A 57671-nucleotide genomic window follows, 5' to 3' on the forward strand; every position below is an offset into this window, starting at 1 on the left:
AAGAAAGAGAATGTAGGGAATATAGTGTCGCCGCAAGTGAAAAAAGAAAATGTAGGGAATATAGTGTCGCCGCAAGTGAAGAAAGAGAATGTAGGAAGCATAGTCTCACCAAACGTATCAAAAGAAAGTGTTATTATCCCGCAAGTAATACCGCCTAATATTCAAGTGCCGAATATAATGCCAATAATGGATAACAACCAAATGCCAAATATGATGCCGATAATGGATAACAATCAACCACCAAATATAATGCCAATAATGGATAACAATCAAATGCCAAACATGATGCCGATAATGGATAACAACCAAATGCCAAATATGATGCCGATAATGGATAACAACCAAATGCCGAACATGATGCCGATAATGGATAACAACCAAATGCCGAACATGATGCCGATAATGGATAACAACCAAATGCCAAATATGATGCCGATAATGGATAACAACCAAATGCCAAACATGATGCCGATAATGGATAACAACCAAATGCCAAATATGATGCCGATAATGGATAACAACCAAATGCCAAATATGATGCCGATAATGGATAACAACCAAATGCCAAACATGATGCCGACAATGGATAACAACCAAATGCCAAACATGATGCCGATAATGGATAACAATCAAATGCCAAACATGATGCCGACAATGGATAACAACCAAATGCCAAATATGATGCCGATAATGGATAACAATCAAATGCCAAACATGATGCCAGTAATGGATAACAATCAAATGCCGAACATGATGCCGATAATGGATAACAATCAAATGCCGAACATGATGCCGATAATGGATAACAATCAAATGCCGAACATGATGCCGATAATGGATAACAATCAAATGCCAAACATGATGCCATATCAACAGCCAATGATGCCGCCATATCCGCAGTATCAGCAACAAAATCCATACAATCAAATGCCGTATCAACAAATGGCGCCGCAATATACTTCTATGCCAAATCCAAATATGATGCCAATGGATAATAATATGCCGCCACTCGTGCAAGGTGAAGAAGATTGTGGATGCGGAGGAGAAAGTAGGTTATATAGTCCACAACCGGGTGGACCACAATATGCTAATCCTTTATATTATCAACCAACTCAGCCAGCATATGCACCACAGCCAGGAACGATGTATTATCAGCCGGACCCACCAAACGTATTTGGAGAACCAGTTTCAGAAGAAGAGGAAGAAGAGGAAGTTTAAAAAAAGGTGGGGTTATTCCCGCCTTTTTTGTATTCGTGATAGTCAGGAATATGATGAATTTACATTAAGTGTTAGAAAATTCCTAGTGAAATATTAACAGTGTAAAAACTCTCTCGGTTACTCATCATAAGGGGGAGCTTTTCGAAAGAGAAGTTCATTCTAACAGAGGGGGTTTTTGTATTGAATACGAAAGTAAAAGTTATTGCTGCTTCTTTGTTAGTTACCAGTGCATTAGCTGCATGTGGTACACCAAAAGATAATAATGCGATGGATGGACGTAACTATAATTACGAGCGTACATCTTATAATGATACACACCAGTATCGTGATAATGTAGCGCGTAACGATCGTTCTACAGATTATGTAACATATAGAAACGGTCGTAACGATACAGGATATAATAATTATTACCGTGATGTAAATTACAATGGGCAAATTGCTAATCCACACCCAACTCGTAATATTACAATGAACAATTCATACATTAACAATGATGGTAAAACTGCGGAGAAAATTACGAATCGTGTAAAACGTATGAATAACGTAGACCGAGTTTCTACAGTTGTATATGGAAACGATGTAGCGATTGCGGTAAAACCACGTAATACAGCGACGAATGAAACAGCGATGGCGAACGAAATTCGTCAAGCTGTTGTGAATGAAGTTGGAAATAGAAACGTATATGTTTCTGTAAGAAATGACATGTTTACTCGTGTCGATGCAATGAGTACGCGTTTACGTAACGGCACAGCTACAAACGATTTTAATCGTGACATAACAAATATGTTCCGAGACATTCGTTACGGTCTGACTGGTACTATGCGATAACAAATCGAAGAGGAAGGGCTAGCCCTTCCTCTTTATTCATCGTCGTCTTGTAAACGACGTTTTTTTATAAAATAACTAACGGAGTAAGACGCTAAAAAGCATATGAAGAGAATACCACCTGTTAAAATAGCTTCAAATAGAGGTCTTTCTGGACTGAAAATGATATAAATAATAGCCATGATAATTCCTACAATAAGAGAGCGTAAAATAATTTTGTAATAAGGAGTTAACTTTATTTCCTTTTCGCTTTCTTCTACATCGATAGAAACGCTTAACTGTAAATAACTAAGTACAATACTTGTAAGAATAAATAATAACCACAATGGAGATTTCGTAATTTGATCCATTCCTTCTGTGAATCCGATATAGCCTAAAATTCCGATTATACCAATTGATTGAAAAAGAAAGGCAATACGTATGTTTTTTAACGTTTGAAGTATGAGGCGTTCATCTTTAATTTTTTTCAAGGCATTCATCCCCTGTTTATATTTATAGTATTAATTGTAACATATATATTGCATTAATCAATTTATAATTTACATAAATTTCAATTGGTTGAAAGAGGAAGAAAAATATATTTAGAAATATATTGCGCTTCTACCTTGTTAATGTTATATTAGCAAAGCGATGAGCTAATTTACGTAAGTCGAGAGATATGCTTAAGTGCTAAACACGCGAATGTGGTCGCCTGGTCTTTCGCCGTAAACGCATCAGACGCCTGCTTTGCAGGCGTCTTTCATTTTATATAAAAGTAAATGATACATGCAGATGAGGATTAACCCTTATCTGCATTTTTTGTCCCGCTATTTGTGGGCAGTAAGACTCCCACCTCAAAATTCGGCGAATGCGAGGGAGTTAGGTGGGAGATCAACTGCCCGTAAAACCCCCACTGATTAAAGTTTCACTTTATTTTCCTTAGAAATTTAATGATATTGTTTATATGGATAAAACCCCCATTTCCGGAAAAGCTACAAATGAAAGTATGATTTTGCCTAGAAGAGGTGAACGGAAATGAAATGGATGCTAATTGCAGTGCAAGCTTTCGTTGTGATGTTTTGCTTAGCTTATGGATCCGATGTGAGGGCAGAAATAACAAAAAAAGTACCTGAAGTTACAATTTTATTAGAGCGTATGTATGTTGATGGAGAAGTAAGCGAGGAAATACTGACAGAAAAAGTAGCGGATTTAGAAAAGTTTTTGCAGCAATATAAAGAATGGCAACTTGTTGATCGTGATGATGTGCAAATCGTATTACAAAGGAAAGTTGATGATATTTCTCCTTTACTGAAAACGAGCGGTTATTTTGGTGTTTCAGAGGAAGGGATATTGCAAATTTTTAAAGGGGTACCGAAAAGTGATAACGCGATCCATTCCTTCTTTCAAATTGATATGAAAAAGCTTGAAAGTTATGAGCGTGCGGAATTGAAACGTGGTATTCGTATAAAATCAAAAGAAGGTTTTGTAAAGACAATCGAAAAAATGAAGCAATACGCAGTGCAAAATAAGAAAAAAAGCAGCTCAGGGTGAGCTGCTTTTTTTCTTATTTATTCTTAGCTAAAATCTCTTTTGCGATTTCATCAATTAGCATATCTTTTCCGATTGGATTGAATGCTTTCGTATTGAAGATTTCATTCGATACTTCATATACGTGATTGTTTTTTACTGCTTTATTATCTTTCCAAACCGCACTATTTTTATAGTCTTCGTACACTTTATCAGCTTCTCCGCCGAAGTTTACAATAAACATTTGATCAGGCTGGAATGCAACAAGGCCTTCAAGTGATACTTGTGCCATCGTTTGTTTTAAATTTGTGCCTTTTGTTGCTGGAAGTTTTAAGTCGTTAAAGATGATGTCACCATATCCGAAGCTACCGTATACACGGAAGTTTTGTGGTGTTACTGCAACGAACATAAAGTTCTCATCTTTTGTTTTCTCTTTAATTTTTTTAGATAAAGAGTCTGCTTTTTTATCGTAGTCTTCAATCCATTTGTCGGCTTTCTTTTCTTCGCCAAATAGTTTACCTACTTCTTTAAACTTACCGCGCCAGTCTTCTAGATTTGTTTCTAGAACAACTGTCGGTGCCACTTTTTCTAGTTGATCATAAATTTTCAATTGACGATTGTTTAAAATAATTAAGTCTGGTTTTAAAGCTGTAACAGCCTCTAGGTCAACTTTAGGTGCCCAGTACCAGCCGACTGCCTTTACCCCGTCTAGCTTGTCCGTTAAGTGATTTTGGATTTTATCTTTATATGTGTTTGCTGTGCCAACAGGTTTATGTCCAAGGATTAATAATTCCTCTGTTGATCCGGATAAATCCACAATTCTCTTTGGATTAGCTGGAATTGTTGCTTCCCCTTTAGCATGTTTTACAACTTTTGTTTTCGGTTGTTCTTTTGCTTTTTCTTCTGCTTTTTGAGAAGAACAGCCAACGATAGAAAGAACAACTAGCATAATAGTAAATAAAATAAATAGCTTTTGTTTCATCCTGATGTAACCCCTTTAATTAATATTGATAATCATTATCGACTTCTGTATATTAATGTTCTTTTTGTATTTATGTCAATAGAAAAAAACGGAAATTGTAAACGGGGAACATTTGTTGGGGCAGTCTCGCTTTTCTATTGTTAAATATGTTAAAATGGAATACATGATTTGAGAGGGAGAGATCGTATTTTGTTTGAATATGTTACAGGTTACGTGGAGTATGTAGGACCGGAATATGTCGTAATTGACCATAATGGAATTGGTTATCAAATTTTCACACCAAATCCGTATGTATTTCAAAGAAGTAAGCAAGAAATCCGTGTCTATACATATCATTATGTGAGAGAAGATATTATGGCACTTTACGGGTTTAAAACACGTGAAGAGCGTTTATTATTTACAAAATTGTTAGGTGTATCGGGGATTGGACCAAAAGGTGCTCTTGCAATTTTAGCTTCTGGTCAAACCGGACAGGTCGTTCAAGCGATTGAACATGAAGATGAGAAGTTCTTAGTGAAGTTCCCAGGCGTCGGAAAGAAAACAGCGCGCCAAATGATTTTAGATTTAAAAGGAAAACTAGCAGATGTTGTACCAGATGCGTTTGTTGATTTGTTCTCAGATACTGAAAGTTTTGATACGAAGAAAGGTTCATCAGTTGAACTTGATGAAGCACTGGAAGCACTGCGTGCACTTGGCTATGCAGAACGAGAAGTCTCTCGCGTTGTACCAGAGTTATTAAAAGAATCACTAACGACGGATCAATATATTAAAAAGGCACTTAGTCTTTTACTAAATGGTAAGAGGTGAGTATAATGGACGAACGTCTCCTTTCAGGGGAATCTGGATACGAAGATGCGGATTTAGAGTATTCATTACGGCCACAGACGCTCCGTCAGTATATTGGCCAAGATAAAGCGAAACATAATTTAGAAGTGTTTATTGAAGCGGCGAAAATGCGTGAAGAAACGTTAGATCACGTACTTTTATATGGCCCACCTGGACTTGGTAAAACGACGCTTGCGAATATTATTGCCAATGAAATGGGTGTTAACATTCGAACGACGTCAGGTCCCGCAATTGAAAGACCAGGAGATTTAGCAGCTGTATTAACAGCGCTTCAGCCAGGAGATGTATTATTTATTGATGAAATTCATCGTTTGCATAGATCTATTGAAGAAGTGCTATACCCAGCGATGGAAGACTTTTGCCTTGATATCGTTATTGGGAAAGGACCGTCAGCTCGCTCTGTACGTCTAGATTTACCTCCATTTACGCTAGTTGGGGCAACGACGCGTGCAGGTGCATTATCAGCACCACTTCGTGACCGTTTCGGTGTACTTTCACGATTAGAGTACTATACAGTAGATCAGCTTTCTGCGATTGTAGAACGTACAGCAGAAGTGTTTGAAGTTGAAATAGATTCGTTAGCAGCATTAGAAATTGCAAGACGTGCCCGTGGTACACCTCGTATTGCGAATCGTCTATTACGACGTGTACGTGACTTCGCACAAGTTCGCAGTGACGGAACGATTGCGATGGAAATTACACAAATGGCGTTAGAACTATTACAAGTAGATAAATTAGGACTTGATCATATCGACCATAAATTACTGCTTGGTATTATTGAAAAGTTCCGCGGTGGTCCAGTTGGATTAGAAACTGTTTCAGCAACGATTGGAGAAGAATCGCATACGATTGAAGATGTGTATGAACCGTATTTATTACAAATTGGCTTTTTACAAAGAACGCCAAGAGGCCGGATCGTAACACCGCTTGCATATGAGCATTTCGGAATGGAGATGCCAAAAGTATGACGGAGATGCCAAAGCTGCTTATTACAGCTGGTATTTTGCTCATTGTTGTTGGATTAGCTTGGAAGTTCATAGGAAGGCTTCCAGGCGATATTTTTGTGAAAAAAGGTAACGTTACCTTTTATTTTCCTATCATTACATGTATTGTGTTAAGTATTGCATTATCTTTCATTATGTATATAATAAATCGATTCAAATAAGAAATAGGTGGATACAGTTATGGATATTAATCTGTTTGATTTTCATTTACCAGAAGAACTCATTGCACAAATTCCGCTTGAAGAGCGTGAAACATCAAGATTGATGGTGTTAGACCGTGAAACAGGAGATATTGAGCATAAACATTTTACGGACATTCTTTCTTACTTACAAGAGGGGGATTGCTTAGTTTTAAATGAAACGAAAGTGATGCCAGCTCGCTTGCACGGTGTGAAAGAAGATACAGGTGCACACCTTGAAGTGCTTCTTTTGAAACAAGAGGAAGGCGATAAGTGGGAAACGCTTATAAAGCCAGCGAAGCGTGTAAAAGAAGGAACTGTCATCTCTTTTGGTGAAGGAAAGTTAAAAGCAACTTGCATTGGAACAGCAGATCAAGGTGGGCGTCAACTTGAGTTTTCATATGACGGCATCTTTTATGAAATTTTAGACGAGCTTGGAGAAATGCCACTTCCTCCATATATTAAAGAGACGCTAGAAGATCGCGATCGTTATCAAACGGTATATGCGAAGGAAATCGGTTCAGCAGCAGCACCAACGGCTGGCCTTCACTTTACAGAAGAGTTACTTGAGAAATTGAAGCAAAAAGGCGTCGGGTTAGCATTCATTACACTCCATGTAGGACTTGGAACATTTAGACCAGTTTCTGCAGATACTATTGAAGAGCATCATATGCACGCAGAGTATTACCATATGTCTGAAGAGACTGCGGCTTTATTAAACCGCGTGAAAGAGGATGGCGGCCGTATTATTACTGTAGGTACGACATCAACACGTACGTTAGAAACGATTGCGACAGATCATAGTGGTAAGCTTTGCGCAGCTTCTGGCTGGACAGATATTTTTATGTACCCAGGATATGAATTTAAAGCAATTGATGGTTTAATTACAAACTTCCATTTGCCGAAATCAACATTAATTATGCTTGTAAGTGCATTTTCAAATAGAGATAATGTACTTCATGCTTATAATGAAGCAGTAAAAGAAAAATATCGTTTCTTTAGTTTCGGTGATGCGATGTTCGTTGCATCTCACGCTAAAATGAGAAACAAATAAAAGGAGTAAATTATGACAGCAATTCGTTATGAATTTATTAAAACTTGTAAACAAACGGGTGCGCGTTTAGGTCGAGTGCACACGCCACACGGCTCATTTGATACACCGACATTTATGCCAGTTGGTACACTTGCAACAGTTAAAACAATGTCACCAGAAGAATTAAAAGCAATGGATTCTGGCATTATTTTAAGCAATACGTATCATTTATGGCTACGTCCAGGCCACGAAATTATTCGTGAAGCAGGTGGCTTGCATAAGTTTATGAACTGGGATCGTGCAATCTTAACGGATTCAGGTGGATTCCAAGTATTTAGCTTAAGTGATTTCCGACGCATTGAAGAGGAAGGTGTTCATTTCCGCAATCACTTAAATGGCGATAAATTATTCTTATCTCCAGAAAAGGCGATGGAAATCCAAAATGCATTAGGTTCAGATATCATGATGGCATTTGATGAGTGTCCACCGTTCCCTGCTACTTTTGAATACATGAAAAAGTCTGTAGAGCGTACAAGCCGCTGGGCAGAGCGTTGCCTAAAGGCGCATGAACGTCCACAAGATCAAGGTTTATTCGGTATTGTACAGGGTGGGGAGTTTGAAGAGCTTCGTCGTCAAAGTGCGAAAGATCTTGTTTCAATGGACTTCCCTGGCTATGCTATAGGCGGTCTATCTGTTGGTGAACCGAAGGATATTATGAATCGTGTTCTTGAGTTTACAACACCACTTCTTCCTGATGATAAACCACGTTACTTAATGGGTGTAGGTTCTCCTGACTCGTTAATTGATGGTGCGATTCGCGGTGTTGATATGTTTGACTGTGTACTTCCAACTCGTATCGCTCGAAATGGCACATGTATGACAAGTGAAGGCCGCTTAGTTGTGAAAAATGCGAAATTCGCTAGAGACTTCGGGCCGCTTGATCCAAACTGTGATTGCTACACATGTAAAAACTATTCTCGTGCGTACATTCGTCACTTAATGAAATGTGATGAAACGTTCGGAATTCGTTTAACGTCTTATCACAACCTTCATTTTCTGTTAAACTTAATGGAGCAGGTGAGACAAGCTATTCGTGAAGACCGTCTTGGCGATTTCCGCGAAGAGTTCTTTGAACAGTATGGCTTTAATAAACCGAATGCTAAAAACTTCTAATACATAATTTAAAAGGAGGAACACAAGATGAATGCAGGTATGATGAATATCGTTATGATTGTTGCGATGTTTGCGATTTTCTATTTCTTATTAATTCGCCCGCAACAAAAGCGTCAAAAAGCAGTTGCACAAATGCAAAATGAAATCAAAAAAGGTGATGCTATCGTAACAATCGGTGGTTTACACGCTACAATCGAATCAGTGGATGAAACAAAAATTGTTGTTAAATCTGGTGGTGCACACTTAACTTTCGATCGCAATGCGATTCGTGAAGTTGTGAAAAACTAATGATGAAGGCCCTGCATGAAATGTGCAGGGCCTTTTTTTAACTATTTTGTTTTGACATATTTACACCGAAAATACCTCCGAGTGTACTCGCACCCATTAATGCTAATTGGTAGAGTAACTGTGAGTTCGATAAAGTTTGAGAGAAGCCTAAATAGTTAACGAGAAAGACGAGAATAGCGAATGTAAGGCCTGTTGTGAAACCTACTAGCCATCCTTTTCCTTGTGCCTTTTTACCAGCAATAAATCCAGACATAAGCATAGATAGAAGGGCTATTATAAAAATAATAATTACTAATGTCCCTTCATTAATATTCGTAAATTTTAATAAAAGAGCCATGATCATACTTGTAATAGATGCGAGGATTAATAAGGTAATAATACCGAAGCCGATTGCGCTCGATAATTTTTTCGTTCCATCCATTATACATTCCCCCTTTTTAATACAAGCATATTTTCATTTTGTTTAAGTTAGACTAGTTTCTTTTTTGTAGGGGAGCCTATAAGTAAAAAAAGGGGATGTAGAAATGGAATGGGTATCAATAATCGGACGAACAATGCTTTTGTATATAATCATTTTAATTATTTTTCGTCTTATGGGTAAACGTGAAATTGGAGAATTAAGTGTATTAGATTTAGTTGTATTCATTATGCTCGGTGAAATGGCTGTAGTGGCAATCGAAAATACAGATAAATCACTTTGGCATCAATTAGTTCCAATGACTTTTCTTATGTGTATACAAATCATTTTGTCGGTCATTTCTTTAAAGTTTCAGCGTTTTCGGCATTTAATAGAAGGGGAGCCTGCGATTCTTGTGAATGCAGGTAAAATTGATGAAAAAAAGATGCGGAAGCAGCGATATAACATAGATGATTTATTGATGCAGCTACGTGAGCAAGGAATCGGAGATGTGCGTGATGTAGAATACGCTATTTTAGAACCATCTGGAAAGTTATCTGTCTTTCAAAAACAAAAAAGTAAAAAGAGCAAAAATGATACACCAATTTTTACACTCCCACTAATTATTGATGGAGAAATTCAATACAATCATTTGCAAATGATTGAGCATACAAATGAGTGGCTCGTTGAGAAACTGAATAACTTAGGTTATAAAGATGTGAAACAGATTTTATATTGTAGTTTTCAAAATGGACAGTTTTTCGTTGATTTGAAAGAAAATTAGAGGCTTACCATTTTGAATGGCAAGCCTGCTTACTTCAAAAATGAAAGTTTCCGAATGATAGGGAGGCGACTCAACTCTTCTTTTCGAATGAGTTTGAAAGCAAAGAGGAGGAAAATATAAACGATTGTTGTTAAAGTGATTTCCCATAATGTTTGTACGCCAAGTGAATGAGAGAAAATAATATACTTATGAAGGTAAAAACCGAAGGCGCCTGCAATACCGATGGCAAGTCCTCCAAAAATATAGTCTTTTGCATAAATGGTAAATTTAATTTTCTTTAAAACAGTAGCATAGTGAAGGAATGTTACGGTCACTATATTTGCTGCAATAGCGAGGGCAACTCCCATCATTTGAAACTCTGGCTTTGAAGCTAGTACAAAAATAACGATTAATTTCACGATAGCGCCAATAAATGTGTTCATCATTGCAGCTCTTGCTAAGTTTAAAGCTTGCAACACAGATGTAAGGGGGCTTTGAAAATAATGAAATAAAAAGCAAGGTGCAAGAAGTTGGATGAATGCTGTTGCACTGTCCGATCCATACATAAGCGTTAAGACGGGTGAAGCAAATACATATAAAATAACGACTGACCATCCACCAGTAATTAAGGAAATTCGAAGGGCTTGTTGTAAACGGTGTTCCACTAATTTGTGCTGTCTCTTTGCCATTGCTTCACTAATGGAAGGGACGAGTGCTGTAGAAAGAGCGTATGTAATAAAGGCAGGTAGTGATAGAAGCGGGAAGGCGTAACCGTTCAATATACCGTATTGCTGAGTTGCGACAGAAGCGGCAACCCCGGCAATTGCTAAGCTTTGCATAACGACGATAGGTTCAAAGAAATATGAAACGGAACCGATTAAACGGCTTCCTGTAGTTGGAAGTGCGATATCCATAAGAGAATAAAATGTATTTTTGCTCTCCTTTACAGTAGTGAAAAAACCAGAGCGTATAGATAAATGTTTTTCGCGCTGGAATAAAGTAAGTAAAAATAATAAAGATGCAACTTCGCCAAGAACGGCTGATAGCATGGCGCCAGCTGCAGCATATTCTACGCCGTAAGGTAAAAATAACCGAATGCATACAGCGATAATTGTAATGCGGACAACTTGTTCTATGACTTGAGCGTAAGCGCTAGGTTTCATATTTTGTTTCCCTTGGAAATAACCACGTAAAACAGAAGAAACTGCAATAACAGGGACGACAGGTAAAATAGCCATTAATGGATAGTAAGTTCTTTCATCTGTTAATAATGTTTTTGCCAAAATAGGTGTGAGGAGCATAATCCCAATTGTTAAAATGATGCTAATAAAGGAAGTGACAGCTAGTGATACGGTTAATATTTTTTTTATTTTTTGTTTATCGTTCACCGCTTCCGCTTCTGCTACAAATTTTGCGATTGCAACAGGAAGGCCAATTTGTGTTAATGTAATTGCTAAAATGAAGGTGGGGACAGCCATCATATAAAGGCCAACGCCTTCTTCGCCTAAAATACGTGCCATTACAATGCGGTTAATAAATCCAAGGATTTTTGTAATAAAGCCAGCTATCATTAAAATAAATGCACCTTTTAAAAAGCTTTGTCTCGTCATACTTTTCTCCTACCTTCTCAAAATCAATGGAATGATTTACAATAATTTATATGCACGTATGAGACAAGAATGACAAGCATTTAAGAGAGTGAAGTATGAATGGTACTCTTGAAAGAAGTTATTGCTGTCCATTAGAGCGGGATTAAAAGCGACTTTTCGTGCTGAAATAAGAAGGAGATGTTTATATATGTTGGATAAAGAGGCTTTGGTAGAATCATACCGCGGACAGTTACAAGTCGTTTTAGAAAGTAAAGTAGAAGAGTTTCAGTTATTCGGTTACGACCGAGTGACAGATAATGATATTTGGAAGTTTCTCAAGGCGAAAAAGTGGAAAAAGATAGACAGTGATGTTAGGTTATATGAGTTAGTAAATGATGTATTAAGAGTAAGTACTAATGAATATATGAATTATTTAACTGTTGAAGCATATCAAGCGCCACTTTGGTCGTTTGATGAATATGAAAATAAATAACCGACTGTAATTGGTTTGTTCTTCCTTTTGCAGTATAATGATAGGTATTGATAAAGAGGAATTAATTATGTCTAAGATTATATATAAAGGAGGTAGTGAAGAGGAAAAATAAATAATGAAAGTGTAGGTATTGTGAAAGCTTACCGACACAGCTAGTGATGAACTAGCGAAAATACATGTATTTTATAGAAAGTAAGTCTACTAACTAGGCGTATGCACACGTACAAAAATGAATCGTAAGAGATTTATTGAAAGTGTTAGTAGCAGAAAGAGGGTACATATGGCAAAGCGTGGTACAAGAATTGCCGCCTTTTTCCTCATCGTTTTATTAATTGGTGGAGTAATTGGTGCGGCAGGAAAAGACATAGCAAAAGGAATTAGTCTAGGACTAGACCTTCGCGGTGGTTTTGAAATTCTGTATGAAGTAAAACCAGCCAAAAAAGGTGATAAAATCGATCGTGATGCACTTGTAAGTACAGTAGGTGCTCTTGAAAATCGTGTCAATGTTCTTGGTGTAAGTGAGCCGAACATTCAAATCGAAGGGGAAGATCGAATTCGTGTACAGCTTGCTGGTGTACAAGATCAGCAAAAAGCACGTGAAATGTTATCAACGCAAGCGAAACTAACATTCCGTGATGTGGATGACAACCTTCTTATGGACGGAACGGATTTAAAAGGCGGCGGAGCGAAGCAAACATTTGATGAGCAAGGCCGTGCGAGCGTAGGTCTTACACTAAAAAGCGCTGAAAAATTCCGTGAAGTAACTGAAAAGATTTCAAAAATGCCACCACCAACGAATTTAATGGTAATTTGGCTTGATTTTGAAGAAGGAAAAGATTCATATAAAGCAGAATCAGCAAAACCGAATCCGAAGTTTTTATCAGCAGCAACAGTAAGCCAAGTATTTAACCAAGCTGAAGTATCTATCGTAGGTGGAAACTTTACAGTTGAAAGCGCGAAAGAACTTTCATCTTTATTAAATGCAGGTGCACTTCCTGTTGATTTAAAAGAAATGTATTCAACATCTGTTGGAGCGAAATTTGGTCAACAAGCATTAGAGCAAACGATTTTCGCTAGTGCGATTGGTATTGCTATTATCTTCTTATTCATGCTTGTATTCTACCGTTTACCAGGACTTGTAGCGGTTATTATGTTAGGTTTATACATTTTCGTTACATTACTCGTCTTTAACTGGATGCATGCAGTTCTTACGTTACCGGGTATTGCGGCATTAGTGCTCGGGGTTGGTATCGCAGTTGATGCGAATATCATTACGTACGAGAGATTGAAGGAAGAGCTTAAAATTGGTAAGTCGATGATGTCAGCATTCCGTGCTGGTAACCATCGTTCATTATCGACAATTTTAGATGCGAACATTACAACAATTGCAGCAGCTGGTGTATTATTCGCTTACGGTAATAGCTCTGTAAAAGGATTCGCAACAAGTTTAATCGTAAGTATTTTAGTTGGTTTCATTACGAACGTATTCGGTACTCGTTTCTTACTAGGTTTACTTGTAAAGAGCCGTTACTTTGATAAGAAACTATCTTACTTTGGTGTTAAGGAAAAGGATATTATTCCATTAACAAAAGGTGCAGTACATCCACCGACGAGATTTGATCGTATTAATTTCGTAAATATCGGTCATAAATTTTTCTTATTCTCAATTGTAGTTGTAATTGCTGGGGCAATTATATTACCGATTTTCAAAATGAATCTTGGTATTGACTTTGCAAGTGGTACACGTATCGACTTGCAATCAAAACAAGCAACTACTGTTTCTAATGTTCATAAAGATTTGAAAGAATTGAACATCGATGTGAAGGAAGAAGATATTGTACCGACCGGAGATGACAATAAAGGTTTCGCAGTTCGCACAGTAGGTGTTCTATCGAAAGATGAAATTGCGAAAACAAAAACATTCTTCCACGATAAATACGGTACAGATCCAAACGTAAGTACAGTTTCGCCGACAATCGGTAAAGAGATTGCACGAAATGCATTTATCGCAGTACTAATTGCTTCTGCAGTAATCGTTTTATACGTAAGTATTCGTTTCCGTCTTACGTACGCAGTATCTGCAGTAATCGCATTATTACATGATGCATTCGTTATGATTGTTATGTTTAGTCTTTTCCAGATAGAGGTAGACTTAACGTTTATCGCTGCGGTATTAACGATTATTGGTTACTCTATCAATGACTCAATCGTTACGTTTGATAGAAACCGTGAGTTATACAAACAGAAAAAACGAGTTCGCGACATAAAAGATTTAGAAGAAATCGTAAACTCAAGTATTCGTCAAACAATTGGTCGTTCAATTAATACAGTGTTAACAGTGTTATTCCCAGTAATCACACTACTTATTTTCGGTAGTGAATCACTGCGTAACTTCTCACTTGCATTATTAATTGGATTAGTTGTAGGTACGTACTCTTCTATTTTCGTTGCTTCTCAAATTTGGTTAATGCTTGAAAACCGTCGTTTGAAAAAGGGCAAAAACAAGAAGAAGGTTGAGAAAGAAGAACCTGAACCGCAAGTATAAAAAAGATGATGTCTCATTATGAGGCATCTCTTTTTTCGTTTGTGGATACAATAAGATAGCAACTTTTGAAAGAATGAAATGGAATAAAGTGGTGATGTTATCGCTGATTTTGTTAAAATAAAGTGAAACTTTAATAAGTGGGGGTTTTGTTCATCCCCACTTATTATTAGCCCTCACCAATCGGGCTTTTACGGGCAGTTGATCTCCCACCTAACTTCCTTGTATTTGCCGGATTTTGAGGTGGGGGCTTACTGCCCGCAAATAGCGGGATAAAAAGATAGGTTAAGAAAAGAAGGGATTTTAATTATGGAAAAAGATGAACGTTTTAAACAGGCCGAGTTTGGTGCTATTGTCGGAATCGTTGGTAATATTATATTAGCGATTGTAAAAGCGGTAATTGGTTATATTGGAAACAGTAAGGCACTTTTAGCGGATGCAGTGCATTCTGGATCAGATGTAATTGGCTCGTTAGCTGTACTTTTTGGATTACGAGCAGCAAAGCAACCGCCTGATGAAGATCATCCGTATGGTCATGGTAAAGCGGAATCGATTTCAGCGATTATTGTTGCGGTATTATTATTTATTGTTGGAATAGAGATAGCGATTTCGTCTATAAAAGCTTTTTCACAAGATTTAGAACCACCAAAAGGAATTACGATTTTTGCAGTTATTCTTTCGATTGTAGTGAAAGAAGGGATGTTTCAGTATAAATATCGATTAGGGAAGAGGATAAATAGTGATGCAATTATTGCAAATGCATATGAGCACCGTTCGGATGTGTTTTCTTCAATTGCAGCTTTAATCGGCATTTGTGCAGCTATTATCGGTGGTAAGTTAGGTATAGATTGGCTTGTATATGCCGATCCAATTGCAGGATTATTTGTCTCAATTCTCGTTGCTAAGATGGCGTGGAGTATTGGAGCAGAAGCTATTCATGCAACGCTCGATCATGTTCTGCATGAAGAAGATGTTGTTCCGCTTAGGGAGGCAGTTTTCCAAGTGGAAGGTGTGAAGAAAATCGGCTCTTTATATGCAAGAGAACATGGTCACTATGTTATTGTTGATATTAAAGTATCTGTAGATCCATATATCACTGTAGAAGAAGGTCACCGCATCGGAAAACATGTAAAAGAAAAACTTATGAAACAAGATAACGTACAAAATGTTTTTGTACATATTAATCCGTATTCTCCAAATTAAATATAACAGATATTTAATTATATAGATATCGAATCGTAGTTTGCATTATATTGTCACCCCTTAATCTGTCTTGTATAATGGATAGGTTAAGGGGTGATTTCGTGTTACAACCGAAGACGCGTTGGAAAGAAAAAGAATATAATGAGGAACTAGTGAGTGGATTAGCAAATAAATTGCAACTATCACCTCTTGTGACTTCATTATTTCTTGGCAGAGGCTTAAATACAGAAGATAAGATTGTAGACTTTTTAAATACAGCAGATCAAGAATTTCATGATCCATTTTTACTTGAAGGAATGGATCGGACTGTAGAACGTGTGAAAAAAGCTATTGAAAATGGAGAACAAATATTAATATTTGGCGATTACGATGCGGACGGAGTAAGTAGTACGACTGTGTTATATCTTGCTCTCAAAGAATTAGGTGCAGAAGTAGAGTTTTATATTCCAAATCGTTTTACTGAAGGCTATGGGCCAAATGAAGAAGCGTTTCGTTGGGCACACAGTGCAGGGTTCTCACTAATTATTACTGTCGATACTGGTATCGCAGCGGTACATGAAGCGAAGGTAGCGAAGGAACTTGGAATAGATCTTATTATTACAGATCATCATGAGCCACCACCAGAATTACCAGAGGCACTTGCGATTATTCATCCGAAATTAGAAGGCGGTGTTTATCCGTTTCATTATTTAGCGGGTGTTGGTGTTGCATTTAAAGTTGCACATGCACTTTTGGGGCGTGTACCAGAGCATTTGTTGGAAATTGCAGTAATCGGTACGGTAGCCGATTTAGTATCGCTTCACGGTGAAAATAGATTATTAGTACAGCGTGGACTGAAGCATATGCGAATGACTCGAAATATCGGTTTAAAGGCGTTATTTAAAGTCGCTAACGTTTCGCAAAGCGAAATTACAGAAGAAAGCATCGGATTCTCACTCGCACCTCGTATTAATGCGGTTGGTCGTTTGGAAGATGCAACACCTGCTGTACACCTTTTATTATCAGAAGATCCAGAGGAAGCGAAAGAGCTAGCTGAAGAAATTGATGAGCTGAACAAACTTCGAAAAGATATTGTAAAGCAAATTACTGAAGAAGCTATCGCTGAAGTCGAAAATAATTTCCCGCCAGAAGAAAACAAAGTATTAGTCCTTGCAAAAGAAGGTTGGAATCCAGGGGTAATTGGAATTGTCGCTTCTAAGTTAGTTGAACGTTTTTATCGTCCGACGATTGTATTAAGCATTGATCCTCATAAAGAAACAGCAAAGGGATCGGCTCGTAGTATTGCAGGATTTGATTTGTTTGCAAACCTTTCAGATTGCCGTGAATTGTTACCGCATTTCGGAGGTCATCCGATGGCAGCGGGAATGACGCTTAATATGAATGATGTGGATGAATTAAGACGCAGGTTAAATGAGCAAGCAGATGTAATTTTAACAGCAGAAGATTTTATTCCGATTACAGCAGTGGATGCATTTTGTAAAGTAGAGGATGTAACGCTTGCCGCGATTGAGGATATGCAAAAGTTAGCGCCATTTGGCGTAGGAAATCCGAAACCGCGTATTGCGGTGGAAGATGCCGACTTAGAAAGTATCCGTGCAATTGGATCTGATGGTTCGCATTTAAAAATGGCTCTTCGTGATGGACAAGCAACACTGGACACGATTGGATTTGGATTTGGTACTTATGCGAAAGAAATCTCTCCAGTTGCGAAGGTTTCTGTAGTAGGAGAAGTGTCCATTAATGAATGGAATAACTTTAAAAAGCCGCAATTAATGGTGCAAGATATTGCTGTAGAGGCATGGCAATTATTTGACTGGCGTAGTATGCGTAATGTAGAAGCAAATTTAGCAGAACTTCCGAAAGAAAAAATAACAATGGTGTATTTTTCTGAAGAGGTATTGAATAAATTTTCTTTAGAAGGCTATAAAGAGCATATCGTGCATGCATCAGAGGTAGCTCATTTTGATGATCAATACATTGTGCTACTTGATTTGCCGAAAGGAACAGATGAATTAGGTGATGTATTTAAGGCTGGATTCCCAGCTCGAATTTACACGCTATTTTATCAAGAGAATAATCATTTATTTAGTACGGTCCCAACGAGGGAACATTTTAAATGGTACTATTCTTTCTTAAGCCAAAAAACACCATTTTCTTTAAGGCAATATGGGGAACAACTGTGTCGTCATAAAGGTTGGTCAAAAGATACAGTAAATTTCATGACACAGGTGTTTTTTGAGTTAGAATTTGTTACAATAAAAGACGGTGTCATTTTTATGGCAGACAAAAAACAAAAGCGTGATTTAATTGAATCGAACACATATCGTGAGAAAATGAACCACTTACAATTAGAGAAAGAATTGGTTTATAGCACATATCAGCAACTATATACATGGTTTGAAACGATTCGTGATCATAAATAAGTAGAACAGTTAGGGTAAAGGATTTGTATTTACAAACCTTTTATATCTGAGGAGGATTCAGAAATATGGATTTCAAGCAACATATCGCAATTGTACCAGATTATCCGAAAGAAGGTATTGTGTTTAAAGACATTACACCTTTAATGAACGACGGAAAAGCATATAAAGCAGCAACAGATGCAATCGTTGAGTATGCAAATAAAAGAGACATTGATGTTGTAGTAGGACCAGAAGCGCGTGGTTTTATTATTGGTTGCCCAGTTTCTTATGCGTTAGAAGTAGGTTTCGCACCAGTTCGTAAATTAGGAAAATTACCACGTGAAGTAATTACAGTTGACTACGGTAAAGAATATGGAACGGATGTTTTAACAATCCATAAAGATGCAATTAAGCCAGGCCAACGTGTATTAATTACAGATGACTTATTAGCTACAGGTGGAACAATCGAAGCGACAATTAAACTAGTTGAAGAACTTGGTGGAGTTGTAGCAGGAATTGCATTTTTAGTAGAGCTTACTTACTTAGATGGTCGTAAAATGTTAGATGGTTACGATGTATTAGTATTAGAAAAATACTAATCATTATATAGGTGAAACTACGGTGATAAAAAAGTACCCGTGAATCTCTTGGAGAGGAGCGGGTACTTTTGTATAATTGCACAAAAAAACATGGTGAAATGTCAGTAAAATCTTTTCCTTTTCACAATTCACAATCATTGGGTTATAATGATAGAATATAATTTATTCTATTCAATAAAGATAAAGTCAATTTTCAATAAAAGGTGATTCGATGGCAAATGAGCAAGTACTAACAGCTGAACAGGTACTCGAGAAAGCAAGTCAATATTTAGCGGATGGAGATATTGAGCTAGTGGCACGTGCCTATGAATATGCGCGCGATGCACATAGCGAACAATATAGAAAATCGGGTGAACCATATATTATTCACCCAATTCAAGTTGCAGGTATTTTAGTTGATTTACACATGGATCCGGCTACAGTATCGGCAGGTTTCTTACATGATGTAGTGGAAGATACAGAAATTACATTAGAAGACATTGAACGGGAATTTAATAAAGAAATCGCTATGCTTGTCGATGGTGTTACAAAGCTTGGAAAGATTAAATATAAATCCCATGAGCAGCAACAAGCAGAAAACCATCGCAAAATGTTTATTGCAATGGCTCAAGATATTCGAGTTATTTTAATTAAACTAGCTGATCGTCTTCATAACATGCGTACATTGAAACATTTGCCTCAAGAGAAGCAGCGTCGCATTGCGAATGAAACGTTAGAAATCTTTGCACCTTTAGCACATAGACTCGGAATTAGTACTATTAAATGGGAGTTAGAGGATACGTCACTTCGCTATTTAAACCCGCAGCAATATTATCGTATTGTGAATTTAATGAAGCGTAAACGTGCAGAGCGTGAAGAATATTTAGATGAAGTAATGACTGGCATTCGCGAGAAATTAAAAGAGGTTTCAATTCAACCTGAGATTTCTGGAAGGCCAAAACATATTTACAGTATTTATCGTAAAATGGCATTGCAAAATAAACAATTCAATGAAATTTACGATTTACTAGCTGTACGTGTCGTTGTGAATAGTATTAAAGATTGCTATGCGGTGCTTGGAATTATTCATACGTGCTGGAAACCAATGCCAGGTCGTTTTAAAGATTATATTGCAATGCCGAAAGCAAATTTATATCAATCTCTTCATACGACTGTAATTGGACCAAAAGGTGATCCGCTAGAAGTGCAAATTCGTACGAAAGAAATGCATGAGATTGCAGAATTCGGAATCGCGGCACACTGGGCGTATAAAGAAGGAAAAACAGCAGAAACAACAGGTACATTAGAGAAGAAACTAACTTGGTTCCGTCAAATATTAGAATGGCAAAATGAAGCTTCTAATGCAGAAGAATTTATGGAGTCATTAAAAATTGATTTATTCTCTGACATGGTATTCGTCTTTACACCAAAAGGCGATGTAATGGAATTACCACTTGGCTCTGTTCCAATTGATTTTTCGTATCGTGTCCATTCGGAAATTGGAAACAAGACAATTGGTGCAAAAGTAAATGGGAAAATGGTGACGCTTGATTATAAGTTGAAAACTGGTGACATCATTGAAATTTTAACATCGAAACATTCGTATGGTCCAAGTCAAGATTGGGTAAAGCTTGCTCAAACATCTCATGCGAAAAATAAAATACGTCAATTCTTTAAGAAACAACGTAGAGATGAAAATATTGAAAAAGGCCGTGAACTTGTTGAAAAAGAAGTGCGTGGCTTAGAGTATGAGATGAAAGAAGTATTAGCGCTTGATAATTTAAAACGTGTCGCTGAGAAGTTTAACTTTGCAAATGAAGAAGATATGTTTGCAGCAGTTGGATATAACGGAATTACAGCAGCGCAAATTGTTACGCGACTAACGGACAAGTTCCGTAAACAACGTGAAGAAGAAGACATCGTTGAAGTTAAAGAAGTTCGTAAACCGATGAAAATTCGAAAATGGGATTCTGGTGTAAAGGTAAGTGGTGCAGATAATTTGTTAATTCGTTTATCAAAATGCTGTAACCCAGTTCCAGGTGATGATATCGTTGGGTATATTACGAAAGGTCGAGGCGTATCAATTCACCGTTGCGATTGCGTCAATGTGCATACAGAAGAAGCGGTGGAGCGTTTACTAGAAGTAGATTGGGAAGGTAGTCCTGAAAAAGAAATTGAGTACAATGTTGATATTGAAATTTCAGGCTATGATCGTCGTGGTTTATTGAATGAAGTATTACAAGCTGTTACAGAAACGAAGACGTATATCTCAGCTGTTTCTGGTAGAAGTGATCGTAATAAGATGGCAACGATTAACATGTCGATTTCTATTCGAAACTTACAACACTTGAAAAAAGTAGTAGAGCGCATTAAACGTGTTCCAGAAATTTATGCCGTACGACGCATGATGCATTAATAGGGAGTGTAGAAAAGATGAGAGTTGTTTTACAACGATCAAAGGAAGCGTCTGTCACAGTAGATGGCGAGATTGTAGGACAAATTCCATTCGGTTTGACATTACTAGTTGGCATTACGCATGAAGATACAGAAAAAGATGCAACTTATATCGCAGAAAAAATTGCAAACCTACGTATTTTTGAAGATGAGAGCGGAAAGATGAACCACTCTGTACTTGATATGAAGGGACAAGTTCTATCTATTTCGCAATTTACATTATACGGAGATTGCCGCAAGGGAAGACGTCCAAACTTTATGGATGCTGCGAAACCTGATTATGCAGAACATTTATATGATTTCTTTAATGAAGAAGTTCGTAAACAAGGACTGCATGTGGAGACAGGACAGTTCGGAGCAATGATGGACGTTTCTTTAATCAATGATGGTCCGGTGACCTTAATTGTGGATAGTAAATAGTGTTGCTTAAGAAGAGGGGATTATATAATCCTCTCTTTTTTATACATTGTTGTATGTTTTGTTTATTTATCCCGCTATTTGTGGGAGTAAGACTCTCATCTCAAAATTCGGCGACTGCGAGGGAGTTAGATTGGGAGTCGGACGAATAATCAGTGGAGATGGACAAAACCCACTGATTAAAGTTTCACTTTAATTGGAATCAATAGCTGTTTTCAGTTATGTATAACTCTTTCATCAATATGGAACAATAACAAGTAAAACATCCATATTGAATGTGAGGGATATACGTATGCGTATGAATGAAAAAGGGCATTCTGTTACAAATGGTGCAAATCAACTGTTTAACGTGAATTTTCATGATTTTATTTCAAAAGAGCAAAACAATACTTCAATGGAGCTTGCTTCAGAGTTCGGAATTTCACTGCAAGATGTAAAGCGCCTAAAGAAGCAAATTGAGCGCTCTTAGAGCACTTGACAATCCTACTCAACAAACGTATAGTAATTTTATATTTACATATGAATATAGCCGTTGATAGAGGAGAGTAAATGAGATACACATGGAAAGAGAAGAAATGTCCTAGGCTGAAAACATTTCTACATGATGACTGATTGAATGACACTCTGTAGGTTTCAACTTGAAAGGCTTATACGCTTAGTAGAGATGAACGCAAATTTAAGCGTTATTAAAAAAGTGGAAGCATACGTGCTTCAATTAGGGTGGCACCACGGGTATAATACTCTCGTCCCTACTGTTCAAACAGTAGAGGCGGGAGTTTTTTTATTTTTATTAAGATTAAAACAATTTGAGGAGGAACTGAATATGTCTATTCAAATCCCACGCGGAACGCAAGATATTCTTCCAGGTAGTGTTGAGTTATGGCAGTATATCGAAGGGCAAGCGCGCGACATTTGCCGTCGTTACAATTATAAAGAAATTCGTACACCAATTTTTGAGCACACAGAGCTATTTTTACGTGGTGTTGGTGATACGACAGATATCGTACAAAAAGAAATGTATTCATTCCAAGACCGTGGAGAGCGTAGTTTAACATTACGTCCAGAAGGTACTGCACCTGTTGTACGTTCTTACGTTGAGAACAAAATGTTCGGTGATGCAACACAACCAACAAAATTATACTATATCGGCCAAATGTTCCGTTATGAAAGACCACAAGCAGGTCGCTATCGTCAATTCGTACAATTCGGTATTGAAGCAATTGGTAGTAACGATCCAGCAATTGATGCAGAAGTAATTGCACTTGCTGTAGAGTTTTACCGCGGTATGGGCTTAAAAAATATTAAAGTTGTATTAAATAGCTTAGGTGATGCAGCGAGTCGTCAAGCACACCGTGATGCGTTAATTGCTCACTTTGAGCCGCGCATCGGAGAATTCTGTTCTGATTGCCAATCTCGCTTAGAAAAAAACCCTCTTCGTATTTTAGACTGTAAGAAGGACCGTAATCATGAATTAATGAGCACGGCACCATCTATTACAGAATACTTAAACGAAGATTCAGCAGTATACTACGACAAAGTACAAGAACTACTAACGATGATGGATGTTCCATTTGAGAAAGATCCGAATTTAGTACGTGGTTTAGACTACTACCAACACACTGTTTTTGAAATTATGAGTGAGGCAGAAGGTTTCGGTGCTATCACAACATTAAGTGGCGGTGGCCGTTATAACGGACTTGTACAAGAAATCGGTGGACCGGAAATGCCAGGTATCGGTTTTGCGATGAGTATTGAGCGTTTAATTATGGCGCTGAAGGCTGAAAATATTGAGTTACCAATTGAACATAGTATTGATTGTTACGTTGTAGCACTTGGTGAAAAAGCGAAAGACCGTGCTGCAAAAGTTGCGTTCGATCTTCGTAAAGCTGGATTATCAGTTGAAAAAGATTATTTAGATCGCAAAATGAAAGCGCAATTTAAATCTGCAGATCGTTTAAATGCGAAATACGTAGCTGTATTAGGGGAAGATGAGCTAGATAAAGGCATCATTAACTTAAAAGATATGGCAACAGGCGGACAAGAAGAAGTAGCGTTAGATGTATTTGCTTCATATGTAGCAGAGAAATTAATATAGGGGGAACTTAAAGTGGCTGAAAGAACACATGCATGCGGGAAAGTAACAGTAGAAGCGGTTGGACAAACAGTTCAATTAAAAGGTTGGGTACAAAAACGCCGTGATTTAGGTGGATTAATCTTTATCGACTTACGTGACCGTACAGGTATCGTACAAGTTGTATTTAATCCAGAAACATCAAAAGAAGCGTTAGAAGTAGCAGAAACGATTCGTAGCGAATACGTATTACACGTAGAAGGTACAGTTGTTGAACGTGGTGAAGGCGCAATTAATGATAATATGGCAACTGGTCGTATTGAAGTACAAGCATCGAAAGTAAATGTATTAAACGCAGCGAAAACAACGCCAATCATTATTGCTGATGATACAGATGCATCAGAAGATGTGCGTTTAAAATATCGTTACTTAGACTTACGTCGTCCTGCAATGTTTAACACATTCAAAATGCGTCATGACGTAACGAAAACAATTCGTAACTTCTTAGATACAGAAGAGTTCTTAGAAGTTGAAACACCAATTTTAACGAAGAGCACGCCAGAAGGAGCTCGCGACTATTTAGTACCAAGCCGTGTGCATGATGGTGAATTTTATGCATTACCTCAATCTCCGCAGCTATTTAAACAGCTTCTTATGGTCGGTGGATTTGAACGTTACTATCAAGTAGCACGTTGTTTCCGTGACGAAGATTTACGTGCGGACCGTCAACCGGAATTCACGCAAATTGATATCGAGGCATCATTCTTAACACAAGATGAAATTTTAGAAATGATGGAGCGTATGATGACGAAAGTCATGAAGGATGCAAAAGGTGTAGAAGTTAGTGCACCATTCCCTCGTATGAAATATGCTGATGCAATGGCTCGCTTTGGTTCTGATAAGCCGGATACACGCTTTGAAATGGAACTAAAAGACCTATCTGAATTTGCAGTAGGTTGTGGATTTAAAGTATTTACAAGTGCTGTAGAAAACGGCGGACAAGTAAAAGCGATTAACGCAAAAGGTGCAGCGAGCAAATACTCTCGTAAAGACATCGATGCATTAACTGAATTCGCCAAAGTATACGGTGCAAAAGGTCTAGCTTGGCTTAAAGTTGAAGAAGACGGCTTAAAAGGACCGATTGCGAAATTCTTCGGTGAAGAAGATGCAAACGTGTTAATGAGTACATTAGAAGCGGATGCTGGTGACTTATTACTATTCGTAGCAGATAAGAAAAGCGTTGTTGCAGATAGCTTAGGTGCACTTCGTTTACGTTTAGGTAAAGAGCTTGAGTTAATTGACGAAAGTAAATTTAACTTCCTATGGGTAACTGATTGGCCACTTCTTGAGTACGATGAAGATGCAGATCGTTACTTCGCAGCTCACCACCCATTCACAATGCCATTCCGTGAAGACGTTGAGTTATTAGAAACAGCACCAGAAAAAGCACGTGCACAAGCATATGACCTTGTATTAAACGGTTATGAGCTTGGTGGTGGATCACTTCGTATTTACGAGCGTGACGTACAAGAAAAAATGTTCAAAGCACTTGGATTCTCACAAGAAGAAGCACAAGAACAATTCGGATTCTTATTAGAAGCATTCGAATACGGTACACCACCACACGGCGGAATCGCATTAGGTTTAGACCGTCTTGTTATGTTACTTGCAGGTCGTACGAACCTTCGTGATACAATTGCATTCCCGAAAACAGCAAGCGCAAGCTGCTTATTAACAGAAGCGCCAAGCCCAGTTGCAGAAGCACAGCTTGAAGAGCTAAGCTTAAAATTGAGCTTGAAAGAAGAGAAGTAAGAATAGAGTCTAGATGGTTATACTAACCCCATCTAGGCTTTTTTTATAGAGGTTGTTTAAAAAGTCCGGTTTAGATTATGTTTTCCTTGTTTGAATATGTATTTTTAGGAATTCTATAACTTTTTCTATACAAATAGTCGGAAAAACGCTAGAATACATGGTAGACCATTTTTGTAATAGGAGTGTAGAGCTGAATGTTACATCAATTTTCACGTAATGAATTAGCCTTTGGAAAAGAAGGCCTTGAAATATTAAAAAATAGTACAGTCGGTATTTTAGGAATTGGCGGCGTAGGGTCATTTTCGGCAGAAGCGCTAGCACGTTCTGGCGTGGGACGTCTTGTATTAGTTGATAAAGACGTTGTAGATATTACAAATGTAAACCGTCAAATTCACGCGTTAGTATCTACTGTAGGACGTTCAAAAGTAGAATTAATGAAAGAGCGTATTGCAGATATTAATCCAGAGTGTGAAGTAATTGGACTAGAGATGTTTTATACAGATGAAACATATGAAGAGTTCTTTAAACATGGTTTAGATTTCGTAGTAGATGCATCTGATACGATTACGTTCAAAATTCATTTAATTAAACAATGTTTACGTCGTAAAATCAAAATTATCTCATGTATGGGTGCGGCAAATAAAATGGACCCAACTCGTTTCCGTATTGCGGACATTTCTAAAACACATACAGATCCAATTGCGAAAGTAATTCGTACGAAGCTTCGTAAAGATGGTATTAAAAAAGGTGTAAAAGTTGTCTTCTCTGACGAAAACCCAATCGTAATTCGTGAAGAAGTACGTAAAGAAATCGTACCAGACGAAAATGCAAAAATTCGTAAAGCGAAATTACCACCTTCTTCAAATGCGTTCGTACCATCTGTGGCTGGTTTAATTATGGCAAGTCACGTTGTACGTGAGCGTATTAAAAACGTAGAAGTGAAGCGTGTAGGGCAAGAATAAAAAGGAAGCATATATCGTTTAGGGTATATGCTTTTTGTATGTTTTAAAGAAATATCGATGTCGAATCGTTAATATAATTACATTTACTGTGGTGCTTTTTCACTAAGGGAAAATAAATAGGGATGTCACTTAGTTGAAAAAGTGGCATCCCTGTTTTTAGTTTTCTGCAGAATATATAATATCTAAATTTCCATTTTGATCGGTTTTGAAAATCGGAGCAATTTGCTCTTCTTGTTCTTCGACCGAAACAAGTTTTCGAGCACGATCCATAATTCTAACAAGCATTGCATAATCTTCTTCGATTGCTTGTTGTTTTTTTGTGAGAACAGCTAATTTTGCTTCAAGTTCATTATTCGTTTTTTTCAGGGAAGTGAGCTGATCTTGTAATACGTCATTTTCAGTTTGTAACTTTGCGAGTGAAGGGTTATTGTGCTCCAAGTTTTGCAAAAATGAGATGACATTTTGCATTGTAAGATCTTGTTTATTTGGGGCGATATCTTCTGAAAACTCGGCATCGATTACGAGCTGCCGAGTTTGTGTGAACTGCTCTTTTTCTATTTTAGCTTCCGAACGCTTTAATTCTTTACGTTGTTTTTTTGCAATTTGCACCGCATCTTCATAATATGGTCTTACTTCAGCATTCCATCTAAATCCACAAGCTGCTGAAGTTCGGTTTAATGTATCACCAACTTCATCGAATGCTTTTATTTGTGTACTTCCGCTGCGAATATGTCGTAAAACAGTTTCTGCTAAAAGGAGATCGTCTTCTTTTGTCCATGCATCTTGACGTGTTTTCATAAGCGAACCCTCCGTAATGGTGACGTTTTCGCTTATATTACCCTTTATTCTTCGTTTTATGCGAACTTTGTAATCTTTCATAAACAGTAGAAAGTGCTTGTTCAAATTTTCCTGTCGTTTTCGGTTTATAATATTGCTTGTTTTTAATTTTATCAGGTAAGTATTGTTGTTGTACCCAACCGTTTGGGTGATCGTGTGGATATAAGTATCCGATGCCTCTTCCTAACGATTCGGCTCCTTTATAATGACTATCTTTTAAATGACTTGGAATATCGCCTGTTTGGCCATTACGTAAATCGTGTAGTGCGGCATCGAGTGCTTTATAGGCCGAATTTGATTTCGGTGATAGACAAAGTTCAATAACAGCATTTGCAAGTGGTATGCGTGCCTCTGGGAAGCCGACCCGTTCAGCTGATTCAATCGCAGCAAGTGTACGTTGTCCAGCTTGTGGGCTAGCAAGTCCGATATCTTCATATGCCATAATAAGCAGACGTCTACCGATGCTTTGTAAGTCACCAGCTTCAATAAGACGTGCTAAATAATGAAGTGCGGCGTTCACATCACTTCCGCGTACTGATTTTTGAAAAGCAGATAAAACGTCATAGTGAGCATCGCCACCTTTGTCGTGAACGAAACTCTTTTTCTGTAAGCATTCTTCTGCGATTTCAAGTGTAATTTCCGCAGCTTTGTCGTCAGTTGTAAAGCTAGATAAAACAGCTAATTCAAGTGCATTATAAGCTGAACGCATATCTCCGCCTGACGCATTTGCAAAGTGATGTAATGCTTCATCCGTAACAGTTACATCATATTCCCCAAGCCCTTTTTCTTTATCTTCAAGCGCTCGTTTTAAGCCAATTAAAATATCATCTTCTGTTAATGCGTGTAATTCAAAGATTTGACAACGACTTCGAATAGCAGAATTAATAGCATGGAACGGATTGCTTGTCGTTGCACCAATTAAAGTAAGAAGTCCGCTTTCTAAATGGGGTAATAGAAAGTCTTGCTTCGCTTTATCTAGCCTATGAACTTCATCCAAAATTAAAACGAGGTGCCGATGCATCTTCGCTTCTTGTACGACAACTTCCATATCTTTTTTATTATGAGTAACAGCGTTTAAGAGGCGAAACAGGGTTCCAGTACTTCCTGCAATTGCGCTAGCGATTGATGTTTTTCCTGTGCCTGGAGGACCGTATAAAATCATTGATTGAAAATGATTTGCTTGGACCATTCGCCATAAAATCTTGCCTTCACCAACTAAATGCTGTTGTCCGATAATTTCTTGAATATTTGTAGGGCGCATTCGATGTGCGAGTGGTTGTTTCATTTGACCCTCTCCCTTAATGTATAATCTCATTCTATCGTATCATTTTTTTTGATGAAATTTGAAATAGGATGCTGTTTTGTGGGGAAAATGAATACGAATATTCCTATTTTTCTTTCAATTGTAATAATTTCCGAGTTTTTCAATGTGATTTTATGTTATCATTTTGATACACAAGTTGAAATTTCTTATAATACTATATTATGCTATAATTTCATAGGATTTTAAATTGTGTTCTTTTATAAAGTGAAACTTTAATTAGTGGGGGTTTTGTTCATCCCCCACCTAACTTCTTTGCTCCAGCCGAATTGTGAGGTGGGAGTTTTACTGCCCGCAAATGGCGGGATAAATAAGATATAACCAATAGAAGTGAAAATTTGAAAAGAGGTGCAAAATAGATGAAGATTTCAACAAAAGGCCGCTACGGCTTAACAATTATGATCGACCTTGCAAAAAAGTTTGGTGAAGGCCCAATTTCATTAAAATCAATTGCACAGGCACATGACCTATCTGAGCATTACTTAGAGCAATTAATTTCACCACTTCGTAATGCTCGTCTTGTAAAGAGTACGCGTGGTGCATATGGCGGATATGTATTATCTGATCAGCCAGTCAACATTACAGCTGGAGATGTAATCCGTGTACTAGAGGGTCCAATTAGTGTTGTAGAAATGATAGAAGAAGAAGAACCAGCACAACGCCAATTATGGATGCGTGTTCGTGATGCAGTGCAAGAAGTATTAGATAGTACAACTTTAGAAGATTTAGTACGTTATGAGGAAGAAAATCACGGGGGCTATATGTTTTACATTTAATTCCTTGTGAAACGATTTGGAAAGAAGGAGATTTAATGGAACGCATTTACTTAGATCATGCTGCGACATCTCCGACTCACCCAGAAGTGGTCGAAAAGATGATTCCATATATGACAGAAACATTTGGAAACCCGTCTAGTATTCACTTTTATGGGCGTCAGACGCGCCATGCGGTAGATGAGGCGAGACGTGTGTGTGCACGTAGCATTCACGCGAGTCCAAATGAAATTATATTCACGAGCGGTGGTACAGAAGCTGATAATTTAGCGCTTATAGGTGTAGCGCGTGCGAATCGTCATAAAGGTAACCACATTATTACAACGCAAATTGAACATCATGCGATTTTGCATACGTGTGAATTGTTAGAGCGTGAAGGATTTGAAGTGACGTATTTACCTGTTGATGAAACAGGGCGTGTTCAAGTTTCTGACATACAAAAGGCACTAACGGAAGAGACGATTCTTGTATCTATTATGTTCGGGAATAATGAAGTAGGGACAATACAACCAATTGTGGAAATAGGAAAGTTGTTAAAAGAGCATCAAGCTTATTTCCACACAGATGCTGTACAAGCTTACGGTTTAATAGAAATAGATGTGAAAGAGTTTGGTATTGATTTATTATCGATTTCCGCTCACAAAATTAACGGCCCAAAAGGTGTAGGGTTCCTATATGCTGGTGCAAATGTGAAATTTGAACCGTTATTAATAGGCGGAGAGCAAGAAAGAAAACGTCGTGCTGGTACTGAAAATGTACCTAGTATTGTTGGACTTCAACATGCAGTTTCGCTAGCTGAAAAAACTCGTGAGCAAAAAAATGCCCAATATGAAGAGTTTAAAGATATAATGGTATCTGTCTTCAAAAATGAGGACATTCATTTCGAGGTAAACGGAGACTTGGAATATCGCTTACCACATGTGTTTAATATAAGTTTTACAGGAATGAATATTGAACCGTTTCTTGTAAACCTAGACTTAGCTGGTATTGCAGTATCAAGTGGTTCTGCTTGTACAGCTGGTTCGATTGATCCATCACATGTATTAGTGGCGATGTTCGGAAAAGACTCCGATCAAATACGTTCATCCGTACGCTTTAGTTTCGGACTTGGAAATACGAAAGAGCAAATTGAAAAAGCGGCGTACGAAACAGTGAAAATCGTGAAGCGATTAACACAAAATTAGCATGGGAGGTGACATGATGAACAAACTACCTCAAGAAACACGCGTTGTCATCGGGATGTCCGGTGGCGTCGATTCATCTGTAGCAGCTCTTTTATTAAAAGAGCAAGGTTATGATGTAATCGGAATTTTTATGAAAAACTGGGATGATACAGATGCAAATGGTGTCTGCACAGCAACAGAAGATTACAATGATGTAATTGAAGTGTGTAACCAAATCGGCATTCCGTATTATGCAGTAAACTTTGAAAAACAATACTGGGATAAAGTATTTACGTACTTTTTAGATGAGTACCGAGCTGGTCGTACACCAAACCCAGATGTAATGTGTAACAAAGAAATTAAATTTAAAGCATTTTTAGAGCATGCAATTGCACTTGGTGCTGATTATGTAGCAACAGGTCATTATGCACGCGTTGCTTATATGGACGGCGAATATAAAATGCTTCGCGGCGTTGATGACAATAAAGATCAAACATATTTCTTAAATCAATTAAGCCAAGAGCAACTATCAAAAACAATGTTCCCATTAGGTGAATTAAAGAAACCGCAAATTCGCGAAATGGCGACAGAAGCTGGTTTAGCGACAGCGGCGAAGAAAGATAGTACTGGTATTTGCTTCATCGGTGAGCGTAACTTTAAAGATTTCTTAAGTAACTATTTACCGGCGCAACCAGGTGTGATGCAAACATTATCTGGTGAAGTGAAAGGGAAACATGATGGTTTAATGTATTATACAATTGGACAACGTCATGGCCTTGGTATTGGTGGTAATGGTGATCCGTGGTTTGCTGTTGGGAAAAACTTGAAAGAAAACATTTTATATGTTGACCAAGGATTCCATAACGAACTTCTATATGGTGATGAAGTTATTGCTACGAATGTAGGCTGGGTAAGTAATAAAGCGAAGGAAAAAGAATTTACGTGTACAGCGAAATTCCGTTATCGTCAAGCAGACAATAAAGTAACGGTTCAAATCGTTGATGAAAATACAGTTCGTATTCTTTGTGATGAGCCAATTCGTGCGATTACGCCAGGCCAAGCAGTTGTTTTCTATGATGGAGATGAGTGCTTAGGCGGCGCTACAATTGATGAAGTATATCATAGTGGTAAGAAATTAGATTATTTAGGATAACACGAGAAGCCTCTGCCGATTAGCGGTTAGAGGTTTCTTTTACATAAAGCGAATTTTCGTTCGCTTGGAAAATACATTCTTTGTTATAATTTGTTGTAGAGGTGAAGGATATGTCAAACAAACTTGAAACAGGTATTAAATATATGCAAGAAGGAAACTGGGAAGAAGCAGCTAAAAATTTCACAGAAGCAATCGAAGAAAATCCGAAAGATGCGCTTGGATACATTAACTTTGCGAATTTATTAGATGTATTAGGTGATAGTGAGCGAGCAATTGTATTTTATAAACGTGCATTAGAATTAGATGGTAAATCTGCGGCTGCTTATTATGGCTTAGGAAATGTATATTACGGTCAAGAGCAATTTGCAGAGGCAAAGGCTGTATTTGAACAAGCGATGCAAGCGGGATTACAATCAGCTGATGTAACATTTATGTTAGGTATCACGCATGTGCAACTTGGCAATGACCGCCTTGCGTTGCCATTTTTACAAAGAGCAACTGAATTAGATGAAAATGATGTAGAAGCTGTTTTCCAATGCGGACTTTGCTTCGCGCGACTAGAACATATTCAAGAGGCGAAACCTTATTTTGAAAAGGTATTAGAAATGGATGAAGAGCATGCAGATGCGTATTATAATTTAGGTGTTGCGTACGTATTCGAAGAAAATAACGAGAAAGCTCTTACTTTATTTAAGAAAGCGACTGAAATTCAAGCAGACCACTTTTTAGCTGGTAATGGTATTCGTTTATTGGAGCAAGAAGCTGAATAAAGTGAAATTATAGTTTAATGCGCAGTTACCCCTCATCTAAAGATTGTGAAAGAGGTGGGGGATGTACTGCCCATTAAAGTGAAAAGAACTCGGAAAGGAGAGGAAATATGGGAAATCAACATGCAATGGATTTGTTTGAGGAAGAAAAAAGATTTATAAAAGCGCAAGTTCTTCATACCATTTTCCACAACGAAGAAAACCTCTATTCCGTTGTCAGTATGAAAGTCATTGAAACGAATGAAACATACGACGAAAAAAAAGTAATGATAAACGGTCATTTTCCCCGTATGCATGAAGATGAAGTGTTTACATTAACAGGTCATTTTAAAGACCACCCAAAGTATGGAAAACAATATTTAGTTGAAACGTTTAAAAAAGAACTGCCACAAACAAAAGCAGGTATGGTGCAATATTTAGCGAGCGATTTATTTAAAGGGATTGGAAAGCGTACAGCCGAAAAAATCGTGGACCATCTTGGTGAGCATGCGATTTCTAAAATTATGGATGATCCGGATGCGTTAAGTGGTGTTGTAAACAAGCAAAAAGCGCAGGAAATATATGAGACGATTATTGAGCATCAAGGGCTCGAGAAAGTGATGAGTTTTTTAAATGGTTACGGTTTTGGAACAAAACTTTCTATTAAAATTTATCAGCAATATAAAGAGATGACATTAGAAGTGATTCGTAATAATCCGTATAAACTTATTGAAGAAGTGGACGGAATTGGATTTGGAAGAGCAGATGATATAGGGCGTGCAATCGGAATAACGGGCAATCACGACGACCGTGTACGTGCAGGGTGTTTTTATACGTTAGAGAATATTTCATTACAACTCGGTCACGTGTATATGGAAAAAGGTCAGCTTGTAAGAGAAACGATGTCACTTTTAAATAATCAAGAAGGCAGAGTGACTGAGGAAGATATTGTAGGCTGCGTTGAAATGATGCAAAGCGAAGGGAAAGTCATTATAGAAGAAGAGCGAGTGTATTTAGCTTCTTTATTCTATTCTGAGAAAGGCGTTGTAAAGTCAATTCGTCGTCTTATGAATCAAGAAGAAACCCCTGCATTCCCTGAAGCAGAAGTGTTAAAAACATTAGGAGAAATTGAAGAACAGCTAAAGGTACAGTATGCGCCGCTTCAGCAAGAAGCAGTTCAAACTGCACTTCATAAGCCGATGATGTTATTAACAGGTGGACCAGGGACGGGGAAAACAACAGTTATTAAAGGAATTGTTGAAATGTATGCGTCACTTCACGGAGTATCATTAAATCCGAATGAATATAGTGATGATAATCCATTTCCAATATTATTAACGGCCCCAACTGGAAGAGCGGCGAAGCGCATGAGTGAATCGACAGGACTTCCAGCTTGCACAATTCATCGTCTGCTTGGATGGACGCCAGAAGGATCTTTTCAGCGCAATGAAACAGACCCTGTACAAGGGAAGCTCCTTATTATTGATGAGTTTTCGATGGTAGATATTTGGCTTGCAAATCAGCTATTCAAGTCACTTCCGACAAATATTCAAGTTATCGTTGTAGGTGATGAAGATCAGTTGCCATCTGTAGGACCTGGACAAGTGTTAAAAGATTTATTGAATGCAGGTGCGGTTCCAACGGTCAAGCTTACAGAAATTTATCGTCAAGCGGAAGGGTCATCTGTTATTCAACTTGCCCATGCGATAAAAGACGGAACACTTCCACCAGATTTAGCGCAAAATAAAAAAGATCGTTCATTTATCAGCTGTGCAGGTGCTCAAATTGTTGAAGTTGTAAAAAAAGTATGTGAAAACGCGAAGACGAAAGGGTTTAGCGCAAGAGATGTACAAGTGTTGGCACCTATGTACCGCGGACCAGCAGGTATTAATGTGTTAAATGAAGCTCTCCAAGAAGTGTTCAATCCGAAAAAAGAAAAAAGTAAAGAAATTGCCTACGGTGACGTTGTATACCGCAGAGGTGATAAAGTACTTCAATTAGTCAATCAGCCGGAAAGCCAAGTATTTAATGGTGATATCGGAGAAATCGTTTCGGTGTTTTATGCGAAAGAAAACGTTGAGCAACAAGATATGATTATCGTTTCATTTGATGGGATTGAAGTAACGTATACAAAGCCAGATTTAAATCAAATTACACATGCATATTGCTGCTCGATTCATAAATCACAAGGTAGTGAATTTCCGATTGTTATTATGCCGATTGTAAAAAGCTATAACCGTATGTTACGTCGTAATTTAATTTACACGGGTATTACAAGGAGTAAGAAATTCCTTATTATTTGCGGGGAGGAAGCAGCGTTTCAATCCGGTGTGAATCGCCTTGATGATGCAATGCGTCAAACGACTTTAGCTGGCCGATTGCAAGAATCACAAGGAGAAGTGCAGATGGTGACGGTTAATGGTGAAGAAATGGACGTGGAAAACATTTCACCGTATGATTTCATGTAACAAGGTGAAATTATATAGTGAACCTTTCAAACGTATAACGTTGAAAGGTTCTAGCAATGTATAAATGAATGCAGTTTGGACATAATGGCGAATAGAATCTGGGAGACTGTAAGGAGATGAAAGCCATATGTTCAGTTGTCCAAATTGCAAAGGGAAAGACATCGGAAAAATAGGTGTCAACCAATTTTATTGCTGGAATTGTTATATCGAATTATCGGTTTCAAAGGGGAAAATCCATACACATCAAGTAGAGGAAGATGGTTCATTAAGCTCTCTTGATGATTTATTTGATGATAATGAAAGAACGATCGGATAACGAAAAGGGGGATTTACTTTGAATCTACGCAATTCATTAATCGCATTAGGTGTTGGAGCTGCAGCATATCAATATGCTCGCAAACAAGATGTATTCTCAAAACGCAATGTGAAAAAAGCACGTAAGATGATTAAGTCTTATTTATAAGGCGTAAAAAACTCCCTTTATGATAAGGGAGTTTTTTTATGCGCTTGTATGCAAATATAAAAGTCCGATTTCAGAGAAGAGATAAGATAAACCGTAGCATCCAACGCCAAGCATTCCATAATGCCATAAGTGCTTAGCTCTTTCCTTTCGTGAGGAACGAATAAAGAAGCCTTTCCAAATACCAAACCCGATACAAATCCATTCAAGAAGCATAAAAAGTGCGGATAATGCAAGCATAAATAAGATCATTATGAGCCCTCCTGATTATATTTTGACATTCTGTATTTTCAGGGGTGGTTGTCCTTATTATGTTAAATATATGTACGTCTTTAAAAAACAGTATGGTCTGTATAAAAAGATTTTAAAACTTTTGCACATAACCTAACCTATTTATTTTCAAAATAAAGATGGAGGAGGTTTTTCGTGTGAAGAATCTTAAAATCATTTGGATATATCGTTTAGGATTATTGTTACTCGTTTTTCTTTGTTTGCTCGTCTTTTTAAAAATTAAGCCACTATGGGCACCGATTATTTTTGTATTTAAAGTGGCGATCACACCGTTCTTTATTGCTTGTTTTATTGCTTATTTATTACACCCTTTAATTGAAAAAATCCATAAGGAAGGAATGCCACGCACACTTGCTATTTTGCTCATTTATATTCTTTTCTTTGGCGGAATTGGCTATGGAATTTATAAAGGAACGCCAGTTGTTATTAAACAGTTACAAGAAATTAATGAACAATTTCCACAGTTTACAAAAATGTACGATTCTTGGATGGATGGAGTTACAGAACAAACAGCGAATTTCCCATCATTTATTCATGAAAAGGTGAAACAAATTTTTGGTGGTGTAGAAACGAAGATTCAAGCGCTTTTAAATAAAGTCATGAGCACAGCTCGTGGTGTACTGGATTCGTTACTCATTATTTTCTTAATTCCATTCATTGTATTTTACATATTAAAAGATTACGGTGAGTTTTATCATATATTTTGGAAATTAGTCCCGAGTAAGTGGCGTAGTACGGGTCAAATGCTTGCGAAAGAAATTGATAAGTCACTCGGAAGTTATATTCGAGGACAGTTATTTGTTTGCTTAGTATTAGGGGGAGTATCTGTTCTTTCTTTTTGGTTTATCGGTATGAAATATCCATTGCTGCTCGGCATTATTATTGGGGTAACGGATATAATCCCGTACTTTGGTCCTATTTTAGGGGCGATTCCCACGTTGATGATTGCGGCAACGGTATCAACGAGTTTACTCATTAAGGCGGGGATTACAATTGCTATTTTGCAATTTTTGGAAAGTAACATTTTATCGCCTTACATCGTTGGTAAGTCGCTTCGTATGCATCCGGTTATTATTATGCTCGCATTACTAGTTGGAGGAGAGATAGCCGGGATTGTAGGATTGCTAATATCGGTTCCAATTTTAGCTGTTATTCGTACAGTGATCGTTCATGTGAGGCCTCTTTGGAAAAGAGAAGATATTTAAAATGAAAAGTAGATGCTTATGTAGCTAACGAAAATGTGTGTAGTACAATATAATTATTATTATCTACATTGACAAACTTAAGAGAATTCTATTATATTTAGTCATATAATACATTAAATCAATGACGGAACAAGTATGTTACAGTCCATTTATAGAGAGAAGCTTCCAATGGCTGAAAGAAGCTTTAAATGAAGGGTAACAGAAAGCTAATCCTGAGAGCAGCTAATCACTGCCGTCTTGCCACGTTACGGCACCATGAGGTGATGAATTGATTGTTATAATAATCAATTCATAATTAGGGTGGTATCGCGAGTTAACTCTCGTCCCTTTTATTAGGGGCGGGAGTTTTTTATATTTAAGGAGGAAAATACAATGAAACAACTAACAGGCGCACAAATTCGTCAAATGTTTTTAGACTTTTTCCAAGAAAAAGGACATGCAGTAGAACCAAGTGCATCACTAGTTCCTCATGAGGATCCATCTCTTCTATGGATTAATAGTGGTGTAGCGACATTAAAGAAATATTTTGATGGTCGTGTAATCCCACAAAATCCACGTATTACAAATGCACAAAAATCAATTCGTACAAACGATATTGAAAACGTTGGGAAAACGGCTCGTCACCATACATTCTTTGAAATGTTAGGGAACTTCTCAATCGGTGATTACTTCAAAGAAGAAGCAATTACTTGGGCTTGGGAATTTCTAACGAGCGACAAATGGATCGGATTCGATAAAGAATTACTATCTGTTACAATTCATCCGGAAGATGAAGAAGCATTCACAATTTGGAATGAGAAAATGGGTGTTCCAAAAGAACGCATCATCCGTTTAGAAGAAAACTTCTGGGATATCGGTGAAGGGCCAAGTGGACCGAATACAGAAATTTTCTATGACCGCGGTGAATCTTACGGTAATGACTTTAGTGACCCAGAATTATATCCGGGCGGAGAAAACGAGCGTTACTTAGAAGTATGGAACCTTGTATTCTCTCAATTTAACCATAATCCAGACGGTTCATATACGCCACTTCCTAAGAAAAACATCGATACAGGAATGGGTCTAGAGCGTATGACATCTATCGTTCAAGATGTACCTACGAACTTTGATACAGACCTATTCATGCCGATGATTGGTGCAACAGAATCAATTTCTGGTGAGAAATATCGTAATGGCGATTTAGAAAAAGATATGGCGTTTAAAGTAATTGCTGACCATATCCGTACAGTAACATTCGCTGTTGGTGACGGTGCTCTTCCATCTAACGAAGGCCGTGGTTATGTGTTACGTCGTTTATTACGCCGTGCTGTTCGTTATTCTAAGAAATTAAACATCAACCGTCCGTTCATGTTTGAATTAGTACCGGTTGTTGGAGAAGTAATGAAAGACTTCTATCCAGAAGTACTTGAAAAGAAAGATTTCATCGCAAAAGTTGTGAAGAATGAAGAAGAGCGTTTCCATGAAACACTTCATGATGGTGAATCAATTTTAGCTGAAGTAATTGCAAAAGCGAAAGAAGAAAAAACAACTGTTATTTCTGGCGTAGATGCGTTCCGCCTATACGACACGTACGGTTTCCCAATTGAATTAACAGAAGAATATGCAGAAGAAGCTGGTATGACAGTTGATCAAGCGGGCTTTGAAAATGAAATGGAGAAACAACGTGAGCGTGCACGTGCTGCTCGTCAAGACGTTGATTCTATGCAAGTTCAAGGCGGTGTACTTGGTGAAGTTAAAGTAGCGAGCGAATTCGTTGGTTACGGTACAGTTGCAACAGAAAGTAACGTTGTTGCACTTGTGAAAAATGGTGAGTATACAGATAGCTTACAAGCAGGTGAAGAAGGACAATTAATGCTTGATGTAACGCCATTCTACGCTGAGAGCGGTGGGCAAATTGCAGACCGTGGTTACCTTCTTGCTGACGGCGTGAAAGTTGTTGTAAAAGACGTACAAAAAGCACCAAATGGTCAAAATTTACACAAAGTTGTTGTTGAAGAGGGTACATTAACGAAAGAAGCGGCTGTAAAAGCTCTTATCGATACGAAAAACCGTAGTAGCGTTGTGAAAAACCATACAGCAACTCACTTACTGCACCAAGCATTAAAAGATATACTTGGAACGCATGTTAACCAAGCGGGTTCTCTTGTAACATCTGAACGTTTACGTTTTGACTTCTCTCACTTCGGTCAAGTACAAGCTGATGAATTAGAAAAAATTGAGCGTATCGTAAATGAAAAAATTTGGGAAAGTATTGATGTTGCGATTTCTCAAAAAGCAATCGAAGAAGCGAAAGAAATGGGCGCAATGGCATTATTCGGTGAAAAATACGGTGATGTTGTACGCGTTGTACAAGTAGGCGATTACAGCTTAGAGCTTTGCGGTGGTTGTCACGTTGATAACACAGCTTCTATCGGTATTTTCAAAATCGTTGCTGAGTCTGGTATCGGTGCAGGAACTCGTCGTATTGAGGCGGTAACTGGTAAGTCTGCATACGAATTAATGAACGATCAAGTAGGTTTATTAAAAGAAGCAGCAGGAAAAATGAAAACAAATCCGAAAGATATTTTAACAAGAGTTGATGGTTTATTTACTGAAGTAAAACAACTTCAAAAAGAAAACGAATCTCTTGCTGCGAAATTAAGCAATATCGAAGCTGGAAACTTAACTGATTCAGTAATGACAGTTGATGGCGTGAACGTATTAGCGGCAAAAGTAAATGTTGCAGATATGAACAACTTACGTACAATGATGGATGACCTTAAAAATAAATTAGAGTCTGCAGTTGTTGTATTAGCGTCTGTAAATGACGATAAAGTAAATATTTTAGCTGGCGTAACGAAAGATTTAATTAGTCAAGGTTACCATGCGGGTAAACTTGTGAAAGAAGTAGCTTCTCGTTGTGGAGGCGGCGGTGGTGGCCGTCCTGATATGGCACAAGCAGGCGGTAAAAACCCAGCGCAAGTAGAGGAAGCTTTAGCGTTTGTACAAGAGTACGTTAAATCTGTTTCAAAATAAAGAGATAGTAGTGTACAATGGTAGGGAGAGGAGAAGTTCTTCTCCCTATACTTACTACTTACAAGTGAGGTGCTTGAAATGGACGGTTTTGATAAGACAATGAAGTTTAGCATTCAAGATGAAAAACAGAGTGTCCATGTAAATGATGTACTTTTAACTGTGTATGATGCACTTCAAGAAAAAGGTTATAATCCGATTAACCAAATCGTCGGTTATTTATTAAGTGGAGATCCAGCATACATACCTCGCCATAAAGATGCACGAAGCATCGTTCGCAAGCTTGAACGTGATGAGATAATTGAAGAACTTGTGAAGTCTTACTTGAAACATCATCGTGAGGAGTAGTTTATGCGGATATTAGGTTTAGATGTTGGTACTAAAACAGTCGGTGTTGCAATGAGCGATGAGATGGGCTGGACAGCACAAGGGCTGGAAACAATCAGGATTAACGAAGAACGAGGCCACTTTGGTTTTGACCGTATTTCTGAGCTGGTAAAACAGTACAATGTGGACAAAATAGTAGTAGGTTTACCTAAAAATATGAATGGTACAATCGGCCCTCGTGGTGAAGCGTGCCAACAATTTGCAGAAAACCTGCGAAATCTGTTACAATTAGAAGTTGTAATGTGGGACGAGCGTTTGTCGACGATGGCAGCGGAACGTCTGCTCATTTCAGCTGATGTGAGCCGTAAGAAGCGAAAACAGGTAATCGATAAGATGGCTGCAGTCGTGATCTTACAAGGATTTTTAGATAGTAAATAAGAGGTGACCAAAATGGAAGAAAATCAAATTACAATTGTAGACGAAAAAGGAAACGAACATTTATGTGAAATTATTTTCACTTTTGATGCTGAAAAATTCGGCAAAAAATCTTACGTAGTCTTCTCTCCAATCGGTGAAGTAGACGAAGATGGAGACCAAATCTTCGATGCAATGGCATACGAGCAAAGCGAAGAAGAGGGTGGAACATTACTTTCAATTGAATCTGAAGAAGAGTGGGAAATGGTACAAGAAATGTTTAACACTCTTGCTGATGAGCAAGAAGAAGAATAGTAATGGATAAAAAGGCGAACTGTGTACACAGTTCGCCTTTTTTGTATTCATATGCAAAATGACAGATTTTTTGTCGAAACTACTTAATTGTTTATAGTATAATAAGACGGGTTGTATGAAAAAAGGCTTTAAATAAGTAGCTGTCACCGATTATTTAGAAATGATTGGTTTTGCTTTATGTTTGTAGGGCATTGTATAGAGGAAGTGTATACGGTCTACAATTAAATAAGGAGGAAGAATTTTGGTAGAGAATCAAGTGAAGAAGAAGCGTAGACGCATTTTTTTAATTTCGATTATCGCACTGCTTTTAGTTTGTGGATCAGTCTATGCGTATATTTCATCTGCATTAGGGCCAGTTGATAGTGGAAATAAAAAAGAGATTGAGGTAGAGATTCCAAAGGGGTCATCTACAAGTAAAATCGGTGAGATTTTAGAAGAAAAAGGTGCTGTGAAAAGCAGTACAGTTTTTAGTTTTTATACGAAATTTAAGTCGAAAAGCTTACAAGCAGGTACATATTTATTAAATCCTTCGATGAGTGCTAACGATGTCATTGAACAAATGTCATCTGGCAACGTACATCGTCCGGCTCTTTATAAAGTGACGATTAAAGAAGGAGCGCAAGTAAATGAAATTGCTGAAGTGATTGCGGCAGAATTAAAGTGGAATAAAGATGATGTTGTGCGTCAATTAAACGATAAAGCATTTATTCAAAAAATGCAGCAAAAGTATCCGAAGCTATTAACGGATAAAATTTTTGATAGCAACATTAAATATCCACTAGAAGGATACTTATATCCAGCAACGTATTCTTTCTATAAAAAGGATACGAAATTAGAAGAAATTGTAATCCCGATGCTTGAGAAAACAAATGCAATTATTGTTCAAAATGAGGCGAAAATGAAAGCGAAGAACTGGGATGTTCATCAACTTCTCACGTTGTCTTCACTTATTGAAGAAGAGGCTACTGGCTTTACTGATCGCCAAAAAATCTCTAGTGTTTTCTATAATCGTTTAGCGAAAGGCATGCCGCTTCAAACGGATCCGACGGTATTATACGCGCTTGGAAAGCATAAACAACGTGTATTATACGAAGACTTGAAAATAAACTCACCGTACAATACGTATGTTGTGAAAGGGTTGCCAGTTGGACCGATTGCAAACTCTGGTAAACATTCAGTGGAAGCAGCGTTAGATCCTGCGCAAACAGATTATTATTATTTCTTAGCTGCACCAAGTGGTGAAGTGTATTATGCGAAAACATTAGAAGAACATAATGCATTAAAGCAAAAATACATTACGAAAAAACAGTGAAATGGGGAGGGATAGCGAAAAGGGTCGCATATCCCTCTTTTTTGTGGTAAAATATATCGGGTTAAAAACTGGCAGAAGAATCGTTTTTAATATCAAAACGGGACGTACAAGCTAAGGGTGAAACTGGCTTGTATTTTTATTGCATTCTATGTGTGAAAAGACAAAGGTTGACGCGTCATAGAGGCACTTCTCCATGTAAATAAGGAGGACCAATTATGGAGGATGCAGTTAACGAGTACCTATTATCATTTATTGATCCAAAAGATAAATTAATTCTTGAAATGGAAGAGTATGCAACTGAAAACCATGTGCCGATTATGGATCGACTTGGAATGGAATTTATGCTGCAATTTTTACGTTTAGTTGGACCGGAAAGTATTTTAGAACTTGGAACAGCAATCGGTTATTCTAGTATTCGTATGATGCAAGCTATTCCGAACTCTCGCATTGTGACAGTAGAGCGCAATCGTGAACGATATGAAAAGGCACTTGAATATATAGAATGTTCCTCGGTAACAGACCGTATTTCTGTTATTTACGGTGATGCTTTAGAAACGGGCGAACAAGTGAAAGAACATGGAACATTTGATGTTATTTTTATTGATGCAGCGAAAGGGCAGTATCGTCGCTTTTTTGACTTATACGAACCGTTATTAAATCCTGGTGGCGTTATTATTTCAGATAACGTTATGTACCATGGTCTTGTGACGACAAAAGAGAAAATTGAAAATAGACGTACCCGTGGTTTGATTCGTCGTATTAAGACGTACAATGAATGGCTTATGAATCATGAAGGATATGATACAACGATTTTCCCAATTGGCGATGGAGTGGCTGTAAGTAAAAAGAGAGGGTGACAAAAGTATGAAGAAACCTGAATTGTTAGTAACGCCTAGAGCGGTGGCGGATATTGAACCTCTTGCGAAAGCAGGGGCAGATGCAGTAATGGTTGGTGAACAAAAGTTTGGTTTACGTTTGGCAGGAGAGTTTTCACGTGAAGATGTGAAACAAGCTGTAAACATTGCACATGAAAATGGTGTGAAAGTATACGTTGCAATGAATGCGATGTTCCACAATGATAAAGTAGAAGAATTAACGGACTATGTTGCCTTTTTAAATGAGGTAAATATAGATGCGATTGTTTTCGGAGATCCAGCGGTATTAATGGCTGTTCGTGAAGTTGCACCAAATATGCAACTTCACTGGAATACAGAAACGACAGCAACAAACTGGTTTACTTGTAACTATTGGGGGCAAAGAGGAGCGAAACGCGCTGTATTAGCTCGTGAGCTTAGCTTAGATGAAATTGCTGAATTAAAAGAAAATGCTGAAGTGGAACTTGAAGTGCAAATTCACGGTATGACTTGTATGTTCCAATCGAAGCGTTCACTAGTAGGAAACTACTTTGAGTATCAAGGGCGTAATCTCGACATCGAAAAGAAAAAGTATGAAGAGAATATGTTCTTATACGACCCAGAACGTAATAACAAATATCCAATTTATGAAGATGAAAATGGTACTCACATTATGAGTCCGAATGATATTTGTTTCATCGATGAGTTAGAGGAACTAATCGATGCTGAAGTCGATAGCTTAAAAATTGATGGTGTCCTAAAAAGTTCTGAGTACATTATTGAGGTGACGAAGAAATATCGTAAGGCGATTGATTTATGTGTAGAAGATCGTGATGCGTATTATGACGTGAAAGATGATTTATTTAAAGAGATAGAAGAAATACAACCGGTAAATCGTCCGTTAGATACAGGATTCTTCTTTAAAGAAACGGTTTACTAAACGAGGAGGGTATAGGAAATGACTGTACAAGAAATTTCACGAGTGATCGATGGCAAACGCGTTATTGTGAAAAAACCTGAACTGTTAATCCCTGCGGGTAACTTAGAAAAATTAAAAGTAGCTATCCATTATGGGGCAGATGCTGTATATTTAGGTGGACAAGAATTTGGTCTTCGTTCTAATGCAGGTAACTTTACGCTGGAAGACATGGCAGAAGGCGTTGAATTTGCAAAGAAATATGGAGCAAAAATATACGTGACAACAAATATTTTTGCACATAATGAAAATATGGATGGGCTAGAGGAATATTTAAAAGGGATTGAAAAAGCTGGCGTAACGGGAATTATCGTTGCCGATCCGCTTATTATTGAGACATGTAAACGTGTAGCTCCTTCTGTTGAGGTGCATTTAAGTACACAACAATCACTATCCAACTGGAAAGCAGCACAGTATTGGAAAGAAGAAGGTTTACATCGTCTTGTATTAGCTCGTGAAGCAAGCTATGAAGAAATGAAAGAAATTAAAGAAAAAGTTGATGTTGAAATTGAAGCATTCGTCCATGGTGCAATGTGTATCGCGTATTCAGGGAGATGTACATTAAGTAACCATATGACAGCGCGTGACTCTAACCGTGGTGGTTGTTGTCAATCTTGCCGCTGGGATTATGATTTAGTTCAAACGGTATCACAACATAAAGATGCAAAAGAGCTTCCTCTATTCCAAGAAGAAGATGCTCACTTTGCGATGAGCCCAAAAGATTTAAATTTAATCTTATCAATTCCGAAAATGATTGAAATTGGAATTGATAGCTTAAAAGTTGAAGGACGTATGAAATCTATCCATTACGTAGCGACTGTAGCAACTGTATATCGTAAAGTAATTGATGCGTATTGTGCGGATCCGGATAACTTTGAGTTTAAACAAGAATGGTTAGATGAACTTGATAAATGTGCAAATCGTGATACAGCTCCTGCATTTTTTGAAGGGGTTCCAGGACATCAAGAGCAAATGTTTGGAAATCATAGTAAGAAAACAACGTATGATTTTGCTGGTTTAGTGTTAGATTATAATGAAGAAACGGGCATCGTAACGCTTGAGCAACGTAATCACTTCAAACCAGGACATGAAGTGGAGTTCTTTGGGCCAGAAATAGAAAACTTTACGCAGACGGTGGAGAAAATTTGGGATGAGGATGGAAACGAATTAGATGCAGCGAGACATCCGTTGCAAATCGTGAAATTCAAAGTGGATCAACCAGTGTATGTGAATAATATGATGCGCAAAAACATACTTCAATAAGAAAGAGTGGTAGTCGAATGGGGACGAATAAGCCTGTTGTAATTGGAATCGCTGGTGGTTCAGGATCAGGAAAAACAAGTGTAACGAAAGCGATTTTTGACCATTTTAAAGGTCATTCCATTTTAATCTTGGAGCAAGATTATTATTACAAAGATCAAAGCCATTTACCAATGGAAGAACGTTTAAAAACAAATTACGATCATCCGTTAGCGTTTGATAATGATTTGTTAATTGACCATTTGCAGCAGTTGCTTGCATATGAGCAAGTGGAAAAGCCTATATATGACTATACATTGCATACGCGTTCAGAAAAAATTATTCCAGTTGAGCCGAAAGATGTAATCATTTTAGAAGGAATTCTTATTTTAGAAGACCCACGTCTTTGTGAGTTAATGGATATTAAGGTGTTCGTTGATACAGATGCAGACCTTCGTATTTTACGCCGCATGCAGCGCGATATTGAAGAGCGCGGTCGTACAATGGATTCAGTTATCGACCAATACGTAAACGTTGTACGTCCAATGCATAATCAATTTATTGAGCCTTCTAAGAAATTCGCGGATATTATTATCCCTGAAGGTGGACAAAACCATGTTGCAATTGATATTATGGTTACAAAAATTGCAACAATTCTTGAACAAAAAGTAAATTTGTAATAGCATAGTAAAAGATATACGATAGGAAGGGATTTTTTCCCTTCTTATCGAATACAATGAAACATGAAACCTCACCTACTAATAGGTGAGGGCATATTTATATCAACTTTCCATACATACCTTCTTTATATAAGGAAGAATTGGAGAATAAGGGGTTGTATGTGACAACTCCACTAGTGCTACGTGTGCTAGAAACCTCCGCTATATAAGCGGAGGAGTTTTCATATGGAACTCCTCTTTTTTTCGGGGGATTGGTATATAAAAGGAGTGGAAAACATGGCAACAGAAAAAACATACCCTATGACGCAAGAGGGTAAGCAAAAACTAGAGAACGAAGTTGAACAATTAAAAACAGTAAGACGTAAAGAAGTTGTAGAGCGTATTAAGATCGCACGTAGCTTCGGAGATCTTTCAGAGAACTCTGAGTATGATGCAGCGAAAGATGAGCAAGCATTCGTAGAAGGACGTATTACACAACTTGAAAACATGATTCGTAATGCGGTTATCATTGAAGACAATGGTGAAGAGTCTACAGTTGTAACATTAGGTAAAACAGTAATATTTAAAGAGTTACCAGGTGGAGACGAAGAAGCGTACATAATCGTAGGTAGCGCAGAAGCCGATCCATTTGAAGGAAGAATTTCTAACGATTCTCCAATCGCAAAAAGCTTATTAGGTAAGCAAATTGGTGAGAAGGTAGCAATCCAAACACCAGGTGGAGAAATGCAAGTAGAGATTATCTCTGTAAAATAACGTAAAAAATCACTCGTGTAAAAACGAGTGATTTTTTATTTGTATAAAAGGTGAAACACCTCGTCTAAACTACAATAGACGAGGTGTTTTTTATGAAAATGAAACGGAGAATTATAATTGTTTTAATTTGTTTTATGGGTGTGATTTTTTTATTACTTTGTCGTTTAATCCAAATACAGATTATAGATACGGAATCATTTACTGACCGAAATATCAATCTGATTGAAAAAAGTGTTACGCAACGAACACAATCACTTACAGTAGATAATGGAAGAGGGCATTTTACAGATCGAAATGGTAAGGAAATTGGTGAAGAGAAATATCCAGTCTTAATTGTTTTTCCATTTTTACAAATAAAAAATGACATGTTAGAGAAAATTGCGCATATCATTGGTGTGTCGAGACAAGAGATAAGACTGCAAATGAAAAATAAGAATCAAGCATTTATATTACGAAAGGAGAATACCCCATTTCAATTAACGCTCGAGCAGATGAAGAAGGTAAATCAATTAGATATTTTAGGTATTGTAGCAGCAGGAGTTCGACTGAAGCAAATGGGGGAGGCAAATCATTTAATTGGTGATGTGGGAGAGAATGAACAGGAATTTCAAAAGCGTTATGGAGAAATGAAAAAAACTTCGAAACAAACGCCAATTGGTATTTCTGGATTGCAACAATCATTTGATGAATTTTTACTGACTGATGGAGAAGCGAAAGTACTATATCAAGTGGATCGACAAGGAGAACCGATTTTTGGGAAGCAGGCGAAATACACTTCACCAGGAAATCCATTTTATCCAGTTACTATTCAAACAACAATACATAAAACGTTGCAACGACGAGCAGAGAAGATTATAGATGAAAACAGAATAAAAAAAGGTGGGTTAGTATTACTAGACATAAAGAATAGTGAAGTTTTAGCAATGGTAAGTAGGCCTTCTTTACAGATGAATGATAGGAGGATATATAAATCTACACTTGAAAATCAAATGTTAACTCCTCATTTTCCGGGGTCTGTTTTTAAAACAGTAGTTGCAGCAGCAGTAATTGATGAGAATTTGGTGCGGTTTAATCGTACATTTAACTGTAATACGGATTTATACGGTGAAAATCTTCCACAAGTTATGATGGGGTCATTAAACTTTAAGGAAAGCTTTGCTAGAAGCTGTAATCGAACGTTTGCCGTATTAGGTGATGAACTAATGCAAAAGGATAGGGAAGTATTAGAAACGTATTTAGAGGCCTTAGGAGCAAGTGAGAAGGTAGGTTGGAAAGGTTCAGTGTTTCATACACCAGAATTTGAGCAATTGCCAGAAGAAAAGAGTGCTATTATTTGGGGAAGCGAAGAAAATAAAGATAGTAGAAAAGCGATTGCTCAAACGATGGTCGGACAAAAAGATGTACGTGTGTCACCTCTAGCTATAGTGAATATGATGGCGACAATTGCTAGAGGTGGAGAGAAGATGGAAGTGAAAGCTGTGAAAAAAATAGTGTATAAAAATGGAACCGACTTTTTTGCATTTGAAAATCATAAATTAAATGGGAAACAGCTTTCTTATGAAACGATGAAAAAATTACAACAGTTGTTAAGAGCCGTTGTAACGATGGAGAAAGGAACGGGAACCGCATTCCGTTCGTTGCCACTAACTGTCGCTGGAAAATCTGGGACGGCACAAACAGGAAAAGGAGAGAGGGTGAATCGCTGGTTTGCAGGTTATTTTCCATATGAAAACCCAAGATATGCTTTAGTTGTAGTTGATATAGAAACAGATAGTAATGAAAATGTAGTCACACCAGTTTTTGCAGAAATGGTAGAGGCAATTCATCAATTAGAAATTGAAAAGTAATCTTGCAATTATTTATGAAATGTTTTCATTTCGTGAAAATATTATTGTAAATGTTCAACCTTTCTAGATTTAATGTTACAATAGCAAGTATGAAAAACTGCATGGAGGTTTGAAGAATGGCAGGAGGATCTAGATTCCAACAGAAACAACAAAAACGTCGTCAAAACGGTGTTTTAAATATTGCAATCGCTATTGTATTAGTAGCAGTAGCTATTGTAGCATATCAATTGTTTGTTCCTGACACAAAAGAGCAAGCGTCTTCTAATGATAAAAAGGTAGCTCAGCAAACAACAAAAGAGAATAAAGCTGAGAAAGCTAAAGGTAAAGAAGAGCCGAAGAAGAATGAGCAAGATAAGACAGAGGCTAAGAAGAAGGAAGAAGAAGAGAAGCAAAAGGCTGAGGAAGAAAAGAAAAAAGCTGAAGAAGAAGCGAAAGCTAACGAGAAAGCACCAGCTGAAAAAACACAGTCACAGGCAACAGATGCTTATACGAAATCTTCTTGGAAGCCAGTAGGTACAGAGCAAGGTGCAACACCTGCGATGACGTTTAAAAAAGGTACAGCAGATTGGAATGAGATGAATCAAGCGATTTCAGCTGCAATTGACGTTCCAGTAAATCAATTAGTTATCCATAGAATTGGAAATAACGGTAAGAATAAAGCTTACGGTAACGTACAAGATAAACAATCAGGTAAAAAATATTATGTAAATATTGATTGGGTAGACAATGAGGGCTGGAAACCAGTACTCGTTCAAACTCTAAACTAAAAAAAGAGAGGCTCTTAAGAGCCTCTCTTTTTTTAGTTAGCGTAATTTCTTTAATTTAAAATGAACAACCGCACTATAATAAGGTCTTTTGCTTTCAGGATCCATAATCATTTGGTGAGAAATATGATGAACTTCGAGCATAAGTGCTTTATTATTATCAATTTGTTCGTTAATTTTTTTTTCTAGAGAAACTAAGTTTGCAGCCTCGAAAAATTCTACTTTATCTTCTAACATTTCAAAGGTAAATGACACGAAGATGCCCCCTCTCCTATGATAATCACCTATAGTGTAACAAAGAAAAGAAGGAAATACTACGCACATTTCAATTGACATTTTTAGAAAGAGAGAATATCATACTGATAAAACCGATAAGAAAAAGGGGAATTTTTATGGGAACAGAATTTAATGGTTTATTTGATGAATGGGCTCATACGTACGACTCATTTGTACAAGGCGAAGATATACAATATAAAGATGTTTTCGCCCGTTATGAGGACATTTTAGAGGATGTAGTTAACAAGTCATTTGGCAACGTATTAGAATTTGGTGTTGGTACTGGCAATTTAACAAATAAATTATTACTTGCTGGTCGCACAGTTTACGGTATAGAACCGTCACGCGAAATGCGTACTATTGCAAAAGAGAAATTACCAAAAGAATTTTCAATTACAGAGGGTGATTTTCTTTCATTTGAAGTCCCAAATTCAATCGATACTATTGTGAGCACTTACGCATTTCATCATTTAATAGATGAAGAAAAAGACGTAGCAATTGCGAAGTATAGTCAATTGCTAAACAAAGGTGGTAAAATAGTGTTTGCTGATACGATATTTGCAGATCAAGATGCATATGATAAAACTGTCGAAGTAGCAAAACAAAGAGGTTTTCATCAGTTAGCAAACGATTTGCAAACAGAATACTATACACGTATTCCGATCATGCAATCTATTTTTGAAAACAATGGCTTCCACGTAACGTTTACGAGATTAAATCATTTCGTTTGGGTAATGGAGGCAACTAAGCAATAGAAAGAGGGATTAGATTGAGAATTGCTGTAATTGGAGCAATGGAAGAAGAAGTACGTATTTTACGTGACAAACTAGAACAAGCAGAAACAGAAACTGTTGCAGGTTGTGAATTTACGAAAGGGCTATTGGCAGGGCATGAAGTAATCTTGCTAAAGTCTGGTATTGGTAAAGTAAATGCAGCGATGTCAACGACAATTTTATTAGAAAAATATAAACCTGAAAAAGTAATCAACACTGGTTCAGCTGGTGGATTCCATCATTCTTTAAATGTTGGAGATGTGGTTATTTCAACAGAAGTTCGTCACCATGACGTAGATGTAACAGCATTTAACTACGAATATGGTCAAGTGCCAGGAATGCCACCAGGATTTAAAGCTGATGAGGCATTAGTTGCATTAGCTGAGAAATGTATGCAGGCAGAAGAAAATATTCAAGTTGTAAAAGGTATGATTGCAACAGGTGATTCATTTATGAGTGATCCTAACCGCGTTGCAGCAATTCGTGATAAATTTGAAGACCTTTATGCAGTAGAAATGGAAGCAGCAGCTGTTGCGCAAGTATGCCACCAATATGAAGTTCCGTTTGTTATTATTCGCGCACTTTCTGATATTGCTGGTAAAGAATCAAATGTTTCATTTGATCAATTTTTAGATCAAGCAGCTCTTCATTCTACAAACTTTATCGTAAAAGTACTAGAAGAGTTAAAGTAATGTAACAAAAAGGCAACTGTCTCATATAAAGAAAATACATACAGTTGCCTTTTCTTTATTGGCAAATAAGGGGGAGAACACGATGAATGTATATCGTGGCGTTCATGAATTGATTGGTCATACACCAATTGTAGAAATTACGCGTTTTTCACTTCCAGAAGGAGTCCGTTTATTTGCAAAGCTTGAATTTTACAACCCAGGCGGAAGCGTTAAGGATCGTTTAGGAAGAGAATTAATTGAAGATGCACTAGAAAAAGGGCTTGTTACCCAGGGCGGAACAATTATTGAACCGACGGCTGGGAATACTGGCATTGGACTGGCACTTGCAGCGTTACAACATGATTTACGCGTCATTGTTTGTGTACCAGAGAAATTTAGTATTGAAAAACAAGAATTAATGAAAGCGCTAGGTGCAACGGTTGTGCATACACCGACTGAGCAAGGAATGACCGGCGCAATTGCAAAAGCGAAAGAGTTAGTAAATGAAATACCGAATTCATACTCTCCAAGTCAGTTTGCGAATGAAGCAAACCCTCGCGCTTATTTTAAAACGCTAGGACCTGAACTTTGGTCGGCACTGAATGGAGAGATTAACATATTTGTTGCAGGGGCAGGAACTGGCGGTACGTTTATGGGAACTGCATCTTATTTGAAAGAGAAAAATATTGATATTAAAACGGTTATTGTAGAACCAGAAGGCTCTATTTTAAATGGTGGTAAAGCTGGTTCACATGAAACAGAAGGTATTGGTCTTGAATTCATTCCACCATTTTTGAAAACATCTTATTTTGATGAAATTCATACGATTTCTGATCGAAATGCATTTTTACGAGTGAAAGAATTAGCGCAAAAAGAAGGACTTCTCGTTGGAAGCTCTTCAGGAGCAGCATTTCATGCGAGCTTACTTGAGGCAGAGAAAGCAACACCAGGTACAAATATTGTAACGATTTTTCCTGATAGTAGTGAGCGCTATTTAAGCAAAGACATATACAAAGGATGGGAATAAAAAATGAGAGCAAAGACAAAGTTAATTCATGGTATTCGCATAGGAGAACCTTCAACTGGATCTGTAAACGTACCGATCTATCAAACAAGTACGTACAAACAAGAAGCAGTTGGTAAGCATCAAGGATATGAATATTCACGTACAGGCAATCCAACACGTGCAGCTTTAGAAGAAATGATTGCTGTATTAGAAAACGGTCATGCTGGATTTGCATTTGGTTCAGGAATGGCTGCTATTACAGCAACAATTATGTTGTTCTCAAAAGGTGACCACGTCATTTTAACAGATGATGTTTATGGCGGAACGTACCGTGTTATTACGAAAGTATTAAACCGCTTCGGTATTGAGCATACATTTGTAGATACAACAAACCTAGAGGAAGTTGTAGAAGCGATTCGTCCAAATACGAAAGCGATTTATGTAGAAACACCAACGAACCCATTACTAAAAATTACTGATATTAAGAAAATATCTGCTCTTGCTAAAGAGAAAGATTTATTAACAATTATTGATAACACATTCATGACGCCATATTGGCAGTCGCCAATTTCTTTAGGAGCAGACATTGTGCTTCATAGTGCAACGAAATATTTAGGAGGACATAGTGACGTAGTTGCAGGCCTAGTAGTTGTAAATAGCCAGCAATTAGCAGAAGACCTTCACTTTGTACAAAACTCAACAGGAGGTATTCTTGGACCACAAGACAGCTTCTTACTACTTCGTGGTTTAAAAACATTAGGAATTCGTATGGAGGAGCATGAAATAAATTCACGCGCAATTGCTGAGTTTTTAAATAACCATCCGAAAGTAAATAAAGTATATTATCCAGGTCTTGAATCACATCAAAATCACGAATTAGCAAAAGAACAGGCGAACGGATTTGGTGCAATCATCTCATTCGATGTAGATAGTGAAGAAACATTAAATAGAGTACTTGAGAAGTTACAATACTTTACACTTGCTGAAAGCTTAGGAGCAGTAGAAAGTTTAATTTCTATCCCATCTCAAATGACACATGCATCAATCCCAGCAGATCGCCGTAAAGAATTAGGAATTACAGATACATTAATTCGAATCTCTGTTGGTATTGAAGATGGAGAAGATTTAATTGAAGATTTAGCACAAGCACTAGCATAGTAAAAATGCACTGCTAATATAGAGCAGTGCATTTTTATTATATTAATTTGTGAAACATTTCACAAATTAGACATACACAAATGAAATGATTTCATGTATATTGAATTCATGAAATGTTATTCACGAACAAACTTGTGAAATATTTCACAAGTGATGGGATTCATGTAGGAAGGTAACTCTATTTTTTTACGCTAATCGGGACTTTTTATGACCTGTAGGGACTTATGAAGTCCAAGATAGCAGAATAGGAGGAAATTTACATGGTAGTCAAAGAGAAAGTTGTAAATGAAATGCAAGAGGTAAAAGAGATGATTGATACGTTAGTAGATAACGGTCAAAAAGCTTTACAAGCATTAGAAAGTTTTACACAAGAGCAAATTGACAACATTGTTCATGAAATGGCGCTTGCGGGTGTCGATCAACATATGCGGCTTGCGAAGTTGGCTGTTGAAGAAACGGGCCGTGGCGTATATGAAGATAAATGCATTAAAAATATTTTTGCCACTGAATATATTTGGCATAGTATAAAGAAAGATAAAACGGTAGGAATTATTCATGAAGATCCTCATGAAGAAATAATAGAAATCGCAGAGCCTGTCGGTGTAGTAGCTGGGGTAACGCCAGTAACGAACCCAACATCGACAACAATGTTTAAAGCATTAATCGCGATAAAAACGAGAAATCCAATTATTTTCGCATTTCATCCTTCTGCACAAAACTGTTCCGTTGCAGCGGCAAAAACAGTATATGATGCAGCAGTGAAAGCTGGTGCACCAAAGCATTGTATTCAATGGATTGAAAGACCTTCTGTGGAAGCAACGAAACAATTAATGAACCATGATGGTGTCGCACTCGTTCTAGCAACTGGAGGGGCTGGTATGGTGAAATCGGCTTATTCTACTGGTAAACCCGCGCTAGGTGTAGGGCCAGGTAATGTACCATGTTATATAGAGAAATCGGCACATGTAAAACGCGCTGTTAATGATTTAATTTTATCGAAAACATTTGATAACGGTATGATTTGTGCGTCAGAACAAGCTATCATTGTAGATAAGGAAATCTATAATGATGTTAAAGCAGAAATGATTGCAAATAATTGTTATTTTGTAACAGAGGAAGAGAGAAAGAAATTAGAAAAGTTTGTTATTAATGAAAATACATGTGCAGTAAATAGTGATATTGTTGGGAAATCAGCACAGTATATTGCTGAATTAGTAGGAATTACTGTACCTGAACATACAAAAATGCTTGTAGCTGAAATTAAAGGTATCGGAGCGGCGTATCCACTATCTCGTGAGAAACTGAGCCCAGTGTTAGCTTGTGTAAAAGCAAATTCATTAGAAGAAGGATTTACATATTGCGAAGAAATGTTAGAGCTTGGTGGCCTAGGGCATTCAGCGGTTATCCATTCTATAAATAAAGAAGTACAAAAACAATTTGGGTTACGTATGAAAGCCTGCCGTCTCATTGTAAATGCACCTTCATCACAAGGTGGAATTGGTGATATATATAATGGATTTATTCCATCACTTACGCTTGGTTGTGGCTCCTACGGGAAAAACTCAGTTTCCCAAAACGTAACGGCGACTCATTTATTAAATATAAAAAGGTTGGCAAATAGAAAAAAGAATATGCAGTGGTTCAAATTACCACCCAAAATTTATTTTGAAAAACATGCGACAGCATATTTAGCAAACATGCCTAACATTTCCCGCGCATTTATTGTAACGGATCCAGGGATGGTTGAGCACGGTTATGTAGATACAGTTACGCACTATTTACGTAAGCATGCAAATGATGTGAAAGTTGAAGTTTTCTTTGAAGTTGAGCCAGATCCATCAGATGAAACTGTATTTAAAGGTGCGGACATGATGAAAAGCTTTAAACCAGATGTAATTATCGCGCTTGGTGGCGGTTCAGCTATGGATGCAGCAAAAGGGATGTGGCTATTCTATGAGCACCCAGAAACGACATTCTATGGAATAAAACAGAAGTTTTTAGATATAAGAAAACGTACATGTAAGTATCCGAACTTGGGAAATAAAGCACAATTTGTTGCCATTCCAACAACATCAGGGACGGGATCAGAAGTGACGCCATTTGCGGTTATTACAGATAAGAAAAATAATATTAAATACCCGCTTGCGGATTATGAATTAACACCAGATGTAGCGATTGTTGATCCGCAATTTGTAATGACAGTACCACCTCATGTGACGGCAGATACTGGTATGGACGTATTAACACATGCAATTGAAGCGTATGTGTCTGTTCTGGCAAATGACTATACTGATGGTTTAGCATTAAAAGCAATTGATCTCGTATTTAAATATTTACCGAGAGCATATAAAGATGGAAATGATGAAGAAGCACGAGAAAAAATGCATAATGCTTCCGCAATCGCAGGGATGGCATTTGCAAATGCTTTCCTAGGTATTAATCATAGTTTAGCGCATAAAATTGGACCGGAATTCCATATTCCGCATGGACGTGCGAATGCAATTCTTATGCCGCACGTAGTTCGCTATAATGCTATTAAGCCAAGAAAACACGCATTGTTCCCAAAATATGAGCACTTTGTGGCTGATGAACGCTATGCACATATTGCGAGAATGCTTGGGCTTCCAGCAAGCTCAACAGCGGAAGGTGTGGAATCACTCGTCCAAGCAATTATTGAGCTTGGAAAAAGCTTAAATATAAATATGAGTATTGCAGGACAAGGAGTTGCTAAAGACCAATTTGAAGGGGGTGTTGGATTATTAGCAGAAAGAGCTTTTGAAGATCAATGTACAACAGCTAATCCAAAATTACCGCTCATTTCAGAGCTGAAAGAAATCTATATGGAAGCATATAAAGGCGTATAATAGATAAAAAAGAGCCGCGAGTAAGCGGCTCTTTTTTACTTTGGAAAACATCTCCCAGATTGGTTCTATTTACTTGTCTTTAAGCTTGATAGAATGTGATAAAGTGAGGATGGGAGTGATAAGAAGATGAAAGAATTACAAGAAAAAATAGCAGATTATACCCGGTTTGCACAAGTACTTTTAGCTATAAGTACATTTTTAATGATCGGTTTATTAATTCCAAGTGGAATAAAAAGTATGGTACAGTCTTTTGTTATGATGGGGAGTATTATTGTATTTTTAGTTCTTGCTTTTTTCTTCTTTAAGCGTGTTAGAACGATGCGTGATCAATTAGAGGAGAGCGAATATGAAGAAAATTGTTAAATAGGGCGCTACGAAAAGAAGAAATCTTTTTGTAGCGTTTTTTCATTTTTGTAGAAAATGTATGCGTTTCATATTGACAATGATAATCCTTATCAATTAAAGTAGAATAGTAGTTAATGATTATTATTATCAATTAGAGGTGAAAGAATGAACAAATCTATTACGCTGTTCACAGCGATCTTATCTATTTTTTTCTTATTAATAGGTTGCAGTGCAAAAGAAAACGAAAAAGCATCCGCAACAAAAACAGACAAAGGAACAGACAAAATCGAAATTACCGATCTCTCAGACAGAAAGATAACATTCAATAAAGTTCCTGAAAGTTTTGCTACGTTGAGTATGGGAGACATGGATATTATTCATGCTTTAGGTGGAAAAATAGTAGGTCGTCCTGATACAAAATTAACTCTCCCAGAGGAATTAAAGAAAGCACAAGTAATCGGGAATGCACATCAACCGAATTTTGAGCAAATTGCTAGTTTAAAACCGGATGTACTTGTTGCTAACAATGGATTCCAAAAGAACATTCCAACGGTCGAAGGACAAGGAACAAAAGTAATCATTTCTTCAGCCAACTCTGTAAAAGATATTCAAAAGGGTATTGAAATGTATGGAACAGTAATGAAGAAAGAAGATAAAGCAAAAGAGCTTAACCAAAAAATTAATGATCAAATGAAGAAATATGAGAAAAAGAGTGACGTTAAAGCGTTGCTAGTTTATGGAGCACCAGGCACTTATTTAGCGGCATTACCAACATCTCTATCAGGGGATATTTTAGAAAAAACAGGCGGGAAAAATATCGCAGCTAGTTTTCCAGAAATGAAAGAGTATCCGCAATATGCACAGCTAAGTGTAGAACGTATTATCGAAGCAAATCCAGATGTGATTTATTTAATTACACATGGAGATCCCA

55 protein-coding genes, 1 pseudogene and 2 other annotated features (1 of these 58 running past the window's edge) are annotated in these 57671 nt (G+C 37.4%); of the genes and pseudogenes, 48 read left to right on the top strand and 8 right to left on the bottom strand.

Translation table 11 applies throughout. From position 1 onward, the window contains the following. Positions 1 to 1218, top strand: a pseudogene (locus ABH959_RS04670) (spore coat protein); the annotation flags it as partial. 180 nt (positions 1219 to 1398) lie between these two features. Continuing rightward, on the top strand, positions 1399 to 2046 hold the full coding sequence (locus ABH959_RS04675; RefSeq protein WP_002034140.1) for a YhcN/YlaJ family sporulation lipoprotein: 648 nt from the start codon (positions 1399 to 1401) through the stop codon (positions 2044 to 2046). Between the two features lie 32 nt (positions 2047 to 2078). Here the strand turns inward: ABH959_RS04675 and ABH959_RS04680 are convergent, their stop codons facing one another. Next, positions 2079 to 2513 carry a hypothetical protein gene (locus ABH959_RS04680; RefSeq protein WP_002138455.1) on the bottom strand — a complete coding sequence of 145 codons (435 nt, stop codon included), beginning with the start codon at positions 2511 to 2513 and terminating at the stop codon, positions 2079 to 2081. A 544-nt stretch (positions 2514 to 3057) separates the two neighbouring features. Between ABH959_RS04680 and ABH959_RS04685 the strand changes: the two genes are divergently transcribed. Further along, complete coding sequence (locus ABH959_RS04685; protein WP_404492331.1) at positions 3058 to 3573, top strand: BofC C-terminal domain-containing protein; 516 nt, start codon at positions 3058 to 3060, stop codon at positions 3571 to 3573. Between the two features lie 13 nt (positions 3574 to 3586). Here ABH959_RS04685 and ABH959_RS04690 read toward each other — a convergent pair whose 3' ends face one another. Next, positions 3587 to 4531, bottom strand: coding sequence for an iron-hydroxamate ABC transporter substrate-binding protein (locus tag ABH959_RS04690; RefSeq protein WP_404492332.1), 945 nt, complete (start codon positions 4529 to 4531; stop codon positions 3587 to 3589). Between the two features lie 189 nt (positions 4532 to 4720). Here ABH959_RS04690 and ruvA point away from each other — a divergent pair, with 189 nt between their 5' ends. Genes ruvA through yajC form a run of 6 tightly spaced genes read left to right on the top strand, consistent with a single transcriptional unit; the run spans position 4721 to position 9054 of the window. Then, on the top strand, positions 4721 to 5338 hold the full coding sequence (gene ruvA / locus ABH959_RS04695) for a Holliday junction DNA helicase RuvA (protein ID WP_002088786.1): 618 nt from the start codon (positions 4721 to 4723) through the stop codon (positions 5336 to 5338). A gap of 5 nt (positions 5339 to 5343) precedes the next feature. Further along, positions 5344 to 6345 (top strand): Holliday junction branch migration DNA helicase RuvB, encoded by a 1002-nt coding sequence (gene ruvB / locus ABH959_RS04700; RefSeq protein WP_000344470.1) that lies wholly within the window; start codon positions 5344 to 5346, stop codon positions 6343 to 6345. Further along, positions 6342 to 6542, top strand: coding sequence for a DUF2905 domain-containing protein (locus ABH959_RS04705; protein ID WP_000138161.1), 201 nt, complete (start codon positions 6342 to 6344; stop codon positions 6540 to 6542). The genes ruvB and ABH959_RS04705 overlap by 4 nt, the downstream gene beginning before the upstream one ends. A gap of 19 nt (positions 6543 to 6561) precedes the next feature. Next, positions 6562 to 7614 carry a tRNA preQ1(34) S-adenosylmethionine ribosyltransferase-isomerase QueA gene (queA, locus tag ABH959_RS04710; RefSeq protein ID WP_404492333.1) on the top strand — a complete coding sequence of 351 codons (1053 nt, stop codon included), beginning with the start codon at positions 6562 to 6564 and terminating at the stop codon, positions 7612 to 7614. A 12-nt stretch (positions 7615 to 7626) separates the two neighbouring features. Next, on the top strand, positions 7627 to 8766 hold the full coding sequence (tgt, locus tag ABH959_RS04715) for a tRNA guanosine(34) transglycosylase Tgt (RefSeq protein WP_002015319.1): 1140 nt from the start codon (positions 7627 to 7629) through the stop codon (positions 8764 to 8766). A 27-nt stretch (positions 8767 to 8793) separates the two neighbouring features. Then, complete coding sequence (yajC, locus tag ABH959_RS04720; RefSeq protein ID WP_002015317.1) at positions 8794 to 9054, top strand: preprotein translocase subunit YajC; 261 nt, start codon at positions 8794 to 8796, stop codon at positions 9052 to 9054. A gap of 37 nt (positions 9055 to 9091) precedes the next feature. On the opposite strand, the gene ABH959_RS04725 is transcribed toward yajC, so the two are convergent. After that, entirely contained in the window at positions 9092 to 9475 is a 384-nt protein-coding gene (locus ABH959_RS04725) for a TIGR04086 family membrane protein (RefSeq protein ID WP_002015315.1), read from the bottom strand. 103 nt (positions 9476 to 9578) lie between these two features. Between ABH959_RS04725 and ABH959_RS04730 the strand changes: the two genes are divergently transcribed. Continuing rightward, positions 9579 to 10235 carry a DUF421 domain-containing protein gene (locus ABH959_RS04730; protein WP_002138449.1) on the top strand — a complete coding sequence of 219 codons (657 nt, stop codon included), beginning with the start codon at positions 9579 to 9581 and terminating at the stop codon, positions 10233 to 10235. A gap of 29 nt (positions 10236 to 10264) precedes the next feature. Here ABH959_RS04730 and spoVB read toward each other — a convergent pair whose 3' ends face one another. Continuing rightward, entirely contained in the window at positions 10265 to 11824 is a 1560-nt protein-coding gene (gene spoVB, locus ABH959_RS04735; protein ID WP_000198277.1) for a stage V sporulation protein B, read from the bottom strand. Positions 11825 to 12011: 187 nt separating this feature from the next. Between spoVB and ABH959_RS04740 the strand changes: the two genes are divergently transcribed. From ABH959_RS04740 to ABH959_RS04790, 11 genes are all read left to right on the top strand, one after another. Beyond that, positions 12012 to 12296, top strand: coding sequence for a post-transcriptional regulator (locus tag ABH959_RS04740; protein ID WP_002015311.1), 285 nt, complete (start codon positions 12012 to 12014; stop codon positions 12294 to 12296). 280 nt (positions 12297 to 12576) lie between these two features. Then, entirely contained in the window at positions 12577 to 14841 is a 2265-nt protein-coding gene (secDF, locus tag ABH959_RS04745) for a protein translocase subunit SecDF (RefSeq protein WP_404492334.1), read from the top strand. Between the two features lie 306 nt (positions 14842 to 15147). Further along, entirely contained in the window at positions 15148 to 16041 is an 894-nt protein-coding gene (locus tag ABH959_RS04750; protein WP_002015308.1) for a cation diffusion facilitator family transporter, read from the top strand. A 101-nt stretch (positions 16042 to 16142) separates the two neighbouring features. Beyond that, a complete protein-coding gene (gene recJ, locus ABH959_RS04755) occupies positions 16143 to 18464 on the top strand; it encodes a single-stranded-DNA-specific exonuclease RecJ (RefSeq protein ID WP_404492335.1) in 2322 nt (773 codons plus the stop codon). 65 nt (positions 18465 to 18529) lie between these two features. Continuing rightward, positions 18530 to 19042, top strand: a complete 513-nt coding sequence (locus ABH959_RS04760) for an adenine phosphoribosyltransferase (protein WP_002015305.1) — start codon at positions 18530 to 18532, stop codon at positions 19040 to 19042. A gap of 211 nt (positions 19043 to 19253) precedes the next feature. Then, positions 19254 to 21437, top strand: a complete 2184-nt coding sequence (relA, locus tag ABH959_RS04765) for a GTP diphosphokinase (protein ID WP_002138443.1) — start codon at positions 19254 to 19256, stop codon at positions 21435 to 21437. Between the two features lie 17 nt (positions 21438 to 21454). Next, positions 21455 to 21895: a D-tyrosyl-tRNA(Tyr) deacylase gene (locus ABH959_RS04770; RefSeq protein WP_016092357.1), complete on the top strand. Its 441-nt coding sequence runs from the start codon at positions 21455 to 21457 to the stop codon at positions 21893 to 21895. A gap of 289 nt (positions 21896 to 22184) precedes the next feature. Continuing rightward, on the top strand, positions 22185 to 22361 hold the full coding sequence (locus tag ABH959_RS04775) for a hypothetical protein (protein WP_001242605.1): 177 nt from the start codon (positions 22185 to 22187) through the stop codon (positions 22359 to 22361). A gap of 54 nt (positions 22362 to 22415) precedes the next feature. After that, positions 22416 to 22646 (top strand) — a binding site (T-box leader). 69 nt (positions 22647 to 22715) lie between these two features. Beyond that, positions 22716 to 23987 carry a histidine--tRNA ligase gene (gene hisS / locus ABH959_RS04780; protein WP_012261743.1) on the top strand — a complete coding sequence of 424 codons (1272 nt, stop codon included), beginning with the start codon at positions 22716 to 22718 and terminating at the stop codon, positions 23985 to 23987. Between the two features lie 12 nt (positions 23988 to 23999). Then, a complete protein-coding gene (gene aspS / locus ABH959_RS04785) occupies positions 24000 to 25775 on the top strand; it encodes an aspartate--tRNA ligase (RefSeq protein ID WP_002067242.1) in 1776 nt (591 codons plus the stop codon). Between the two features lie 194 nt (positions 25776 to 25969). Next, positions 25970 to 26737, top strand: coding sequence for a tRNA threonylcarbamoyladenosine dehydratase (locus ABH959_RS04790; protein WP_000903181.1), 768 nt, complete (start codon positions 25970 to 25972; stop codon positions 26735 to 26737). A gap of 156 nt (positions 26738 to 26893) precedes the next feature. On the opposite strand, the gene ABH959_RS04795 is transcribed toward ABH959_RS04790, so the two are convergent. Together ABH959_RS04795 and ABH959_RS04800 are read right to left on the bottom strand one after the other, a co-directional pair. Then, entirely contained in the window at positions 26894 to 27535 is a 642-nt protein-coding gene (locus ABH959_RS04795; RefSeq protein WP_002145629.1) for an RsfA family transcriptional regulator, read from the bottom strand. 37 nt (positions 27536 to 27572) lie between these two features. Continuing rightward, positions 27573 to 28859, bottom strand: coding sequence for a replication-associated recombination protein A (locus tag ABH959_RS04800; RefSeq protein WP_002067244.1), 1287 nt, complete (start codon positions 28857 to 28859; stop codon positions 27573 to 27575). A 395-nt stretch (positions 28860 to 29254) separates the two neighbouring features. Between ABH959_RS04800 and cymR the strand changes: the two genes are divergently transcribed. The 7 genes from cymR to ABH959_RS04835 all read left to right on the top strand — a co-directional run bounded on the left by cymR (position 29255) and on the right by ABH959_RS04835 (position 35661). Then, positions 29255 to 29671: a cysteine metabolism transcriptional regulator CymR gene (gene cymR / locus ABH959_RS04805; protein ID WP_000704117.1), complete on the top strand. Its 417-nt coding sequence runs from the start codon at positions 29255 to 29257 to the stop codon at positions 29669 to 29671. A 35-nt stretch (positions 29672 to 29706) separates the two neighbouring features. Continuing rightward, entirely contained in the window at positions 29707 to 30852 is a 1146-nt protein-coding gene (locus ABH959_RS04810) for a cysteine desulfurase family protein (RefSeq protein ID WP_061689583.1), read from the top strand. Between the two features lie 16 nt (positions 30853 to 30868). After that, on the top strand, positions 30869 to 31984 hold the full coding sequence (gene mnmA, locus ABH959_RS04815) for a tRNA 2-thiouridine(34) synthase MnmA (RefSeq protein WP_002088752.1): 1116 nt from the start codon (positions 30869 to 30871) through the stop codon (positions 31982 to 31984). A 110-nt stretch (positions 31985 to 32094) separates the two neighbouring features. Beyond that, positions 32095 to 32754 (top strand): tetratricopeptide repeat protein, encoded by a 660-nt coding sequence (locus ABH959_RS04820; protein ID WP_404492336.1) that lies wholly within the window; start codon positions 32095 to 32097, stop codon positions 32752 to 32754. A 107-nt stretch (positions 32755 to 32861) separates the two neighbouring features. Further along, positions 32862 to 35198 (top strand): SF1B family DNA helicase RecD2, encoded by a 2337-nt coding sequence (gene recD2, locus ABH959_RS04825; RefSeq protein ID WP_201064345.1) that lies wholly within the window; start codon positions 32862 to 32864, stop codon positions 35196 to 35198. A 127-nt stretch (positions 35199 to 35325) separates the two neighbouring features. Next, entirely contained in the window at positions 35326 to 35514 is a 189-nt protein-coding gene (locus tag ABH959_RS04830) for a hypothetical protein (RefSeq protein WP_002015288.1), read from the top strand. Positions 35515 to 35532: 18 nt separating this feature from the next. Then, a complete protein-coding gene (locus tag ABH959_RS04835; RefSeq protein ID WP_002015286.1) occupies positions 35533 to 35661 on the top strand; it encodes a YrzQ family protein in 129 nt (42 codons plus the stop codon). Positions 35662 to 35697: 36 nt separating this feature from the next. Here ABH959_RS04835 and ABH959_RS04840 read toward each other — a convergent pair whose 3' ends face one another. Continuing rightward, entirely contained in the window at positions 35698 to 35910 is a 213-nt protein-coding gene (locus ABH959_RS04840; protein ID WP_002015285.1) for a hypothetical protein, read from the bottom strand. 158 nt (positions 35911 to 36068) lie between these two features. On the opposite strand from ABH959_RS04840, the gene ABH959_RS04845 reads away from it, so the two are divergent. From ABH959_RS04845 to ABH959_RS04905, 13 genes are all read left to right on the top strand, one after another. After that, positions 36069 to 37154, top strand: coding sequence for an AI-2E family transporter (locus ABH959_RS04845; protein ID WP_219303574.1), 1086 nt, complete (start codon positions 36069 to 36071; stop codon positions 37152 to 37154). Positions 37155 to 37266: 112 nt separating this feature from the next. After that, positions 37267 to 37485: a binding site (T-box leader), on the top strand. Between the two features lie 41 nt (positions 37486 to 37526). Next, on the top strand, positions 37527 to 40169 hold the full coding sequence (gene alaS, locus ABH959_RS04850) for an alanine--tRNA ligase (RefSeq protein ID WP_002015283.1): 2643 nt from the start codon (positions 37527 to 37529) through the stop codon (positions 40167 to 40169). Between the two features lie 78 nt (positions 40170 to 40247). Continuing rightward, on the top strand, positions 40248 to 40514 hold the full coding sequence (locus ABH959_RS04855; RefSeq protein WP_000348591.1) for an IreB family regulatory phosphoprotein: 267 nt from the start codon (positions 40248 to 40250) through the stop codon (positions 40512 to 40514). Positions 40515 to 40517: 3 nt separating this feature from the next. After that, a complete protein-coding gene (gene ruvX / locus ABH959_RS04860) occupies positions 40518 to 40931 on the top strand; it encodes a Holliday junction resolvase RuvX (RefSeq protein WP_001221204.1) in 414 nt (137 codons plus the stop codon). A 12-nt stretch (positions 40932 to 40943) separates the two neighbouring features. Continuing rightward, positions 40944 to 41222, top strand: coding sequence for a DUF1292 domain-containing protein (locus tag ABH959_RS04865; protein ID WP_002034112.1), 279 nt, complete (start codon positions 40944 to 40946; stop codon positions 41220 to 41222). 241 nt (positions 41223 to 41463) lie between these two features. Further along, entirely contained in the window at positions 41464 to 42534 is a 1071-nt protein-coding gene (mltG, locus tag ABH959_RS04870) for an endolytic transglycosylase MltG (protein WP_113935629.1), read from the top strand. A 215-nt stretch (positions 42535 to 42749) separates the two neighbouring features. After that, positions 42750 to 43391, top strand: a complete 642-nt coding sequence (locus ABH959_RS04875) for an O-methyltransferase (RefSeq protein WP_012261742.1) — start codon at positions 42750 to 42752, stop codon at positions 43389 to 43391. A gap of 7 nt (positions 43392 to 43398) precedes the next feature. Continuing rightward, positions 43399 to 44328: a peptidase U32 family protein gene (locus ABH959_RS04880; RefSeq protein WP_113935628.1), complete on the top strand. Its 930-nt coding sequence runs from the start codon at positions 43399 to 43401 to the stop codon at positions 44326 to 44328. A gap of 18 nt (positions 44329 to 44346) precedes the next feature. Next, on the top strand, positions 44347 to 45627 hold the full coding sequence (locus tag ABH959_RS04885; protein WP_002015275.1) for a peptidase U32 family protein: 1281 nt from the start codon (positions 44347 to 44349) through the stop codon (positions 45625 to 45627). A gap of 17 nt (positions 45628 to 45644) precedes the next feature. Further along, positions 45645 to 46283 carry a uridine kinase gene (gene udk, locus ABH959_RS04890; protein WP_002015274.1) on the top strand — a complete coding sequence of 213 codons (639 nt, stop codon included), beginning with the start codon at positions 45645 to 45647 and terminating at the stop codon, positions 46281 to 46283. 276 nt (positions 46284 to 46559) lie between these two features. After that, positions 46560 to 47036: a transcription elongation factor GreA gene (gene greA, locus ABH959_RS04895; protein WP_078213491.1), complete on the top strand. Its 477-nt coding sequence runs from the start codon at positions 46560 to 46562 to the stop codon at positions 47034 to 47036. A 92-nt stretch (positions 47037 to 47128) separates the two neighbouring features. Beyond that, the gene (locus ABH959_RS04900) at positions 47129 to 48883 is read left to right on the top strand and encodes a peptidoglycan D,D-transpeptidase FtsI family protein (RefSeq protein ID WP_404492337.1); all 1755 of its coding nucleotides are present in this window, start codon (positions 47129 to 47131) and stop codon (positions 48881 to 48883) included. 116 nt (positions 48884 to 48999) lie between these two features. Then, a complete protein-coding gene (locus tag ABH959_RS04905; protein ID WP_002138429.1) occupies positions 49000 to 49650 on the top strand; it encodes a YrrS family protein in 651 nt (216 codons plus the stop codon). A gap of 36 nt (positions 49651 to 49686) precedes the next feature. Here the strand turns inward: ABH959_RS04905 and ABH959_RS04910 are convergent, their stop codons facing one another. After that, positions 49687 to 49902: a YrzA family protein gene (locus ABH959_RS04910; protein WP_002015268.1), complete on the bottom strand. Its 216-nt coding sequence runs from the start codon at positions 49900 to 49902 to the stop codon at positions 49687 to 49689. Between the two features lie 137 nt (positions 49903 to 50039). On the opposite strand from ABH959_RS04910, the gene ABH959_RS04915 reads away from it, so the two are divergent. The 7 genes from ABH959_RS04915 to ABH959_RS04945 all read left to right on the top strand — a co-directional run. Beyond that, a complete protein-coding gene (locus ABH959_RS04915) occupies positions 50040 to 50678 on the top strand; it encodes a class I SAM-dependent methyltransferase (RefSeq protein WP_404492338.1) in 639 nt (212 codons plus the stop codon). A gap of 14 nt (positions 50679 to 50692) precedes the next feature. Next, entirely contained in the window at positions 50693 to 51388 is a 696-nt protein-coding gene (mtnN, locus tag ABH959_RS04920; RefSeq protein WP_002015266.1) for a 5'-methylthioadenosine/S-adenosylhomocysteine nucleosidase, read from the top strand. Positions 51389 to 51470: 82 nt separating this feature from the next. Beyond that, positions 51471 to 52394, top strand: coding sequence for an O-acetylserine dependent cystathionine beta-synthase (locus tag ABH959_RS04925; RefSeq protein ID WP_113935627.1), 924 nt, complete (start codon positions 51471 to 51473; stop codon positions 52392 to 52394). 3 nt (positions 52395 to 52397) lie between these two features. Further along, complete coding sequence (locus tag ABH959_RS04930) at positions 52398 to 53531, top strand: bifunctional cystathionine gamma-lyase/homocysteine desulfhydrase (RefSeq protein WP_219303570.1); 1134 nt, start codon at positions 52398 to 52400, stop codon at positions 53529 to 53531. 260 nt (positions 53532 to 53791) lie between these two features. Then, the gene (gene adhE / locus ABH959_RS04935) at positions 53792 to 56395 is read left to right on the top strand and encodes a bifunctional acetaldehyde-CoA/alcohol dehydrogenase (RefSeq protein WP_404492339.1); all 2604 of its coding nucleotides are present in this window, start codon (positions 53792 to 53794) and stop codon (positions 56393 to 56395) included. 126 nt (positions 56396 to 56521) lie between these two features. Next, complete coding sequence (locus tag ABH959_RS04940) at positions 56522 to 56758, top strand: YrhC family protein (protein ID WP_002034123.1); 237 nt, start codon at positions 56522 to 56524, stop codon at positions 56756 to 56758. A 147-nt stretch (positions 56759 to 56905) separates the two neighbouring features. Then, positions 56906 to 57671 carry the 5' portion of an ABC transporter substrate-binding protein gene (locus ABH959_RS04945; RefSeq protein ID WP_002015260.1) on the top strand. The gene runs 182 nt beyond the window's last position, so the window shows 766 of its 948 coding nt (coding positions 1-766); it begins with the start codon at positions 56906 to 56908; the stop codon falls past the right edge of the window.

This window comes from Bacillus sp. RC51, from assembly GCF_044908115.1.
Lineage (GTDB): Bacteria > Bacillota > Bacilli > Bacillales > Bacillaceae_G > Bacillus_A > Bacillus_A mycoides.

Bases quoted from the DNA above. Each gene is read 5' to 3' on its own strand.
- ABH959_RS04685 (WP_404492331.1), top strand. From the start codon at position 3,058: ATGAAATGGATGCTAATTGCAGTGCAAGCTTTCGTTGTGATGTTTTGC.
- ABH959_RS04690 (WP_404492332.1), bottom strand. From the start codon at position 4,531: ATGAAACAAAAGCTATTTATTTTATTTACTATTATGCTAGTTGTTCTT.
- ruvB (WP_000344470.1), top strand. From the start codon at position 5,344: ATGGACGAACGTCTCCTTTCAGGGGAATCTGGATACGAAGATGCGGAT.
- ABH959_RS04705 (WP_000138161.1), top strand. From the start codon at position 6,342: ATGACGGAGATGCCAAAGCTGCTTATTACAGCTGGTATTTTGCTCATT.
- queA (WP_404492333.1), top strand. From the start codon at position 6,562: ATGGATATTAATCTGTTTGATTTTCATTTACCAGAAGAACTCATTGCA.
- tgt (WP_002015319.1), top strand. From the start codon at position 7,627: ATGACAGCAATTCGTTATGAATTTATTAAAACTTGTAAACAAACGGGT.
- yajC (WP_002015317.1), top strand. From the start codon at position 8,794: ATGAATGCAGGTATGATGAATATCGTTATGATTGTTGCGATGTTTGCG.
- ABH959_RS04725 (WP_002015315.1), bottom strand. From the start codon at position 9,475: ATGGATGGAACGAAAAAATTATCGAGCGCAATCGGCTTCGGTATTATT.
- ABH959_RS04730 (WP_002138449.1), top strand. From the start codon at position 9,579: ATGGAATGGGTATCAATAATCGGACGAACAATGCTTTTGTATATAATC.
- spoVB (WP_000198277.1), bottom strand. From the start codon at position 11,824: ATGACGAGACAAAGCTTTTTAAAAGGTGCATTTATTTTAATGATAGCT.
- ABH959_RS04740 (WP_002015311.1), top strand. From the start codon at position 12,012: ATGTTGGATAAAGAGGCTTTGGTAGAATCATACCGCGGACAGTTACAA.
- secDF (WP_404492334.1), top strand. From the start codon at position 12,577: ATGGCAAAGCGTGGTACAAGAATTGCCGCCTTTTTCCTCATCGTTTTA.
- ABH959_RS04750 (WP_002015308.1), top strand. From the start codon at position 15,148: ATGGAAAAAGATGAACGTTTTAAACAGGCCGAGTTTGGTGCTATTGTC.
- ABH959_RS04760 (WP_002015305.1), top strand. From the start codon at position 18,530: ATGGATTTCAAGCAACATATCGCAATTGTACCAGATTATCCGAAAGAA.
- relA (WP_002138443.1), top strand. From the start codon at position 19,254: ATGGCAAATGAGCAAGTACTAACAGCTGAACAGGTACTCGAGAAAGCA.
- ABH959_RS04770 (WP_016092357.1), top strand. From the start codon at position 21,455: ATGAGAGTTGTTTTACAACGATCAAAGGAAGCGTCTGTCACAGTAGAT.
- ABH959_RS04775 (WP_001242605.1), top strand. From the start codon at position 22,185: ATGCGTATGAATGAAAAAGGGCATTCTGTTACAAATGGTGCAAATCAA.
- hisS (WP_012261743.1), top strand. From the start codon at position 22,716: ATGTCTATTCAAATCCCACGCGGAACGCAAGATATTCTTCCAGGTAGT.
- ABH959_RS04790 (WP_000903181.1), top strand. From the start codon at position 25,970: ATGTTACATCAATTTTCACGTAATGAATTAGCCTTTGGAAAAGAAGGC.
- ABH959_RS04795 (WP_002145629.1), bottom strand. From the start codon at position 27,535: ATGAAAACACGTCAAGATGCATGGACAAAAGAAGACGATCTCCTTTTA.
- ABH959_RS04800 (WP_002067244.1), bottom strand. From the start codon at position 28,859: ATGAAACAACCACTCGCACATCGAATGCGCCCTACAAATATTCAAGAA.
- cymR (WP_000704117.1), top strand. From the start codon at position 29,255: ATGAAGATTTCAACAAAAGGCCGCTACGGCTTAACAATTATGATCGAC.
- ABH959_RS04810 (WP_061689583.1), top strand. From the start codon at position 29,707: ATGGAACGCATTTACTTAGATCATGCTGCGACATCTCCGACTCACCCA.
- mnmA (WP_002088752.1), top strand. From the start codon at position 30,869: ATGAACAAACTACCTCAAGAAACACGCGTTGTCATCGGGATGTCCGGT.
- ABH959_RS04820 (WP_404492336.1), top strand. From the start codon at position 32,095: ATGTCAAACAAACTTGAAACAGGTATTAAATATATGCAAGAAGGAAAC.
- recD2 (WP_201064345.1), top strand. From the start codon at position 32,862: ATGGGAAATCAACATGCAATGGATTTGTTTGAGGAAGAAAAAAGATTT.
- ABH959_RS04830 (WP_002015288.1), top strand. From the start codon at position 35,326: ATGTTCAGTTGTCCAAATTGCAAAGGGAAAGACATCGGAAAAATAGGT.
- ABH959_RS04840 (WP_002015285.1), bottom strand. From the start codon at position 35,910: ATGATCTTATTTATGCTTGCATTATCCGCACTTTTTATGCTTCTTGAA.
- ABH959_RS04845 (WP_219303574.1), top strand. From the start codon at position 36,069: ATGGAGGAGGTTTTTCGTGTGAAGAATCTTAAAATCATTTGGATATAT.
- alaS (WP_002015283.1), top strand. From the start codon at position 37,527: ATGAAACAACTAACAGGCGCACAAATTCGTCAAATGTTTTTAGACTTT.
- ABH959_RS04855 (WP_000348591.1), top strand. From the start codon at position 40,248: ATGGACGGTTTTGATAAGACAATGAAGTTTAGCATTCAAGATGAAAAA.
- ruvX (WP_001221204.1), top strand. From the start codon at position 40,518: ATGCGGATATTAGGTTTAGATGTTGGTACTAAAACAGTCGGTGTTGCA.
- ABH959_RS04865 (WP_002034112.1), top strand. From the start codon at position 40,944: ATGGAAGAAAATCAAATTACAATTGTAGACGAAAAAGGAAACGAACAT.
- ABH959_RS04875 (WP_012261742.1), top strand. From the start codon at position 42,750: ATGGAGGATGCAGTTAACGAGTACCTATTATCATTTATTGATCCAAAA.
- ABH959_RS04880 (WP_113935628.1), top strand. From the start codon at position 43,399: ATGAAGAAACCTGAATTGTTAGTAACGCCTAGAGCGGTGGCGGATATT.
- ABH959_RS04885 (WP_002015275.1), top strand. From the start codon at position 44,347: ATGACTGTACAAGAAATTTCACGAGTGATCGATGGCAAACGCGTTATT.
- udk (WP_002015274.1), top strand. From the start codon at position 45,645: ATGGGGACGAATAAGCCTGTTGTAATTGGAATCGCTGGTGGTTCAGGA.
- greA (WP_078213491.1), top strand. From the start codon at position 46,560: ATGGCAACAGAAAAAACATACCCTATGACGCAAGAGGGTAAGCAAAAA.
- ABH959_RS04900 (WP_404492337.1), top strand. From the start codon at position 47,129: ATGAAAATGAAACGGAGAATTATAATTGTTTTAATTTGTTTTATGGGT.
- ABH959_RS04905 (WP_002138429.1), top strand. From the start codon at position 49,000: ATGGCAGGAGGATCTAGATTCCAACAGAAACAACAAAAACGTCGTCAA.
- ABH959_RS04915 (WP_404492338.1), top strand. From the start codon at position 50,040: ATGGGAACAGAATTTAATGGTTTATTTGATGAATGGGCTCATACGTAC.
- ABH959_RS04925 (WP_113935627.1), top strand. From the start codon at position 51,471: ATGAATGTATATCGTGGCGTTCATGAATTGATTGGTCATACACCAATT.
- ABH959_RS04930 (WP_219303570.1), top strand. From the start codon at position 52,398: ATGAGAGCAAAGACAAAGTTAATTCATGGTATTCGCATAGGAGAACCT.
- adhE (WP_404492339.1), top strand. From the start codon at position 53,792: ATGGTAGTCAAAGAGAAAGTTGTAAATGAAATGCAAGAGGTAAAAGAG.
- ABH959_RS04940 (WP_002034123.1), top strand. From the start codon at position 56,522: ATGAAAGAATTACAAGAAAAAATAGCAGATTATACCCGGTTTGCACAA.